Source organism: Mycobacterium asiaticum DSM 44297 (assembly GCF_000613245.1).
Taxonomy (GTDB): Bacteria; Actinomycetota; Actinomycetes; order Mycobacteriales; family Mycobacteriaceae; genus Mycobacterium; species Mycobacterium asiaticum.
Genome location: NZ_HG964936.1, coordinates 362,851 through 418,745 on the forward strand (window position 1 = coordinate 362,851; position 55,895 = coordinate 418,745).

The following is a 55,895-nucleotide window of genomic DNA, read 5'->3' on the forward strand; positions in this document are numbered from 1 at the left end:
TCGGCCTGCCGGTGTCGGTCGCGTCCCACGTCGACGCAATGGCCGGTGCCGAACTGTTGCTGGGCATGCGGCGGTTCGCCCCTGGATCCTCGACCAGCCTGTATGTCTATGCGCGCGAGACGGTGGGTTACGCACTGGTGATCGGTGGACGGGTGCACTGCCCGGCCAGCGGTCCGGGCACCATCGCCGCGCTGCCGGTGCAATCCGAATTGCTGGGCGGTACCGGTCAATTGGAATCCACCGTCAGCGACGAGGCGGTGCTGGCGGCCGCCCGACGGCTGCGGATCCTGCCGGGCATCGCCCCCAGCAACCGCGTTGGCGCCTCGACCGCCGCCACCACCGACCTGCTCCGGCTGGCCCGGTCCGGTAACCAACAGGCCAAGGAACTGCTGACCGAACGTGCCCGGGTGCTGGGCGAGGCCGTCGCCTTACTCCGCGATCTGCTCAACCCGGACGAGCTGGTAGTCGGCGGGCAGGCGTTCACCGAATATCCGGAGGCGATGCAGGACGTCGAGGCGGCCTTCGCGGCCCGCTCGGTGCTGCCGCCGCGGGATATCCGCGTCACCGCCTTCGGCAACCGGGTGCAGGAAGCGGGCGCCGGCATCACCTCGCTGGACAGCCTCTATGCCGACCCGTTGAGCGCGATGCGCAGGTCCGGCGTGATCGGCAGCCGGGCCGCCGGCACCGAACCCGAGGCGATCGCCAAGTAGCGCCCTGACCTGCTCGCGACGGGTCCCATCAGCGCGTCCTGTAAAGATGACAGTGTGCGTTATGCCGGTGACGATCCCCGTCGGGTTGCCCTGTTAGCGGTACACACGTCGCCACTGGCCCAGCCCGGCACCGGCGATGCCGGCGGAATGAATGTCTACGTACTGCAGAGCGCGCTGCATCTGGCCCGACGCGGCATCGAGGTGGAGATCTTCACCCGGGCCACCGCATCGGCCGATCCGCCGATCGTGCACGTCGAGCCCGGCGTGCTGGTGCGCAATGTGGTTGCGGGGCCGTTCGAGGGCTTGGACAAATACGACCTGCCGACTCAGCTGTGCGCCTTCGCCGCCGGTGTGCTGCGCGCGGAAGCCGCGCACGAGCCGGGCTACTACGACATCGTGCACTCCCACTACTGGCTGTCCGGCCAGGTCGGCTGGTTGGCGCGGGACCGCTGGGCGGTGCCGCTGGTGCATACCGCGCACACGCTGGCCGCGGTCAAGAACGCCACCCTTGCCGAGGGTGACACTCCCGAGCCGCCGATGCGCACGATCGGTGAACAGCAGGTCGTCAATGAGGCTGACCGGTTAATCGTCAATACCGAAGACGAAGCGCGCCAATTGATTTCGTTGCATCACGCGGATCCGTCGCGCATCGATGTGGTGCACCCCGGTGTCGACCTGGACGTGTTCTCGCCCGGTGACCGAGGGGCGGCCCGGCACGCGCTCGGGCTCGATGCGGACGAACCGGTGGTGGCGTTCGTCGGACGGATCCAGCCGCTCAAAGCGCCCGACATCGTGTTGCGCGCGGCGGCGAGACTGCCCGGTGTGCGCATCATCGTCGCAGGCGGGCCGTCGGGCAGCGGGCTGGCCTCGCCGGACGGGCTGGCACGGCTGGCCGACGAGCTCGGCATCGCCGAACGGGTGACGTTCCTGCCCCCACAGTCCCGCTCGGAGCTGGCGACCTTGTTCCACGCGGCCGACCTCGTCGCGGTGCCGAGTTATTCGGAGTCGTTCGGCCTGGTCGCGGTCGAGGCGCAGGCCTGCGGCACGCCCGTGGTGGCGGCCGCGGTCGGCGGGCTGCCGGTGGCGGTGCGCGACGGCGTCACCGGCACGCTGGTGTCCGGCCACGACGTCGGACAGTGGGCCGACGCCATCGACCACCTGCTGCGCATCGGTTCCGGTCCGCAAGGTTGGGCGATGAGTCGCGCCGCGGCCAAGCATGCGGCCACATTCTCCTGGGAGAACACCACCGATGCATTGCTGGCCAGCTACCGGCACGCGATCGGTGACTTCACCGCTGACCGGCAGCGCCGGGTGCGTGATCTCCGTGATCTCGCCGCCAAGCGCAAGCCCCGTCGTTGGACGGCGCGTCGCGGGGTGGGCGCATGAGCGTCGAGCAGGTGATCGAGGACGCGCTGCAGGCCAGCGATCTGCGGTATTCGAAGCATGCCGGGGCGCGGGGCGGGCTGCCGGGCATCATCGTCGAATTGCCCGGCGAGCGCCGGCTCAAGACCAACACCATCTTGAGCATCGGGGAGCATTCGGTGCGGGTCGAGGCGTTCGTCTGTCGCAAGCCGGATGAGAACCACGAGGGCGTCTACCGGTTCCTGCTCAAGCGCAACCGCCGGCTCTACGGGGTCGCTTACACCCTGGACAATGTCGGCGACATCTACCTGGTCGGGCGGATGTCCTTGGCTTCCGTTGATGCCGACGAGATCGACCGAGTGCTCGGGCAGGTGCTCGAAGCGGTCGACTCGGACTTCAATACGTTGCTGGAGTTGGGTTTTCGCTCGTCGATCCAGAAAGAGTGGGACTGGCGGGTGTCGCGCGGTGAGTCGCTGAAGAACCTCGAGGCCTTCGCGCATTTGATTTCCGAAGACGGAGAGGACGACGGCTGAGCCGTCGACGGTGGGCCTCCAGCAGGTAAACCCGCCCGATGAGCGTGAGAGACTTCCCGCATGGGAGACATTGGCACGTTGGTGCTGCTGCGCCACGGCGAAAGCGACTGGAATGCCCGCAATCTGTTTACCGGGTGGGTCGACGTCGGGCTGACCGAAAAGGGCCGCGCCGAGGCGGTGCGAGGCGGCGAACTGCTGGCCGAACAGAACCTGCTGCCTGACGTGCTCTACACCTCGCTGCTGCGGCGCGCGATCAGCACCGCGCACCTGGCTCTGGATGCCGCGGACCGGCTGTGGATTCCGGTACACCGCAGCTGGCGGCTCAACGAACGGCATTACGGGGCGCTGCAGGGCCTGGACAAGGCCAAGACCAAGGAAAAGTACGGCGAAGAACAGTTCATGGCGTGGCGACGCAGCTACGACACCCCGCCGCCGGAGATCGAGCGGGGCAGCGAGTTCAGCCAGGATGCCGATCCGCGCTACGCGAACATCAACGGCGGCCCGCTCACCGAATGCCTGGCCGACGTGGTCGAGCGCTTTTTGCCGTACTACACCGACGTCATCGTCCCGGATCTGCGTATCGGCAAGACGGTGCTGATCGCGGCCCACGGAAATTCGCTGCGCGCGCTCGTCAAGTACCTGGACGGCATGTCCGATGACGACGTCGTCGGACTGAACATCCCAACCGGAATCCCGCTGCGCTACGACCTGGACGCCGACTTGCGACCGGTCGTTCCTGGTGGGACCTATCTGGACCCGGAAGCCGCCGAGGCCGGAGCCGCCGCGGTGGCCAGTCAGGGCGCCGCGAAACGCTGATTTGCGGCGTGCACGCGGCCGGTTGCTAAACACCGCGTGAACTGCAGCCGAACACCTGTGGCGGGGCATGTGACTTGTACGATTTTGGCCGCGCTCCGCTAGGGCACCGTTCACCTGATTTGTAGGATTTCTGGTGTGACTGTGTTCTCGGCACTGTTGCTGGCCGGGGTCTTGTCCACGCTGGCACTAGCCGTGGGTGTGGCAGCGGGTCTGCGGCTGTCGGGCCGGGTGGGGCAACGCCGCCAGCGAGTGGCCACCGAATGGACCGGGATCACCATCGCCCAGATGCTGCAGCAGATCGTCGCGCTGATGCCCATGGGAGCGGCGGTGGTGGACACCCACCGCGACGTCGTCTACCTCAACACTCGGGCCAAGGAGCTCGGGTTGGTCCGCGACCGGCAGCTCGACGACGAGGCCTGGCGGGCCGCCCAGCAAGCTCTGGGTGGGGAGGACGTCGAGTTCGACCTCGCGCCGGCCAAGCGTTCCAGCGGCCGCTCAGGGCTGCTGGTGCACGGCCATGCCCGGTTGCTCAGCGAGGAGGACCGCCGGTTCGCGGTGGTGTTCGTCCACGACCAGTCCGACTACGCCCGGATGGAGGCGACCCGGCGCGACTTCGTCGCCAATGTCAGCCACGAGCTCAAGACGCCGGTCGGTGCGATGGCCCTGCTGGCCGAAGCCCTACTCGCCTCCACCGACGACACCGAGACCGTGCGCCGGTTCGCCGAGAAGGTGCTGATCGAGGCCAACCGCCTGGGCGACATGGTCGCCGAGCTGATCGAGCTGTCCCGGTTGCAGGGCGCCGAGCGGCTGTCCAACGTGACCGACGTCGATATCGACACCGTCGTGTCCGAAGCGATTGCGCGGCACAAAGTGGCCGCCGAGAACGCCGAGATCGAGGTCCGGACCGACGACCCGAGCGGACTGCAGGTGCCGGGGGACCAAACCCTGCTGGTCACCGCCCTGGCCAATCTGGTGTCCAACGCGATCGCCTATTCGCCGCGCGGCTCGCTGGTATCGATCAGCCGTCGCCGGCGCGGCGACAACGTCGAGATTGCCGTCACCGACCGGGGCATCGGCATAGCTTTGGAAGACCAGGAACGGGTCTTCGAGCGCTTCTTCCGCGGCGACAAGGCGCGCTCGCGCGCCACCGGTGGCAGTGGGCTGGGGCTGGCGATCGTCAAGCACGTCGCGGCCAACCACGGCGGCAGCATCGGAGTCTGGAGCAAGCCCGGGACCGGATCGACGTTCACGCTGTCCATCCCGGCCGCCGGGAACGCGTCGACGCCGCCGCAGGAGGACAACGACCAAGCCGAGCAACTGCTGAGCCGCGAGATGCGGCCAGGCAGATCACAACGAGAGGAAGAGCTGAGCCGATAATGACCAGCGTATTGATCGTGGAGGACGAGGAGTCGCTGGCGGACCCGCTGGCATTCCTGCTGCGCAAAGAGGGCTTCGAGGCCACAGTGGTGACCGATGGACCCGCTGCGCTCGCCGAGTTCGACCGGGCCGGCGCTGACATCGTGCTGCTGGACCTGATGCTGCCGGGCATGTCCGGCACCGATGTCTGCAAGCAATTGCGCGCCCGCTCGGGTGTGCCGGTGATCATGGTCACCGCCCGCGACAGCGAGATCGACAAGGTAGTCGGCCTCGAGCTGGGCGCCGACGACTACGTCACCAAGCCCTACTCCGCGCGCGAGCTGATCGCCCGCATCCGGGCCGTGCTGCGCCGCGGCGGTGACGACGACTCGGAGATCAGCGACGGAGTGCTCGAGTCCGGGCCGGTCCGGATGGATGTCGAGCGGCACGTCGTCTCGGTGAACGGCGACACAATCACGTTGCCGCTCAAGGAGTTCGACCTACTCGAATACCTGATGCGCAACAGCGGACGGGTACTGACCCGCGGCCAGTTGATCGACCGGGTCTGGGGTGCGGACTACGTCGGCGACACCAAGACCCTCGACGTACACGTCAAGCGCCTGCGCTCCAAGATCGAGGCGGACCCGGCCAACCCGGTGCACCTGGTGACGGTGCGGGGACTGGGCTACAAGCTGGAGGGCTAGTTCAGGCTGCGCGCCACCTCGTCGGCCACCGCCAGTGCCATCGCCATGATGGACAGCTGCGGATTCACCTCGGGGCAGCTGGGCAGCACCGACGCATCGGCCACCCACACCCCGTCGACGCCGCGTAGCCGGCCGGTCGCGTCGACCGGACACAACTGCGCGTCGGAACCGGCGGCCGCGGTGCCGGTCGGGTGGAAGGCGGCCAGGTGCAGGCTGCGCGGGTTGCTCCGGGCGAGCACCTCGCGCAGCTCGGGCATCGACCGCACCGTCATCGCGCCGGGCAGGCCGGTGAGCACCTCCACGGCACCCGCGGCGAACAGCAACTTCCCGATGGTTTCCAGCGCCACCCGCAACTTGGCGATGTCGCCCCGCGCGATGTCGTAACGCACCAGCGTCTCGCCGCCCAGTGAGTGCACCGAGCCGACGCCCTGGTCGGCCACCATCGCGCCGAAGGTCGCCACCTGAGGGGCCCGGTCCAGCCAGCTGAGCAGCTCGGCGCCGTAGCCCGGAAACACCATCGAACCCATGCCCGGCGGTGTGGAGGTGGCCTCGATCAGCACACCGTCGGACTCGTGGAACTCGTGCACGGCCGCGCTCTGCAGGATGCCGCGCCAGGCGTAGACGTCATCGTCGAAGCGGCCGGCGAGCATCGTCGCCGGGTGCAGCGCCAAATTGTGACCCAATCGGGGGTGCCTACCAAGACCACTGCGCCGCAACAGCATTGGTGTCTCAGTGGCGCCCGCGGCGATCACCACGGTGGCGGCCAGGATGTCGATCGCGGTGCCGTCCGGCCGACGGGCGCGCACCCCGCGAGCACGCCCGTCCTGCACAAGCACCCGTTCGACACGGGCTTGGGAAATGATGCGCGCGCCGGCGGCACATGCCTGGGGCAACGCGTTGAGATGAACCCCGTACTTGGCGTTGTGCGGGCAGCCGATCGCGCACTGGCAGCAGCCCGCACACCCCGGCGCGTTACGCGGAATGGGTGCGGCCTGCCAGCCCAGCGAATCCGCGGCCTCGAGCAGGAGGTTGCCGTTGCGGCCCATCACGTCACGGCGGGCCGGCGCGACCTGCAGCGTGCGCTCGACCTCGTCGAGGTAGCCGCCGAACCGGTCCGGGTCGGCCAGGGCCAACCCAAATCGGTCGCGCCACCGTTGCTGCACTTCGCGCGGCGGCCGGAAACAGGTCCCGGAATTGACCACGGTCGTGCCACCGACGGCCCGGCCCATGGGCAGCACAACCGTCGGACGACCCAGCGCGACGGTCGCGCCGGCGCCCCGGTACAAACCCGCGTAACGGTCCATGGGGTGGGTGGTGCGGAACTCCTCGACCGTCCAGCGCCGGCCTTCTTCCAGGACGACGGCCTCGAGTCCGGCCCGGGCCAGGGTGCGGGCCGCCATCGCGCCACCGGCGCCGGAGCCGACGATCACCACATCGGTGGTGATGACCGAGGGGCTCTCGATCGACGGGGTGACGTCCAACGCGGCGTCCGGGCGGGCCACGGCGTCGCGCTGGGCCCGGGACAGCAGTTCGGTCGCATAGCTGTCGGCGCCGTTGGCGAGCAGTCCGATCACCTTCATGCCCTCGACGGCGGCTCCTGCGTCGGGACTCAACCCGGCGATACGGCGCAGCACCTGTGCGCGCTGGGCGGGATCCAGCCGGGCCATCGACCGCCCGGTGGCGAGATAGCTCGCCGCCGCCAGCGACATCAACCCCGTCCGCACCGCCAATCTGGAGGTGGCCGGCATCCGGTTGAGATACCGGTCGACACGTGCGACGAACTGCTCGGGCGACGGTCCGCCGTGCTCCTCGGGAAGCAACGCGGTGCCAAAGGAAGCGGTCGCTCGTTCCGCCAGGCGGCTCATGGGCGCGCGGACAACAGTCGCCCGACGCCACGCCCGAGCTTGAGGAAGAACGGGTAGGTCGCAAAGATCCCGCCGGCCGCCGCGTGCAGGGGCCACTGCGCCTTCGCGGTGTCGACGCCGAAAACCCCACTGTTCCACATAAAGTCGCGGCCGTTCTGGGCGCGGAACGGCCGCCACAGAAAGCCCAGCCCGGGCACGTTGTTGTAGAGGCCAAACGATCCGGCGAAGAACACGCCCATCACGGCCGCCTCGACGACCTCGCGGCGCCGCACCGGAACATGGCGCTCGATGAGCACTCCCGAGGCGAACAGCAGCGGCGGATCCAAAGCGAAACTCATTGTGGTGTCCTCTCATTGACAGCGGGAGCATCGGCGCCGCGCAGGCCGACTTCGGCGTGACCGGTGCCCTGCACCGCCCACCGCCGGTCACCGAGCTCCACGTAGACGTCGGCCTGCTCAGTGTTCGTGCATACACATTTGTCGCCGTCGGGATCGGTGTATTGCAGGCTCACGCACCGCTCCGGGGGCTGGTCCACCCGAATCAGCACGTCGCGACGGCCGATGCGGCCCTCCAGCTGCCAGTGCTGCACTCCGAGTGTTGTCCGCATCCGAAATGACGGCAATCCGCTTGCGGGCCAGTCCTTTCCGTCGATGCGGAAGCGGATGAACGCCAGCGGCGACAGGCGGTTGAGCCCGGGCTTGTGCGACACCGCGGCAACGGCTTCCAGGACATCGCCGTCACCGAGGTCGGCGTGCACCCAGGCCCAGCGCTTGGCGTTTCCGTGCCCGTAGATGTGGGCGACGTTGCCGCGCCAGTTGTCGACGGCAACGGTGGTGCCGTCGACGGTCAACGCGCCGGTGAAATCGGCGGTGGGGGCGAGTACGACCTGGGCGCCGGGCAGCAACTCGCGTTCCCACGCCAAGCGCGGAAACGTCCACAGCGGTGTCGCGGTGTCCTTCCAGGACAGGTCCCAGGTGATGGATCGCGCGTGCCCGCTCAGCTTCTCCGGACCCACCGCCGCGCCCGCTGCGTGGAACCAGTCCGGGCCCGACGCGGGCTGGACAGGCTCGGGACCGAAGCGCTCGGTGCGCGGGGGTCCCTCGGGCGGGAACCAGGTCGCCCAGCCGAGCGCGTAGGGCTCGCCGGACGTAGGGGCGACCGTCTCGCAGTGCACCCACACGGCCGCGCGGGTCGCGGGGTTGGTGAGCGTGGCATACCAGACTTCCAGGCGTCCCGGCCGGCCCCGCCAGCGCGGAGCCACCGCTGAGTGCATTTCGCTGTCCACGGCTGTTCCCTTCGTTGGCTTGAGCCTACTATATTGGTTGAGCCAATGAACCAATCAATTCCGATACCACCACCCGACCGCCAGCGCGTCGACGAACAGATCGCCGCGTCGATTGCCGACGCGATCCTCGACGGTGTCTTCCCGCCGGGTTCGACGCTGCCGCCGGAGCGCGAACTGGCAGATCAGCTCGGGGTCAACCGCACCTCGTTGCGCCAGGGCCTGGCCCGCCTGCAGCAGATGGGGCTGATCGAAGTCCGGCACGGCAGCGGCAGTGTGGTGTGCGACCCGGAAGGCCTCACTCATCCCGCGGTGGTCGAGGCGCTGGTGCGCAAGCTGGGCCCGGATTTCCTGGTCGAGTTGCTCGAGATCCGCGGGGCGCTGGGCCCGTTGATCGGCCGGCTGGCGGCCGAGCGCGGCACCGCCCAGGACGGCGAGGCGTTGTCTGCCGCGCTGAATACGGTGCGGGAAACCGACACCGCGGCCGCGCGCCAGACGGCCGACCTGGCGTTCTTCCATGTCCTGATCCACAGCACCCGCAACCGCGCGCTGGGTTTGCTGTATCGGTGGGTGGAGCACGCCTTCGGTGGCCGTGAACACGAACTCACCGGGGCCTACGACGACGCCCCCGCGGTGCTGGCGGACCTGCAGGCGATCACCGACTCGGTGCGCGCACACGATGCCGCGGCAGCGGCCGCCGCGGTGGAGACCTACCTCAACGCGAGCGCGCTGCGAATGGTTCTGGCCTACACCAAGGGTAACGGCGCCGGCTGACGCGTTACTCGGCCGTCCGCGTCGCCGGGTGCACTGCGATGAGCCCTAATTGACTGCGGCGCTTGCACATTGCGGCCAGCTCCGCGTAGGCCTTCTCGCCGAGCAGTTCGGTGAGCTCGTCGGCCAGGCTCTGCCACACCGGCTGTGCACCGACGTGCGCCGCCGGATCCCCGGTGCAGTACCAGTGCAGGTCCGCACCCCCAGACCCCCAGCCACGGCGGTCGTACTCGGTGAGGGTGGTCTTGAGAATCTCGGTGCCGTCGGGCCGCGTCACCCAGTCCTGACTGCGTCGAATCGGCAACTGCCAGCAGACGTCGGGTTTCATGGTCAGCGGCGGCACGCCCAGCTTCAGGGCTTTGCTGTGCAGTGCGCAACCGATTCCGCCGGGGAAGCCGGGCCGGTTCAGGAAGATGCACGCATTCTTGTGCTTGCGGGTGCGATATTGCGGCTCGCCGTCGTATTCGTCGAGCTCCAGATACCCTTTGCGGCCCAGACCTTTGTCGCGGAACTGCCAGTCCTTGCTGGTCAGTTTCTGCACCGCGTCGTCCAACCGGGCCCGGTCGTCATCGTCGGACAAAAATGCCCCGTGCGAGCAACACCCGTCGTCCGGGCGGCCTGCCACCGTCCCCTGGCAGGCGGGCGTGCCGAACACGCAGGTCCAGCGGGATAGCAGCCAGGTCATGTCGGCCGCGATCAAATGCTCGGGGTTGTCGGGGTCGTAGAACTCCACCCATTCGCGGGCGAAGTCCAGTTCGACCTCCTGCCCGGGCCGCGAGTTCTCCACGGTTGCAACGTTAGTCCAGTATCGCAGTAGCTACCGTGTTCGCCGCCGAGCGCGAGTCGCGCACCGCCCGGCAGGCCACGAGCGCAACGCACGCTACTTTTAGTTCGTGCGATTGGGCGTGCTGGACGTGGGTAGCAATACCGTCCATCTACTGGTGGTTGATGCCCATCGGGGCGGGCATCCGACCCCGATGAGCTCCACCAAGGCCACCCTGCGCCTGGCCGAGGCGACCGACAGCTCCGGCAAAATCACCAAGCGCGGCGCCGACAAGCTGATCTCCACCATCGACGAGTTCGCCAAGATCGCGATCAGCTCCGGCTGTGCCGAGCTGATGGCGTTCGCCACGTCCGCGGTCCGTGACGCCGAGAATTCCGACGACGTGTTGGCCCGGGTGCGCAAGGAGACCGGCGTCGAGCTGCAGGTGCTGCGCGGTGTCGACGAGTCCCGCCTGACCTTCCTGGCCGTGCGGCGCTGGTTCGGCTGGAGCGCGGGACGCATCGTCAACCTCGACATCGGCGGCGGGTCGCTGGAGGTGTCCAGCGGAGTTGACGAGGAGCCCGAGGTCGCGATGTCGCTGCCGTTGGGCGCCGGGCGGCTGACCCGGGAATGGCTGCCCGACGACCCGCCCGGCCGGCGCAGGGTGGCGATGCTGCGCGACTGGCTGGACGCCGAGTTGGCCGAGGCCGCCGCAACCGTCCTGGAAGCAGGCGAGCCCGACCTCGCGGTCGCCACGTCGAAGACGTTCCGGTCGCTCGCACGACTCACCGGGGCCGCCCCGTCGGCGGCCGGCCCGCGGGTGAAGCGGACGCTGACAGCAAACGGCCTCAGACAACTCATATCTTTCATCTCTAGGATGACGACCGCTGACCGGGCAGAACTGGAAGGAGTGAGCGCCGAGCGTGCGCCGCAGATCGTGGCGGGAGCTCTGGTAGCGGAGGCGAGCATGCGAGCGCTGTCAATCGAAGCGGTGGAGATTTGCCCGTGGGCGCTACGGGAAGGTCTTATCCTGCGCAAACTCGACAGCGAAGCCGACGGAACCGCGCTCATGCAGACTCCGGTGCGCGATGCTGGAGGCGTGTTAGTTGATCGGACCGCGCCCACCCGATCGAGAGGCAGCAAATAATGACCGGACCTGAATCCGAGGAGACCAAGCAAATATCGGTGGCCGAGCTGCTGGCCAGGAACGGAACCATCGGCGCCCCCGCGGTCACCCGCCGGCGCCGTCGCCGCCGTGGCGACGACTCGATCAGCGTCGCCGAGCTGACCGGCGAGATTCCCGTCGTCCGCGACGAGCGCGACGAGGAGCGCCGCCAAGAGCCGCCGCGCCCGGTGCCCGCGAACAGCGGCATCCAGGTCGCCGAACCGGACACCGTCGCGCCCCCGGTCGAGCCCCAGCCGGTGGAGGCCGAGCCGGTCGAGGCCGCTGTCGCAGAGCCCGAAGCGGACGTCGAACCCGAGACCAAGTCGGTGTACTGGGCCGAACCCGAACCGCGCTGGCCCAAGTCGGAACCGATCGGCCAACGCAAGACCGGACCCGAACGCAGCGAGTATCCAAGGCCGCTGCGTCACCTGGACGTCGGCTTGGACGTCGCTGACGAGGGCCGGCAGTCAGGCGCCGAGGGCATGAGCCCCGACCCGGTGGGGCATTACACCGACGCGTCGGTGGACGTCATGGACAGCGAGGTCCGCGAAGCCGAAACAGCGGTCGAGGACTCCGCGTACGTGCGTTCCTACCTGCAGGGATCCGACGACGAAGACGAACACACCCTGTTCGGTGGGCAGTCCCTGGCAGACGAGGTGGCGCGGCGGCGCAGCGTGCCCGAGCTGTTCGACGAGCACGAACCCGAGGATTCCGACCGCGCGGTGCGGCCGCGGCGTTCGTCCGACCGCATGTCGGCGATCGGTGGCGGCCTGCTGACGGTGCTGCAGTCGATCCTCGCGGTGGCTTTCGGCGCGGGATTGTTCATCGCCTTCGACCAACTTTGGCGCTGGAACTCCATCGTGGCATTGGTGCTGTCGGTGCTGGTCATCCTGGGATTGGTGGTGGGGGTGCGCGTGGTCCGCAAGACCGAGGACATCGCCAGCACGTTGATCGCGGTCGCGGTGGGTGCGCTGATCACCCTCGGGCCCATGGCCCTGTTGCAAACGGGTTAGGCGCTACAGACAGACAGTGCGCCCAGCAATCAAAGTCGGCTTGTCGACGGCCTCGGTGTATCCCTTGCGGGCCGAGGCCGCGTTCGAGTATGCGGCCCGGCTTGGCTACGACGGGGTCGAGCTGATGGTGTGGGGCGAGTCGGTGAGCCAGGACATCGCCGCCGTCGGCAAGCTGTCGCGGCGCTACCGGGTGCCGGTGTTGTCGGTGCACGCTCCTTGCCTGCTGATCTCGCAGCGCGTATGGGGCGCCAACCCGATCGTCAAGCTGGACCGCAGCGTGCGTGCCGCCGAGCAGCTGGGTGCGCAGACCGTCGTCGTTCACCCGCCGTTCCGGTGGCAGCGGCGTTACGCCGAGGGATTCCGGGAGCAGGTCATAGCGCTGGAAGCTTCCAGCAACGTCATGGTGGCCGTGGAGAACATGTTCCCGTTCCGGGCCGACCGGTTCTTCGGCTCGGATCAGACCCGCGAGCGGATGCGTCGGCGCGGCGGTGGTCCCGGCCCGGCGATCTCGGCGTTCGCCCCGTCCTACGACCCGCTGGATGGCGACCACGCCCACTACACGCTGGATCTGTCGCATACCTCCACCGCCGGCACCGACTCCCTGGAGATGGCCCGGCGGATGGGTACGGGGCTGGTGCACCTGCACTTGTGCGACGGCAGCGGTTCGCCGGCTGATGAACATTTGGTGCCCGGTCGCGGCACCCAACCGACCGCCGAGGTGTGCCAAATGCTGGCCGCGGGCGACTTCACCGGGCACGTCGTGCTGGAAGTGTCCACCTCGTCGGCCCGCTCGGCCGCCGAACGTGAGGCCATGCTCACCGAGTCTCTGCAGTTCGCCCGGACCCACCTGCTGCGCTGATGACCGGATCCTTGTTCAGCAGCGCGATGGCGCTGCGGCCAGTCGACGCCGACGACGCGTGCCACGTCTTCGACGGCGAGCTGAACGAGCACTGGACCATAGGTCCCAAGGTGCACGGCGGGGTGATGGTGGCGCTGTGCGCCAACGCCGCCCGCACCGCGCATGGCGGTGACGCGCTGCAGCCGGTCGCGGTGTCGGCCAACTTCCTGTCCGCGCCGGACCCCGGGGCGATGCGGCTGGTGACCACGCTGCGCAAACGGGGCCGCCGGATCAGCGTGGTCGACGTGGAGTTGATGCAGGGGGAGCGCACCGCCGTGCACGCCGTCGTGACCCTGGGTGAGCCGGAACACCACCTGCCCGGCGAGACGGCGCCGCTGCTGTCGGCCAACCCTGTGGTGGACTTGATGGCTCCGCAGCCGCCCGACGACCTGGCCCCGATCGGACCCGGCCATCCGCTGGCGGGCCTGGTGCATCTGGGGGCCGGTTGTGACATCCGTCCGGTGCTGTCGAGTCTGCCTGTTGCCGGAAAACCCCTTCCCGATGGCCGGCCGCCGGTGATCCAGATGTGGGCGCGTCCACGAGACCTGGCTCCCGACGCGCTGTTCGCGCTGATGTGCGGGGATCTGTCGGCGCCGGTGACCTTCGCGGTGGACCGCACCGGCTGGGCGCCGACGGTCCAGCTGACTGCGCTGCTGCGGTCGCTGCCCGTCGACGGCTGGCTGCGGATCATCGCCACGTGTATCGAGATCGGGCACGACTGGTTTGACGAGGATCACATCGTTGTCGATGAACTGGGGCGGCTGGTCGTGCAGACCCGCCAATTGGCCATGGTGCCTGCCGGGTAACCCGGCGGCCGGGTCTGCCATGCTTCGGGCATGGCAAGAATCGCGATCATCGGCGGCGGCAGCATCGGCGAGGCTCTGTTGTCCGGGCTGCTGCGGGCGGGGCGGCAGGTCAAGGACCTGGTGGTCGCCGAACGGATGCCGGACCGGGCGAAATATCTGTCCAGCAACTACGGCGTGCTGGTCGTGACATCGGCGAAGGATGCGGCCGAGACCGCCACGTTCGTCGTGGTCGCCGTCAAACCGGCCGATGTCGAGGCGGTCATCGACGAGCTCGCCGGGGTCGCCACCGCGGCCGAGCACGACAGCGGCGAGCAGGTGTTCGTCACCGTTGCGGCCGGTGTCACCATCGCGTCGTTCGAATCCAAGCTGCCGGCCGGGACGCCGGTGGTGCGGGCGATGCCCAACGCGGCGGCGCTCGTGGGCGCCGGGGTGACGGCGCTGGCCAGGGGCCGGTTCGTCACCGACGAACAGCTGGCGGAGGTGTCCGCGCTGTTCGACGCCGTCGGTGGGGTTCTCACCGTTGCCGAGCAGCAATTGGACGCGGTGACCGCGGTGTCGGGTTCTGGCCCGGCGTATTTCTTCCTGCTGGTAGAAGCGCTGGTGGACGCCGGAGTCGCGGTTGGGTTGACCCGTCAGGTGGCCACCGACCTCGCCGCCCAGACGATGGCCGGTGCGGCGGCGATGCTGCTGGAGCGAATGGACTCCGACCAGCGAGCCGCCGACGGCGGCCCGAGCGGGCTGCAAGTGGACACCTCGCCCGCCCAGTTGCGCGCCTCGGTGTGTTCGCCCGGCGGCACCACCGTGGCTGCGCTGCGGGAACTGGAACGCGGGGGATTCCGGGTCGCCGTCGACGCGGCCGTCCAGGCCGCCAAAAGACGCTCTGAGCAGCTAAGAATTACATCGGAATAATTCAAGAAATTTGAACTGATTGTCTCTCACCAGTACCAGTAACCCCACTAGTCCCGCTATTCTCCTCTTTGTATGCACGTGTGGGTGCCAGCGGAGGGGAAGCCGCTGGCATTGCGCGGGCCTGACACGATTGGGTAGCGATGACGTCTACGAACGGGCCATCAGCACGGGATTCTGCAGGTAAGGCCGCGCCCGCCGGCGGTTCGGCCGAGGCCGGACAGGGCCGGACGCAGTTCCTCACCGTCGCCGAAGTAGCGGCGCTGATGCGGGTGTCCAAGATGACCGTGTATCGGCTGGTGCACAACGGCGAGCTGCCCGCGGTCCGGGTGGGGCGCTCATTCCGAGTGCACGCCAAGGCGGTCCACGACATGCTGGAGACCTCGTACTTCGACGCGGGCTAGCCCCGATCCGGAGCGCGACTTCTTACGCGAGCAGACGCAAAAGCCCCTGAAACGGCACGGTATCGGGTGCTTTTGCGTCTGCTCGGCGGTCGTTTGGTGTTGCCGGCCCGCAGTTGGGTAAAGTGTCCGGGTTAAGTCATAAGCCGGTCACGGGTGAAGATAGCGGAGTTCATGGGTTCAGTAATCAAGAAGCGGCGCAAGCGTATGTCGAAGAAGAAGCACCGCAAGCTGCTACGTCGCACCCGGGTGCAGCGCAGAAAACTTGGCAAGTAAGTTCTTCCGGCGCCCTCCGTCACTCGTCCGTAACGCCGCTGTTTCTGCTCGTAGCTAGGCTGTGAAAGTGGATTCGTCGAACGGGGGGCCCAGCGGCGGCGACACCGTGCACTACCCAAAGGTAGTGCTGGTTACCGGTGCCTGCCGTTTCCTCGGCGGCTACCTGGTCGCCCGCCTGGTACAGAACTCACTGATCAACCGCGTCATCGCGGTGGACGCCATCGCGCCCAGCAAGGACATGCTGCGCCGCATGGGCCGAGCCGAGTTCGTTCGCGCCGACATCCGGAATCCGTTTATCGCCAAGGTGATTCGCAATGGCGAGGTCGACACCGTGGTGCACGCCGCGGCGGCGTCCTACGCGCCGCGATCCGGCGGTACCGCGGCGCTCAAGGAACTCAACGTGATGGGTGCGATGCAGTTGTTCGCCGCCTGTCAGAAGGCGCCTTCGGTGCGCCGCGTGGTGCTGAAGTCGACGTCGGAGGTCTACGGGTCGAGTGCGCACGATCCGGTGATGTTCACCGAGGACAGCAGTAGCCGCCGGCCGTTCCGGGAAGGGTTTGCCAAGGACAGCCTGGACATCGAGGGTTACGTGCGTGGTCTGGGCCGGCGTCGGCCCGATATCGCGGTGACCATCCTGCGGCTGGCGAACATGATCGGCCCGGCGATGGACACCTCCCTGTCCCGGTATCTCGCGGGGCCATTGGTGCCAACGATGTTCGGCCGCGACGCACGGCTGCAACTGCTGCACGAACAAGATGCGCTGGGTGCGCTGGAGCGCGCGGCGATGGCGGGTAAGGCCGGAACATTTAACGTCGGCGCAAACGGAATCATCATGCTATCCCAGGCAATTCGTCGCGCCGGCCGAATTCCGTTGCCAGTGCCCAGTTTTGGCGTATGGGCACTGGATTCGCTGAGACGGGCTAATCGTTACAATGAGATCAATCGAGAGCAATTTGCATACTTGAGTTATGGCCGCGTGATGGACACCACCAGAATGGTTTCCGAACTTGGTTATCAACCAAAGTGGTCTACTGCAGAGGCTTTTGACGATTATGTTCGCGGCCGCGGGCTGACTCCCATTATCGATCCAGATCGGGTACGCTCCTGGGAGGGTCGTGCCATAGCGGTGGCGCAGCGCTGGGGTAGCCGAAATCCAATTCCGTGGTCGGGCTGAGATAGATTTGGATAGAAACGTGGCGGGTGAGTCCAGAGCGAATGTCATTCCCCTGCACACTAATCGGGGACGGGTAGCGGCGCGGCGCCGTGCCGGTCAGCGCTCGGACGCGTCTCGTCAGCACCCCTCACTACTTTCCGATCCGAGCGGTCGCGCGTCGGCCGAAGAGATCGCCGCCGTCGTCCGCGAGATCGATGAACACCGTCGAGCGGCGGGCGCGTCGTCGACGGCCGAAGCACCGCTCAACGACCTCGCTCAGCGCGTCGCCGCGGTGGCCGGATTTCTCCGGCAGCGGTTGACCGGCGATTACTCCGTCGACGAATTCGGCTTCGATCCGCATTTCAACGACGCGATCGTTCGGCCTTTGCTGAGGTTTTTCTTCAATTCCTGGTTCCGGGTTGAGGTCAGCGGCGTCGAGAACATTCCTTCCGACGGCGCGGCCTTGGTGGTGGCGAATCACGCCGGGGTGCTGCCGTTCGACGGCCTGATGCTGTCGGTGGCGGTGCACGACGAGCACCCTGCCCAGCGGGACCTGCGGCTGCTGGCCGCCGATATGGTGTTCGACCTGCCGGTGGTGGGTTCGACGGCCCGCAAGGCCGGTCACACCATGGCCTGCACCGCCGACGCGCACCGGTTGCTGGCCTCAGGAGAGCTCACCGCGGTCTTCCCGGAGGGTTACAAGGGTCTGGGCAAGAAGTTCGAAGATCGCTACCGGCTGCAGCGGTTCGGCCGGGGCGGATTCGTTTCGGCGGCGCTGCGCACCAAGGCGCCGATCGTGCCGTGTTCGATCATCGGTTCCGAAGAGATCTATCCGATGCTGGCCGACGTGAAGTTGCTGGCGCGGCTGTTCGGGCTGCCGTACTTCCCGGTGACTCCGCTGTTTCCGTTGGCCGGCCCCGCCGGGTTGGTGCCGTTGCCGTCGAAGTGGCGTATCGCGTTCGGAGAGCCGATCCCTACGGCTGACTATTCGCCCAGTGACGCCGAGGACCCGATGGTCACCTTCGAGCTGACCGATCAGGTGCGCGAGACCATTCAGCAGACCCTGTACCGGCTGCTGGCCGGTCGCCGCAACATCTTCTTCGGCTAGGACCATCGGGCCGCTACGCCCGCGAGCAGACACTTAAGCCCCCGTTTCCGCAGGAAATCGGGGGCTTAAGCGTCTGCTCGCGCAGGAAGTCGCGCTACTTGACCAGGGTGAACTGACAGACGTTGGTGTAGCCGTCACGGAACAGGTCCGAGCAGCCGCGCAGGTACTTCATAAAGGTCTCGTACTCCTGCTCGCCCTTGAGCTCGATGGCCTTTTCCTTCTGCGCTTCCAGGGCGTCGGCCCAGGCGTTCAAGGTGGGAACGTAGTTCTTGCCGATGAAGTGGTGACGCTCGATCTTGAAGCCCGCCTCGGTGGCGTACCGGTCGACCTGCTCGACCTGGGGCAGCTTCCCGCCGGGGTAGATCTCCCGCAGGATGAAGCTGATGAAGCGCAAGAGGCTCATCGTCGTCTTGAGGCCCAGCGCCTTCCCCTCTTCGGCGGTGGGCACCACGATGGAGTGCAGCAGGAAGCGGCCGTCATCGGGCAGCAAGCTGTAGTACTTCTTGAAGAAGGTGGCGTAGCGCTCGTAGCCCGCGTCGCCGGCCCCGTCGGCGAAGTGCTCGAACGCGCCGAGTGAGACGATGCGGTCGACGGGCTCGTCGAACAACTCCCAGCCCTGCAGCCGCACCTCTTTGCGACGCGGGCTGTCCATCTCGGCGAACTTCTGCTCGCAGTGCGCCAGCTGGTTCTCGCTGAGCGTCAGGCCGATGACGTTGACGTCGTAGTGCTCGACGGCGTGCCGCATGGTGGAGCCCCAGCCGGAGCCGATGTCCAGCAGTGTCATGCCGGGCTCGAGGTTCAGCTTGTCCAGCGCCAGCTTGCGCTTGGCGAACTGGGCCTCTTCCAAGGTCTTGGACTGCGGCTCATCGATGTTCGGATTCTCATCGAAATAGGCGCAGCTGTAAGTCATCGACGGGTCGAGCCACAGCTTGAAGAACTCATTGGACCGGTCGTAGTGCGACTGCACGTCCTCCACCGGAGGCTGAAGTTGGGTGCCTTCTGATGTCATTAAATCGACGCTACCTGCTCTGTTTAGATGGATGCAATTGCCGCGACCGTCGCCTCGGCGTCGGATTCGTGACGCGCGGCTTCCCCCAGCATCGTGACCACACTGGTGATAACGGGCTTGCCTTCGGCGTCGGTCACTTCACTTCGGATTTCGGCTAGGACCGTCCCGTGGGATTGGATCACCGAATCCAAGTACGTGTCGAAGTGTAGCTTGTCTCCGACCAGGATCGGCCGGTGGAACAGGAATTTCTGGTCCCGGTGCATGACCCGTGCGATGTTGATCGGGATGCTGAATTTGGTGAAGATCTCCAGCTGCACCCGCCGCCCCGCGATGGCCAGGAACGTCAACGGCGCCACCAGCGACGGATACCCCGCTTCTGCGGCGGCGTCTTCGTCGTTGTGGATCGGGTGATCGTTCTGGATCGACGCGGCGAATTCGCGAATCTTTTCGCGACCGACCAGGAAGTAATCTTCCTGCCGGTAGTGCTTACCGATGATTCCTTCGGCTCCCTGGGGAACTGTCATGGCGCCGCTTTCCACTCGAATAGATGCTCAGCGGCGCAGCTTATCAGCGGGATTGCCGTCGGGACGCCAGCGCCGCCAGCGCGCCGCCGGCCGCGCCCAGGGCCAGCGCCGACGGCACCCCGATCCGAGCGGCCTTGCGAGCGGTCCGGAAATCGCGGATTTCCCAGCCTCGCTCGCGGGCCAGACTGCGCAACCGCGCATCGGGGTTGATGGCCACCGCGGTGCCGACCAGCGACAGCATCGGGACGTCGTTGTAGCTGTCCGAATACGCCGTACAGCGCTTGAGGTTCAGGCCCTCCCGGATCGCCAGCGACCGCACCGCGTGCGCCTTGCCGGTGCCGTGCAGGATGTCGCCCACCAGCCGGCCGGTGAAGACGCCGTCGACCGATTCGGCCACCGAACCCAGGGCGCCGGTCAGCCCCAGCCGCCGGGCGATGGTCGCCGCCAACTCGTAGGGCGTGGCGGTGATCAGCCACACCTGCTGGCCGGCGTCGAGGTGCATCTGGGTGAGTTCGCGCGTGCCCGTCCAGATCTTGTCGGCGATGATCTCGTCGTAAATCTCCTCACCCAGCCGCACCAGCTCGTCGACGGAGCGTCCCTCGATGAACGCCAGGGCTTTGCGACGCCCGGCGGCGACGTCGGCGCTGTTCTCGGTGCCCAGGATCTGGAACTTGGCCTGCGCGTACACGAATCCCAGCACGTCGCGATAGGTGAAGTAATTGCGCGCGGCCAGTCCACGCCCGAAATGCACCGCCGACGAGCCCTGTACCAGCGTGTTGTCGACGTCGAAGAACGCGGCGGCGGTCAGGTCGACGGGCGGCTGTGGGCGCTCGTCGGCGGAAGCCTCATACAGACCGTCGAGCGCGCGCTCGGCGCTGGCATTGGCGGCCAGCGACTCCAAGTCGGCCCGACCGGTGGGACCCACCGGTTCAGAGGAAGCCATGGAAGCCATCAGCCGAACCTCCCAAGTCGCCACATGGCCCGGTTCCCGGTCCCGGGCCGACATCAACCCTATCCGGCATTGCGGTCCACGCTGGAATGCCAGACTGGGGGCCATGACTGGACCCGGAAACCGGGCGCAGGTCGAACTGCTGACCCGCGCTGGCTGCCTGATCTGCCAGCGCGTGTATGACCGCCTGGTCGAGCTGGCCGGCGAGCTGGATTTCGCGTTGGCCACTACCGACGTCGATGAGGCCGCGACCACTGGAAATCCCGCGCTGCGGGCCGAATACGGCGACCGGCTGCCGGTCGTCCTGCTGGACGGGCGCGAGCACAGCTACTGGGAGGTCGACGAACCGCGGTTGCGTGCCGACCTCGCGGCCCGCTGACACCGCTCGAGCCGGGGCTTAGCCAAACACGGCATTTGGTAGGTCATCTGACAACCGTCTACCGTAGACAGCAGTTCACTTTCCAAAGCTGCAAGGGAGCGGGCCAGGTGATGCTGCCGTGAGCATCTTGCTCTTCGGGGTTTCGCACCGCAGCGCGCCGGTCTCCGTCCTGGAACAACTGAGCATCGATGAGTCCGATCAAGTCAAGATCGTCGACCGGGTGCTGCAGTCATCCTTGGTGACCGAAGCCATGGTGCTCTCGACGTGCAACCGCGTCGAGGTCTATGCCGTTGTGGAGGCATTCCACGCCGGACTTTCGGTGATCGGCCAGGTGCTGGCCGAATACTCCGGTCTGTCGATGAGCGACCTGACCAAGCACGCCTACGTCCGCTACAGCGAGGCCGCCGTCGAGCACCTGTTCGCGGTGGCCAGCGGGCTGGATTCGGCGGTGGTGGGCGAGCAGCAGGTGCTCGGCCAGGTGCGCCGGGCCTACGCCTCCGCCGAGGGAAACAACGCGGTCGGGCGGGTCCTGCATGAGCTGGCCCAACGCGCGCTGTCGGTGGGCAAGCGGGTGCACTCCGAGACTGCGATCGACGCGGCCGGTGCCTCGGTGGTGTCGGTGGCCCTGGACATCGCCGGACGCAAGCTGGGCACTCTCGAAGGCAAGACCGCGGTGGTGGTCGGCGCCGGCGCGATGGGCGCCCTCTCGGCGGCGCACCTGACTCGCGCCGGGATCGGCCGTGTGCACGTGCTGAACCGCTCGCTGGCCCGGGCGCAACGGCTCGCGGACAAGATCGGCGCCGCGGGCACGCCGGCCGAGGCCCGGACGCTGGATCGACTCCCCGCCGCGCTGGCCGACGCCGACGTGATGGTCAGCTGCACCGGCGCCGTGAGCCACGTGGTGACCCTCGCCGACGTCCACCACGCGCTGGTCAACGCGCGCCGGGACGAAGCCGCCAAGCCGCTGGTGATCTGCGATCTGGGCATGCCGCGCGACGTCGACCCGGCGATCGCCGGGCTACCGGGCGTCCTGATCGTCGATGTGGACCGCGTGCAACATGAGCCGTCGGCGCACGCCGCGGCCGCCGACGTGGACGCCGCCCGTCACATCGTCGCCGCCGAACTCGCCGCCTACCTGGCCGGACAGCGGATGGCCGAGGTCACTCCGACGGTCACCGCACTACGTCAGCGGGCCGCCGACGTCGTGGAGGCGGAATTGCTGCGGTTGGACAACCGCCTGCCCGGCCTGGATACCGCCGAACGCGAGGAAGTGGCGCGCACCGTCCGCCGGGTGGTCGACAAGCTGCTGCACGCGCCCACCGTGCGGATCAAGCAACTCGCCAGCGCTCCCGGCGGCGACAGCTACGCCGAGGCGCTGCGCGAGCTCTTCGAACTGGACCAGACCGCCATCGACTCCGTCGCCGCCGTCGCGGCCGGCGAATTACCGGTAATCACAACCGAATTCGACGGTGCCCCGGGCGGTCCGCAGAGATCCGCCGAGTAGCTGATTGGCGCACGTGATCCGGATTGGCACTCGGGGCAGCCTGCTGGCCACCACCCAGGCCGCGACCGTCAGAGACGCATTGATCGCCAACGGCCATCCCGCCGAATTGGTGACCATCAGCACCGCGGGTGACCGCTCGGCCGCGCCGATCGAGACGCTGGGTGTGGGAGTCTTCACCACCGCGCTGCGAGAGGCGATCGAAGACGGTCGTGTCGACGCCGCCGTCCACTCGCACAAGGATTTGCCGACCGCAGCGGATCCGCGGTTCGTCATCGCGGCCATACCGCCACGCGAGGACGCCCGCGACGCGGTGGTGGCCCGCGACGGCCTGGTGCTGGGAGAGTTGCCGCCGGGTTCGCTGGTAGGCACATCTTCGCCGCGGCGGGCCGCACAGCTTAGAGCATTGGGTCTCGGTTTGGAAATCCGCCCCCTACGAGGCAACCTAGATACCAGGTTGAACAGGGTAAGTAGTGGTGATCTTGACGCCATCGTGGTGGCCCGGGCCGGTCTGGCCCGACTGGGCCGGCTCGGCGACGTCACCGAGACGCTGGAGCCGGTGCAAATGTTGCCAGCGCCTGCCCAGGGCGCTCTCGCCGTCGAGTGCCGAGCCGACGACAGTCGGTTGGCCGCGGTGTTGGCGGAGTTGGACGACGCCGACACCCGAGCGGCGGTCACCGCGGAGCGTACCCTGCTCGCCGAGTTGGAGGCAGGTTGCTCCGCACCGGTGGGCGCGATCGCGGAAGTGGTCGAGTCGATCGATGAGGAGGGGCGGGTCTTCGAGGAGCTGTCGTTGCGCGGTTGTGTGGCGGCACTCGACGGATCCGACGTGATCCGAGCGTCCGGCATCGGCGCCGCCGACCAGGCACGGGAGCTGGGGCTCTCGGTTGCCGGCGAGCTGTTCGAGCTGGGCGCCCGTGAATTGATGAGGGGAGCGCGGGAAGACCCCGCGCGATGAAATTGACTACAGACTTGGAGCGACAACGATGACGCGAGGGCGCAAGCCGACACCGGGCCGCATCACTTTCGTGGGCTCGGGTCCGGGCGACCCTGGTCTGCTGACCACCCGTGCGGCGACCGTACTGGCCAACGCCGCTTTGGTGTTCACCGACCCGGACGTGCCGGAACCGGTGCTGGCGCTGATCGGCAAGGACCTGCCGCCGGTGTCCGGTCCGGCGCCCGCCGAGCCGGCACCCGCAAGCCCGGACTCGACGTCCGGGGCCACTGCAGGCGGTGAGACCGCGCCGGCGGTGGTGGCCAGCGGTCCGGACATCCGCCCGGCCCTGGGCGATCCCGCCGAGGTCGCCAAGACGCTGACGCACGAAGCTCGGCTAGGGGTGGACGTGGTGCGGCTGGTCGCCGGTGACCCGCTGTCCGTCGACGCCGTCATCACCGAGGTGAACGCCGTGGCCCGCTCGCACCTGCACATCGAGATCGTTCCCGGCCTGGCACCCACCAGCGCCGTGCCCACCTACGCCGGGTTGCCGCTGGGTTCGTCGCACACCGTCGCCGACGTGCGTGACCCGCACGTGGATTGGGACGCCCTGGCCGCCGCGCCCGGGCCGCTGATTCTGCAGGCCACCGCGTCGCATCTGGCGGACGCCGCCCGCACGCTGATCGACCACGAGCTGGCCGACAACACGCCGTGCGTGGTGACCGCGCAGGGCACCACCTGCCAGCAGCGGTCGGTGGAGACCACGCTGCAGGGCCTGACCGACCCGGCCGTCCTGTGCGGCGGAGCCGACCCGGCCGGTCCGCTGACCGGGCCCCTGGTGGTAACCATCGGCAAGACGGTGACCAGTCGCGCGAAGCTGAACTGGTGGGAGAGCCGGGCGCTGTACGGCTGGACCGTTCTGGTGCCGCGCACCAAAGATCAGGCCGGTGAGATGAGCGAGCGGCTGACGTCGTACGGCGCGCTGCCTATCGAGGTGCCGACCATCGCCGTGGAGCCCCCGCGCAGTCCCGCCCAGATGGAGCGTGCCGTCAAGGGTCTGGTGGACGGCCGCTTCCAGTGGGTGGTGTTCACCTCCACCAACGCGGTCCGTGCGGTGTGGGAGAAGTTCGGCGAGTTCGGTCTGGACGCCCGCGCGTTCTCCGGCGTGAAGATCGCCTGCGTCGGCGAGTCGACGGCGGACCGGGTCCGTGCCTTCGGGATCAGCCCCGAACTGGTGCCCTCCGGTGAGCAGTCCTCGATGGGGCTGCTGGACGAATTCCCGCCGTATGACAGCATTTTCGACCCGGTCAACCGGGTGCTGCTGCCGCGTGCCGACATCGCCACCGAAACGCTGGCAGAGGGTCTGCGTGAGCGCGGCTGGGAGATCGAGGACGTGACCGCCTACCGGACCGTCCGGGCCGCCCCGCCGCCGGCGACCACCCGCGAGATGATCAAGACCGGCGGGTTCGACGCGGTGTGCTTCACCTCCAGCTCGACGGTGCGCAACCTGGTCGGCATCGCCGGAAAGCCACACGCGCGCACCATCATCGCGTGCATCGGCCCCAAGACCGCCGAAACCGCCGCCGAATTCGGTCTGCGGGTCGATGTGCAGCCGGAGACCGCGGCCGTCGGCCCCTTGGTCGACGCGCTGGCCGAACACGCCGCCCGGTTGCGCGCCGAGGGTGCGCTGCCGCCGCCGCGCAAGAAGAGCCGTAGGCGATGACGTGTCGTGCGCTGACTCCGCGCCCAGAGTCAACGCACGGGTGAGGGTGTAGCCATGCGACAGCGACCGCGGCGGCTGCGGGCTACGCCCGCGTTGCGCCGACTCGTGGCGCAAACGTCCTTGGAGCCAAGGCATTTGGTGCTGCCGATGTTCATCAGCGCTGAGGCCGACGGCATCGGCGAACCGCGCCCCATCGCTTCCATGCCTGGCGTGGTGCAGCACACGCGCGACTCGCTGCGCAGCGCCGCCGCCGAGGCGGTCGCCGCCGGAGTGGGCGGTCTGATGCTGTTCGGGGTACCTCGCGCGCAGGACAAGGACGCGCTCGGCTCGGTCGGTACCGATCCCGACGGCATCCTCAACGTGGCGCTGCGTGATCTGACCAAGGACCTCGGTGACGCCACGGTTTTGATGGCCGACACCTGTCTGGACGAGTTCACCGACCACGGCCACTGCGGCGTACTGGACGAGCGCGGTCGCGTCGACAACGACGCGACATTGACTCGGTACGTGAAACTCGCTGTGGCGCAAGCGGAATCGGGAGCACGCGTAGTCGGTCCTAGCGGCATGATGGATGGTCAGGTGGCCGCGATCCGCGACGGCCTGGATGCGGCGGGACATACCGACGTGGCGATTCTGGCCTACGCCGCCAAGTTTGCCTCGGCGTTCTACGGACCGTTCCGGGAAGCGGTGGCCTCCAGCCTGTCCGGTGACCGGCGCACCTACCAACAGGAACCCGGCAACGCCCGCGAGGCGCTACGTGAGGTCGTCCTGGACCTCGACGAGGGCGCCGACATCGTGATGGTCAAACCCGCGATGGGCTACCTGGATGTGGTGGCCGCGGCGGCCGGTATCTCGCCGGTGCCGGTGGCCGCATATCAGGTGTCGGGGGAGTACGCGATGATTTGTGCGGCGGCGGCCAACAATTGGATCGACGAACGCGCGGCGGCGCTGGAATCGTTGACCAGCATCCGGCGGGCGGGAGCTGACATCGTGCTCACCTATTGGGCTGTCGCCGCGGCGAGTTGGCTGGGCAAGGGAGGCTGACATGACGGCAGCGGGGGAACCCGAAAGCAAGCCGTTGTTCCGGGAGGCGGGTGCCAGCTGGTACTGGGTGCTGGCGGGCCCGGCGTCGGCGGCGTCGCTGATCTACATTCAGTGGACCAATCATGTGGCGATCTCGCTGCTGGTGCCGATGATCTTTTTGGTTCTGGTCTCGGCGTTCGTGGCGCTGCAGGTCAAGGCGGCGCGTATCCACACCTCGGTGGAGTTGACCGAGGATGCGCTGCGGCAGGGCACCGAGACGATCCTGGTCTCTGAGATCGTGAAAGTTTTTCCCGAGGCGGAGAATTCGGTGAAATCCGGCAAGCCGCTGGCGAGGTGGCAGTCGGCGCGCGCCCTCGGCGAGCTGGTCGGAGTGCCACGCGGGAGGTTCGGCATCGGACTGAAGCTGACCGGGGGGCGGACCGCGCAGGCCTGGGCCCGTCGCCATCGCCACCTCCGCGACGCACTGACCCCGCTGGTCGAGGAGCGGATGGGCCCCTACGAGCCCGAGGTCGCCGACGAGGCCGGCGACGACGACCACAGGTCGTTCCTGTGAACACCGCTTTTCGGGGCGGCCTGGAGCTGGTCGTTGCGGTCGTCGCGGCGTTGGCGGCGGCCTTTAGTTGGGCGGCCACGCGTTCGGTGATCGAGGTCGCGCCGGTGGCCGACGGCCAGCCGCCCACGACGTCGGTGATTTACGACCCGCAGCAACTCGTGCTGACGCTGTTGCTGGCGACGGTGGCCGGGATCTTCGTGGTGGTGGCGCTGACCAGGCTGCGCCGGTCCAGGAGCGCTAAGCCGACTTCTTGACGAGCCCCAGCACCAACTGGCGGCGCCAGACGATGGCGTCGGCCAGGTTGCGCAGGGCCTCGTGCAGCGAGGTGGTCAGTGGGAAGTCGGCTTCGTCCGGCTCCCCCAGCAAGGCGCTGATGGCCGGGTTGCCCACGAGCATCCATTCGACGCCCGCGGCGCGGCACTCCTCGTCCAGCACGCACAGCAAACCGATTCCGGCCGACGAGAAGTGCGTGACCGCGCTGAGGTCGAGCACCACTGGGTTGTCGCCGAGGACGAAGCGCCGCACATGCTCGCCGATCTGATCGACGTTGACGGCGTCGATCTCGCCGCGGATGGTCACTACGGTGGCCAGGGGGCGGTAGTGCGCCCGCACCTGGGCACCCGTGCAGTCCAGGGTGCCGACAGCCGGCCCCGCAACACGTGTTGTGATCGCCATGGTCATCGAGCTGCCCCATTCCCCTCGCACACCGGCCGAGCCCTGCCTATAAAGTGCCCGCCGAACTTAAGGGGACCGACAGTCACGCCTAACTTATTGCTAAGAAGCATTCGGTACGGAGAGTGCGGGTGGTCCCGTCCCAATCCCGCGCGAGCGTGAGCTCTAGGCAGGAGAACAGGCCGCCAGCGCGTGCTTAGGCCCACGTTCGGCGAGCCCGGCCGGGCTCGCAAGCACCTGCTCCCGCGCGGGCGCTGTTAGGCTGCTCTGGCTGCCGGCTTACCCGTGGGGACGGGTGACATGGCGATGTCGCCCCGGACAGCCGCATTAGTCGATGAACCACACAGCAGACTCAGGCGGAAGAAACCTCGTGCCCAGCACAGCGCCCACGGATGAGATCAGGGGCAAGATCAGGGGCGAGATCAAGGCTCTGACGGGGCTGCGGATCGTCGCCTCGCTGTGGGTGGTGCTGTTTCATTTCCGGCCGATGCTGACCGACGTCTCGCCCGATTTTCGGGAGAACCTCGCGCCGATACTCAACTGTGGTGCCCAGGGCGTCGACCTGTTCTTCATCCTCAGCGGGTTCGTGCTGACCTGGAACTACCTGGACAGGATGGGCGGCTCCTGGTCGACACGGGCCACGCTGCACTTCCTGTGGCTGCGGCTGGCCCGGGTTTGGCCGGTGTACCTGGTCACCATGCACCTGGCCGCGCTGATCGTGATCCTCAGCCTGCACGTCGGGCACGTTCCGTTGCCTGAGATCAGGGACCTGACCGCGATCAGTTACGTGCGGCAGGTCCTGTTGATCCAGCTGTGGTTCGAGCCGTTCTTCGACGGAACCAGCTGGGACGGTCCGGCCTGGTCGATCAGCGCGGAATGGCTGGCGTACCTACTGTTCGGATTCGTCGTGCTGGTGATCCTGCGCATGGAGCGCGCGACGCGGGCGCGCACCCTGATGCTGCTGGCGTTCGCGGCCTGCCTGCCACCGGTGTTACTGCTGCTGGCCAGCGGCCAGTTCTACACGCCGTGGAGCTGGCTGCCGCGAATTGTCACGCAATTCATCGCGGGCGCTTTGGCCTGTGCCGCGGTGCGCCGGTTGCGGCTGAGCGATCGCGCCCGGCAGGTGGCCGGATACCTGTCGTTGCTGCTGGTCGTCGCAATAGTGGGGATCCTGTACTGGTTCGATGCGCATCCGATCAGCGGTGTGGTGGACAGCGGCGGAGTTGTCGACGTGCTGTTCGTTCCGCTGGTGATCACCTTGGCCGTCGGTCTGGGCAGTCTGCCCTGGGTGCTGTCCACCCGGGTGATGGTGTACGGCGGGGAGATCTCTTTTTGCCTGTACATGGTTCACGAGCTGGTACACACCGTGTGGGGCTGGGCGGTACTGCAATTCGAGCTCACGCCGCAGGACAACCCGTGGAAATGGAACGTCATTGGCCTGATCCTGATCGCCATGCTGCTATCCAGCCTGATGTATCACTATGTCGAGGAGCCGGCGCGGCGGTGGATGCGGCGAATGGTCGGCGCGCGGCCGGCCCCCGCCGGGACACTGGCGACTGACTCGCCGACCGCGAAGCTGCATCCTATCGACGGTGCGCTGTCCGGGGTCTCGTCCCGCGCGGTCTGACCGGCCTATCCAGCTTCAGGTGGCGCTCACCCCGGGGATGCGGCCCTCGCGGAACGCCTCGACGAAATGCCGGTGGTCGTCGCGCACCACCGCGGCGTATTCCAGTCCGAACGACACCATGTCGGCGACGAAGTCGTCGAGGCGGTCACCGATCACCCCGACGATCGCGTCCTCGGTTTGGAAGTCGACCAGCGACTGGTCGCTGTCTGCGTCCCCGACGCAGTGCACCTTCGCGACCGCCTGCCCGAGCTGCTCAACCACCTCGGCGAGCTCGTCGGGTTCGGTCAGCTCGTCCCACTCCAAATCGGATTCGTAGGGCGACAACTCGTTGACCACGAAACCGATCCCGTCAATCTCGGTGTAACCCAGCAGCTGGTCGGCGTGGGCTTGCAGCGCCCGCTGCGAGATCGCCGTACGGTGCCCGTGGTGCTGGAAGTAATCCCGCACCTTCTGCTCGGTGATCACCCGGCTCGGCGCGGCGATGTTGCCCTGTTTCATCGACAGCACGATGTCGTTGTCGAGCGCCTGATTGAACCCCTCGATCAAAATCGTGTAGTTCGGTAGACCCGCGCTGCCGATACCGAATCCGGTCTTGCCCACCACGTCCTTGACGTCGTAGGTCACCTCGCGTCGGCGTTTGGTCTTAGGGATGGTGTCCAGGTATCTCTCGAAAGCCTCGACCACCTTTTCTCGTTCGGCATCGTCGAGCCGGCGGACTCCCGGTGCGTCTCGGAATTGCCGGTCGGACTGGTCCACCCGCGTCATCTTGTCCAGCATCGCCGCGCGCGTCGACAGCCGCGCCGACTGAAGTGCGGCCAGCACCGCGCCCCTGGCGGTCTGCAGATTCAGCGAGAAGGATGCGTCGTCTTGCTCGTCGACGAACCAGTGCACCTGCTTGACGTAGGAGCGCACGAACGTTTCGATCAGCCGCGTTATCTCGGCGTCGGATAACGCCTTCTGCCAGCACATCAACGCGACACTGGCGGCGAATCGCTGCAGATCCCAAGTGAAATGGCCGATGTAGGCCTCGTCGAAGTCGTTGACATCGAAAATCAGCACTCCGGACCCATCCATGTAGGTGCCGAAGTTCTCCGCGTGCAGGTCGCCCTGGATCCACACCCGGCCGGTGCGTTCGTCGGCCCAACGGTCCTCCCCCTCGGCCATGTCCGCATAGAACAGGCACGCACTGCCGCGGTAGAACGCGAACGGGTCTGCGGCCATTTTCCGGAACTTGGTGCGGAACGCGTCCGGGTCCGCCTTCATCAGATCTTCGAACGCCCCTACGAGGCAGTCCACGATGAACGACTCGCGGTCGGTGCTGCTGGCCATTACCTAGTGATACCCACTCAGCCATGTTTGCCACGCCGGACTTGAGCGCCGGTCCGAACCCGGATTGCGATTCGCCTGTGTGGCCCTGCGTCGCAATCCGCCACCACGTTGGTTTCGTGGTGGCCGTATCGCGCCGCGCGGTCGTGGTCGCCGGTGCCGATAAACCGCAGCGACCAGTGCACATGGCGCTGGGTGCCGCAGCGCCTGGGTGTCCCGTCGGTTGCGTCGGCCGTTTCGCCACCACGGGATGTGGGACCGCTCACGTTCGGGGCGTGGCGAGTGCGAAGATGCGCGCCGTCACCGCCGGTTCCTCGTACGATTTCAGTTAGCTATTCGACCCTCCGCGGTGAAGGTTGCAATGACTCGATTGGTTCGGTTCGCCATCAGCCTGTGCGCGCTGGTGGCCCTGATTGCGCCGTGCATCACCGACCCGGTGCAGGTACACCCCGTTCGTGTACTGACGCTGGATTTGCGCCTCAAGCACATCGCCGTGGTCGGCGACTCCTACACCACCGGCACCGATCTGGGCGGTCTCGGCGCGAAGTCGTGGACGGCGCGGACCTGGCGGACGCTCGCCGCGCCCGGCTTGCGCATCACCAGCGACGTCGCGGCCGAGGGCAGGGCCGGATACGGCGCAGTTGGCGACCACGGCAACATCTTTCAGGATCTGACCGACCGGGCCGTCAAGGCGGACGACGATCTGGTGGTGTTCTTCGGCTCGCGCAACGACATGGATGTCGATCCGGTGTTGTTGGCGCAACGGGTTCATGCCACGTTCGTTCTCGCGCGGCAGCGCGCCCCGCACGCCAGGTTCCTGGTGATCGGACCGCCGTGGCCGACCCCTGAGGTGCCGCTGCCGGTGCTGGTGATCCGCGACGTGCTCGCGGGCGCGGCCTGGGCGGCGCGGGCGGATTTTCGTCGACCCGATCGGCGACCGCTGGTTCGTCGACCGCCCCGAGCTGATCGGTCCGGACGGGGTGCACCCCAACGACGCCGGGCATGCGTATATGGCGGAGAAAATCGTGCCGCTGATCCGGTGGCAATTGCTGAAGTAAGATGGCCTTTTGGCGCAGCTGGGGCCCAAAGCGACTGGCAGGCAAGGGGTTTGGTTCCGCGGTGCCTGTCGCCTCAGTCTTCGGCGTGCCTCTCGTAGTCCCAACGTTCAAGGCGCGCTTGCAATTGCAGTAAGCCAAGCCCGGCGACTGGTGCGGCTGCGCTAAGCAGAACCAACAGCATCGGACTCATTTCAGAACCTCCAAAACCCTTTTATTCGTACCACGTTCGCATTCCCCGCGAGGTTCATTCGCGAAGATTTTCCCACCGGATTCTCCCGATTCATCCGTCTGACAGGGCCTGATCGGCCAGCGCCCCGATCACGGGTGCCAGCAGCTGTGCGTACTCGGTCGTCACGTGGTTGTCGTCGCGGAATACCAGCGTGTTGCCGACGACTACCGGGCACCGGTCGGCGGTGCAGAACAGGTCGGTGAGGTCCGCATACGAGCCGCCGGTCGCGGCGGTCACCCGCTGCTCGGCGGCGATGCCGTCCCCGTTCACCGCCACCGTCCGGGCCGGCGCGCAGGCCCCGGCGTCGTCAAGGTGCGCGGACAGGCAGGTGGGTGCCGAGGACTGCGGATCAGCCACCGGTCCCAGCACCAGGACGCGAGAACCCATGCCGCGTAGCTGCGCCACCACCCGCCCGACGGCGTCTATCCACGCCGGATCGTAGGAGGTGAAGCTGAAGTCGGCGTGGTAGCGGCGGCTCATGCTCAGCACCACCAGTCGGGGCCGCTCAACCTGCAGCCGGCTTACGATCTCGGCCCGCCACTGTTCGCACTCGCTGTACTTGCGGCCTAGATACGGGCTGACGATGGGCAGGTCCAGCAACGGACAGGTCACCTTGGCCAGCGTCTCCAGCCGCCAGTGCCGCTGCTCGGCCACCTGTTGCAGGGCGGGGTTCCACATCGCCGCGTGGGAGTCGCCGATCAGCGTCACCGTGGTGGGCGACGCGACGTCCGCTGTGGCGCATTCGCTTTGCCCCACGTCACGCCAGGAACGCATGCAGCCGTTGACGAACACCGGAGCTTTGTCTGCCGCCGCGGCGGCCAGCGATGGGTCCAGATTTGCCGGGACCGCGCGTAGGGCGGCGGACGTGGCCAGTGCTTCGCGAACCTGAGCGAAGGCCTGCGCGACGGCGGCTTCGCGCGGACCGACCTGCGGTCCGGGGGCGGGTGGCAGCGCAATGATGTTGGCCTGCGGAGCCGCGGCGCCGTGGCCGACCGGGGCCGGTATCGCCGTCAGCAGCACCGCGCAGGCGCACGTGGCGACGCCGGTGGCGGCGCCGGCCACGGCCAGGCTGGTCCTGGCCGACTTGCGCAGCGCCGCAGCGAACCGGCCGGGGTTCTTCACGGCATGCATGGTGATCACCGCGAGTCCGGCGGACACCGTCGTCGCCGCCAGCCGGCCGGGCAGCCCCCCGGGATCACCGAGCAGCGGCGGCAGCAGCAACAGCACCGGCCAGTGCCACAGGTACCACGAGTAGGACACCCGGCCGATCGCCCGCATCGCCGGTGGGCACAGCACCCGGCCCACGCCCATGCCGCCGGTGACACACCCGCCGCCGATCACCAGTGCCGTACCCAACACCGGCAGCAGCGCCGACGTGCCGGGATAGGGAGTGTGCGGGCCCAGCTGGGTGCAGGTCAGCACGATCAGCGCGAGACCACCCCAGCCGGCGACCGTCGCGGGCAGCAGCGGCAACCGCCGCCATTGGTTGATCGTGAGGGCAACCAGGCCACCGGCCGCCAACTCCCAGGCGCGGGTGGGGAGCGAAAAGAACGCCCAGGGCGGCGACACCCGCGTCCATACCACCGCCGCCGCCAGCGAGGCCGCGCCGACGAGGCTCAGCAGCACCGCGTACGGTGCCGCGCCGGCGGTGCTCCTGCCGATCCGCCTCGCCAGCCATGCAGTGCCGATGATCAGCGCCGGCCAGAGCAGATAGAACTGCTCCTCCACCCCGAGCGACCAGTAGTGCTGGAACGGTGACGGCGGCAGGTCCGACACCATGTAGTCGGTGCCCTGGGCGGCGAACCGGTAGTTGCCGACATAAAGAGCGCTGGCGATGCCGTCGACGAACACCCGTCCTGCCTGCAACGGCGGCAGCACGGCGGCGGCGACTACCGCGGTGACGACGCCGACGGTGGCCGCGGCCGGTAACAGCCGACGGGCGCGGGCAGCGTAGAACCGGCCCAGCGCAACGGTGTTCGTTGCCGCTACCTCACGCCAGAGCAGCCCGGTGATCAGGAAGCCGGAGATCACGAAGAACACGTCGACGCCGATGTAGCCGCCGGCGGTACCGGGAATGCCCGCGTGGTACGCGACGACCGCAATCACCGCGACGGCCCGCAGCCCTTCGATGTCCGGGCGGAACCGGCCGCTCACAGACCGTCCCTCCGCCGTTCGCGGAGAGCCGGAGGTGTCGGCGGATCGCACTGTCATCTCACTTAAGTCGCCATCCAGGCCAGCTCACCGGGCAGTTGCGCTCGCCAGTAGTCCACGTCGTGTCCGCCGGGGGAGAAGCTGCCCGCCGGCCGCTTCTTGAGCTGGCTGACGAATTGGCTGGTGGCGAAGAAGAACCGGTCGCCGATCCCACAGTCGACCCGCAGCGGGATCGAGTTCAGCACCGGCAGCCCGAACACCGTGTTGCGGGTCCAGTCGTCCACGCTGTCGAAGGCGCCGGGCGCGGTGCCGATGTAGGACATGTACAGCGCCGGGCTGATCGCGCAGATCCCGGCGGTGCGGGCCGGACCGAGCCGGGCGCCCAGCAGCAGCGCGCCGTATCCGCCCATCGACCAGCCGAGGAAGCCCACCCGCGAGGTGTCCATGCCCATCGAGGTGAGCATCGGCAGCAGCTCTTCAAGCACCATGGTGCCGGCGTCCTCGCCGTTGGAGCGCCGGTGCCAGTAACTGTTCGGGCCGCCGTCGACGCCCACCACGGCGAAGGGTGGCTTGCCCTGGCTGACCAGCTCTGCGAGCGCGTCCTCGACGCCGCAGTCCAGCATCATGTTGGCGTCGCCGTCCTTGCCGTGCAACGCGATCACCGGCCGCAGCATCTTGGTCTGCCCGGGCGGCATGGCGATCACCCAGTTGGTCTTGATTCCGCCGCGGGCCGCCGAGATGAAGGAGCCGGTGAGTTTGGTCGGCAGCGTCTTGCCCGCGGTTGGGGGATCGAATGGCGCCGGCGCCAAGGGGGCGGCCATCGGCTTGAGTGGATCCAGCAGGCCACTCAACGCCCATACACCGGCCGCTCCGGCGCTGGCGCCTACACCCATGCGTAGCACCGATCGGCGGGTCAAATCGGCCACGAGGGCAATTTTGCCGCGCCGACAGGCCTTTTCGGGACGAGCCACGCCGTATCGCAAGGTACCTGTAATGGCGGCGTGATTTCTCACCGCGAACCCGGTGGACCCGCTGGTGCCCACGGCGCGGATGTGTTGTGGTTAGCCATGGCTAGCACTTCCGAGTTGCGCCAGGACCTCTCGCAACGGCAGCTCAGCATGATCGCCCTTGGCGGTGTGATCGGCGCCGGGTTGTTCGTCGGGTCGGGCGTGGTGATCGCCAAGACCGGGCCGGCCTCGTTCCTGACCTATGCGATCTGCGGCCTGCTGATCGTCCTGGTGATGCGGATGCTGGGCGAAATGGCGACCGCGAACCCGTCGACAGGCTCGTTCGCCGACTACGCAGCGACGGCATTGGGCGGTTGGGCGGGCTTCTCGGTGGGCTGGCTGTACTGGTACTTCTGGGTCATCGTCGTCGGGTTCGAGGCAGTTGCCGGTGGCAAGGTGCTGAACTATTGGTTTCCTGCGCCGCTGTGGGTGCTCTCGCTGGGCCTGATGGTGTTGATGACCGCCACCAACCTGTTCTCGGTGTCGTCCTTCGGCGAATTCGAATTCTGGTTCGCCGGAATCAAAGTCGCGGCGATCATAACTTTCCTGGGACTCGGGACGGCGTTCGTGCTGGGTTGGTGGCCGGGCCGGCACCTGGATTTCTCGAACCTGACCTCGCGGGGTGGATTCTTCCCCGCGGGTGTCGGCGCGGTATTCGCCGCGGTGGTCGTGGTGATCTTCTCCATGGTGGGCGCGGAAGTCGTCACCATCGCGGCCGCGGAGAGCCGGGACCCCGAGCGGGCCATCGCGCGGGCGACCAGGTCGGTGGTGGCGCGCATCGTGGTCTTCTTCGTCGGCTCGGTCCTGCTGCTGGTGGTGATCACGCCGTGGAACGCAATGGAACCCGGAACGTCGCCATATGTGGCCGCGCTCAAGCACATGGGACTACCTGGCGCGGACCAGATCATGAACGCGGTGGTGCTGACCGCGGTGCTTTCGTGCCTGAACTCCGGCCTGTACACCTCGTCGCGGATGTTGTTCGTGCTCGCTCGCCGTGGGGAGGCGCCGGCCCGGCTGGTCAAACTGAGCCGACGCGGGGTGCCCGCCGTCGCCATACTGTTTTCCTCGGTGGTGGGCTTTCTGTGTGTGTTGATGGCCTGGCTGTCGCCCGACACCGTGTTCCTGTTTCTGCTCAACTCGTCGGGCGCCGTGATCCTGTTCGTCTACCTGCTGATCGCGCTCTCCCAGATCGTGCTGAGACGACGCACTCCGGCCGAGCGACTGCGCGTCAGGATGTGGCTGTTCCCGGCGCTTTCCATCCTGACGGCCGCGGGAATCGTTGCGGTGCTGGTGCAGATGGCGTTCGACGACACCGCTCGCAGTCAGTTGTGGCTGAGCCTGCTGTCCTGGGCGGTGGTGGTCGCGGTGTATTTCGCCGCACCGTACATGAGACGAAATAGATTGGCAGGCAACGAAATAAATAGCCGGTCGGGGCCGCAGGGTGATCCGCGGCTCAGCTGACGACAAGCCAGAGGATTCGCGGCTGATCCCGTTTGGACCGCTGCAGTACGGGTAATCGGGCGAATCGGGTCGAGCAAGACACGGTGTAAACAGCCCTGGGAGAAATAATGTTTGTGCACAATAAAGATTTGCAGTTCGAGGTGCGCGTCAGCCAACCGGATCCGCGGTTCGCATCATTGTTGATGGAGCAGTTCGGTGGAGCCAATGGGGAGCTGACCGCCGCCCTGCAGTACTTCATTCAGGCCTTCGTGCTGCGGGAGAAGAATCCCAAGATGTACGACCTATTCATGGATATCGCCACAGAGGAATTGAGCCACCTGGAAATGGTCGGATCGATGATCACCATGTTGCTGGATGGTCTGAACGACGATTTGAAACTGGCCAACGAGCGGTGTGACTGGATGCCCGCGGTGGCTAGTAAGGACGGTCGGGAGCAGGCCATCCACCAGGTGTCGGTGAACCCGATGTTCTTGGTGCTCAGCGGCGGCGGGCCGGACGCCAAAGACTCCGCCGGCAACAACTGGACCGGTGCGTTCATCGACGCCAACGGTGACCCGACGGTAGATCTCCGCAACAACCTGGCCGCCGAATCGCGGGCGAAGATCGTCTACGAATACCTCAAGCAATTCACCGACGACCCGGGTGTGCAGGAAACGTTGACATTCCTGATGACTCGCGAGGTTGCGCACTACCAGCAGTTCACCGCCGCCCTCAACGAACTGCCGGTGAACTTCCCGCCGGGCACCCTGTCCGGCGACTCGCGGTTCCAGAACGTGGCCTTCAACATGTCCAACGGCGGCGAGTCGGTGCGCGGTCCGTGGAACCAGGGGCAGGGTCCGTGGCCCGAGGGCATCGAATGGCAGTACGTGGAGAAGCCGACGGAGGAGTGGCTGGGCAGCACCATCCGGAAGAACAAGGGCGCCGACACCAATCCCGAAGGCTCGCCTGCGGTTCCGGACGAGAAGCCGTTCACACACGAGCAGCGGATGCCGACCACGTAGGTCTTCTGAATAGGTCTTCGGACAGCTGAACAAAGGCCTGGCGGTTTCCCGGTTTCGGGGGCCGCCAGGCCTTGTCGTGCGGAGGTGTCGTGCGGAGGTCAGTGAATCTGTGGGTCTGGCGGATTGTCGGCCTCACGCCCCGTCGCCACATCACGCACCAAATCGACCACGGCGGCTCCCATCCCCATCGTCTTCTGAGTGATGGAGTCCGAGGGTGTGTTCGGGTGCGGTCGCGTCGGCGCAACCTTTTTCGCGGTTTCCAGTCGCCTGCCGATCACCTCGAGCTCGTCGTGGTCGACCGCCGCGGCGAACCGCGGCCACACAACGTCTTGTTCGAACATGATGTGCTCGCGACCGGCTATCACGAATTGCTTGAGGGCCTCGTGGTAGCCAGGCTCGCCCGGGCGACCATCTTCGAGTCGCTGCAACAGCTTCTTGCCCGCTTCCTCTTGCGCGATGGCCTGATCGGCCAGTTCATCGCCGTCGTCGAGGACTCGGCGTACCGCGGGCCAGAAGAACTGCTCTTCGATCGCTTCGTGCTGTGATTCGGCGATGATGAGGTTGTTCACCATCGTTTCCAGGCCGCTGAGTTGCGCGCCGGTGCCTTCCGGCGCACCGTCAAGCACCTCCAGCATGCCCAACACGCTTTTGTGGTCTGCGCGCAGAAATGTCAATGCATCCATGTGATGGCCTTCCTAACCTGGCCTGCCTGGCCTGGATGCGCCGGAAGTACCCGCGACGGTTCGGCCGGAAACGGGCACGATGCCGCAATGCCGCAGTCGCGCTGAAAGATTCGGCGAAGGACATCGCCTCCGTCAGCACGGGTGCTGACGGAGGCGTGTCCGCGTCAAGGGTCAGACAGTCGGCCGGCGACCGGCTGCGGGGTCAACGACGTTGTTGTCCCGGCGACGCTTCAGTCCGGCAAGTCCGGCGAGCCCGAGCAGCCCGGCGAGGCCCCACAGGCCCGAGTTGTCGCTCTCCTTGTTGGTGTTTTCCGGCTCGGCCACGGTGGTTGTCGTCGATGACGGAACCTGCGCGTGGTCGACGGTGGCATTGGCGATGCCTGCTCCACCGAAGGTGAGTGCCGAGGCGGCGCAAAGGGTGGCAATTGCGGTACGCATGATTGAGTACTCCTTTTTTCGATCGTGACGACCGGAAGCGGATTCGGACCAGAGTTCTCTGATCCGTCGACGTGGAGCAGAAAACTCCGGTGTCGCGGTCGAATTGATACCCCCGCGATTGCACATGAAACATTGTGAAAACCAGGGATTCACATAATGGATATTCGATTCGCTACCGTGCCGACGCTTGGCGAAATGTGTTGCCGCTAGGCGAAACAAATTGGGCCCTCGGCTGTTTCCCCGGTGGCGGGCCGGGGTACCAGGAACGCCATGGTGTCACTGTGGCTTGATGACCGCGGCCCCGTCCCGTGGGCTGACCGAACCTCTCAAAATGTCGGGGGCTCGGCCGATGTCGTCGTCGTGGGAGCGGGCATCACCGGTCTGATCACCGCGGTGTTGCTGGCCAGGGCGGGCAAGGATGTGCTGGTCCTAGAGGCCCGCACCGTGGCCGCGGGCGCCAGCGGTAACACCACCGCAAAGCTCAGCCTGCTGCAGAGCACCCACCTGAGCAAAATCATCACCCGCCACGGAAAGGGCACCGCGCAGGCCTACGTGCAGGGGAACCGTGAGGGCATGGACTGGGTGCTGCGCCATTGCGACGAACATGGCATCGACGTGCAACGCGAAGACGCCTACACCTACGCGCAATCGGCCCGCGGCGTGCCCTCGGCCCGCGCGGAATGGTTGGCCTGCAGTGCCGTCGGACTCCCGGTCACCTGGGACGACCGCGCCGACGTGCCGTTCCCCTACCACGGCGGCGTGCGCCTACCCGACCAGGCGCAGTTCGACCCGGTCCCATTCCTCGACAGCCTGGTCGTGGAGCTGCTCGACCGCGGCGGGCGGCTTGTCGAAGGCGCTCGGGTCCGCAAGGTTTCGAGCGAGGGTGACGGTCTGCGGCTGCACGTCAACACCGGTGAGGGCGAACAGACCGATGAGGGCACCGAGGCGGACGCGGACGTGTTCACCCGGCAGTTGGTGCTGGCGACCGGCATCCCAATTCTGGACCGCGGCGGCTATTTTGCCCGGCTGAAGCCCAGCCGGTCCTATTGCTTGGCCTACAAGGTGCCGGGTGAGATCACCCGACACATGATGATCTCCACCGACTCCCCGACCCGCTCGGTGCGCTATGCGCCCACCGCGGACGGCGAGCTGCTGATAGTGGGCGGCGCCGGGCACACGGTGGGTCGCAAGAAGAGCCCCACGATAGCGCTGGACGAGCTGGACAAATGGACGCGCAAGCACTATCCGGGTGCGGTGCAGACGCATTACTGGTCGGCGCAGGACTACACGCCGATCGACCAGCTGCCGTACGTGGGACCGATTCTGCCGAACAACGAAAAGATCTTCGTGGCAACGGGTTTCAACAAGTGGGGGATGACCAACGGTCCCGCCGCGGCGTTGGCGCTGTCCAGCCGCATCCTCGGCGGCCGGATGGATTGGGCGGACGCTTTCGCCAGTTGGAGCCCGCATGAGCTGTCGGGCATCACCACCGCGATCTCGGCCAACCTCGAGGTGGGCTTCAACCTGGCAAAGGGCTGGGTCACGCCGGCGACCCGCATCGGACGCCGGGAACCGAAGAAGGACGAAGGCGGTGTGGTCAGTGGCCCGCCGTGGAATCTGCAGGCCCGCTGCGTGGTCGACGGAGTCGAGCACAAGGTCTCGCCGGTGTGCACCCACCTGGGCGGCATCGTGAATTGGAACGACGCGGACAAGGCATGGGAATGTCCGTTGCACGCATCCCGATTCGCGCCGGACGGCACGCTGCTCGAGGGGCCCGCGACGACGGATCTGACCCGGACCAAGTGACCCGGACTAAGTGACGTTCACCCGGCGGGGACACCCTTGGGCATCGCGGTCGATGAGTCCTTCGGACTCGAATGCGCTCAGCCAGCCTCCCATGGGCCACCAGCCCCAGCGCCGGTGAAAGATTGCGGCGTTGCGCACGATGTCGTCCAGGTGGTCGACGGGAGGATCGGCGACCGGGTGGTATTGGTGAAAGGCGTCCGCTCCGCCCACCCATCGCATCGGAACAACCCGCGCCGCGGCGCATTGCGCGAAATCGGTGTCCTCGCCACCGTATCCGCGATACTGCTCGCAGAACCCACCGATCCGTCGCCATGTCTGGGCGCACACGGCAAAGGACAGTGACCAGAACAATGCATAGTCCGTCGTGGCCACGACCGTGCCCGGCTCCGGTGCGGGCCGCGCCGGGTGCGGATTGCTGTGATCCTGCAAATCTTTGACGATGTAGCCCGCCGGCCCCGCGGGCGGCAGATAGGTGACCGGTCCGCACAGTAGCGCGTCGCCGTGGTCATCCGCCGCGCGGAGGTACCGCTCGATGAGGTCACTGCCGGGGATGCAGTCGACATCAAGGAAAATCAGGAATTCGGCCCCCTTCTGCAGCGCCGCCGCAGCACCGGCGTTGCGTCCGGCTGCCAGCGGCAGCGGGTGGGCAGCTGGGTATTCGAGCACCTCTGCCGGTGCGGCCGCGTCAGCGATGACACCGGCGATCGTGTTGTCTCCCAGAGCCACGACGATATGGGTGTCCGGCTGTGCGGAGCCGGCGGCGAGCCCCTCGAGCTGGCGGCACAAGTGGGCGGCCCGGCCGTGCACGATGGTGACGACGGCCGTCTTCACCGGGTGGGTGCCCTGCACCGCAGTGCCGTCGATTCGATCGCGTTGGCCGCGCGCTGCGCTGCGCCGTCTACCTGCCAACGTTGCCACCGCTGCGGATTGCGGGCCCGGGCGTGCGTCAGCAGCGCCGGCCAGGCGCGCTCGTCCGGCCAGTCCTGCGCCACTACGGCGAGCTGATGCCGCCGTAGCATCATCGCGGTGGCTTGCTGCTCGTCGAACGGACGGGCCTGGGGGATCACGATCGCGGGGCGCTGCGCCGCGGCGATATCGGCAACGCAGCTCTGTCCCGCGTGCGTGACGACGACGTCGGCGGCGCGAATCTCCGGCCACGGGTCGTCTTTCCACGAGCCGTTGCTGCCGCCCAGCGTCATCCAGGTCCACCCGGGAATAGTTGAGCTGCAACCGGAGCCGAAGTCACCACCCGTTCCGCACAGGACGAGGACGCGCCCGTCGTCCGCTGTTTTCGGGCCGGGCCGGCGACCCTCGAATCGGCTGATACCACCGACGTAGCTCGTTTTGTCGTCGTACTGCTTGAGCCAGGCCGGCACACACAACGCCTTCGGCCACGCCGCGAGAATGTGGTCAGCGATCCGGTGCACCAGCAAATGCGGTGCGTCGGTACGTTTTCCGGGCAGTGCTACGACGACCACCGGCGTGCCGAGCAGCCGGACGAACATCGCAACCTCTACCGAGACGTCGACGACCACTACTTCTGGTTGCGCGTCGGCGACCCAATCGGCGATCGCTTTCATCCGGGCGGTGAATCCCGGGTCATGGTGTGGCGCCCAATGCAGTGCACCGTGGGCGGTGGGTTCGCGCACCTGTTCCGACTGGTCGTCGCGTGGCAACTCAACGATCGCTGAAAACGGGTGCGCACCATTGATTTTCAGGGAGGTGAGCGCAGTAACCGGCCGCTGAAGCTGCGCGCAGATACTGGTGGCCCGGGCCAGATGGCCGAAGCCGTGGTGGTGGATGTAATAGCCGATCATTCAGTTCCGCAGCGCCACGTCGTTGATCATGTTCCGGTACAGGTCGGCGTACGCGGTGACCATGGCGGTAGCCGAGCAGTGCCGGACGGCGCGCTCGCGCACTCGGCTCCGCGGCAGCCGGACCGTCTTGTCGATCGCCGCCGCCATGGCGGGGGTGTCGCCTGGGGGCACCAACCTGCCCGAGTCGTCGTCGATGAGCTCCGGGATACCACCGCGCGCGAAGGCCACCACCGGGGTGCCACAGGACATCGCTTCCGCGACGACCAGACCGTACGGTTCGTCCCATGCCGGTGTCACCAGTGCTGTGCAGGACTCGCCTACCAGCCGGGCCAGCTGTTGATGGTCGAGGTGACCGGCGTAACTGACGCTGTTGTGCAGTTGCGGCACAATGCGGTCGGCGAAATAACCTTCGTCGGAGATGGGTCCGGCTAGAACCAGCGGACGGTCCGCCTGCCGGGCCGCGGCAATCGCCAGATGCGGGGCTTTCTCCGCGGTGATTCGGCCGAACCAGACCAGAGCCGGCCCACCCGGACCGAGCGGCCACATTCGGGTGTCGACACCGTTGGGGACCACGGCCATATCGCCGATCACTTTCTGCCAGGCGTCCGCCGTGTGCCGGGACACCGCGCTGAATCGGGTGCCCTGCCCCGCGGCTGCGTCGATCGCGGATTCCAGCCACGGGGTCGGCGGTGTGTGCACGGTTGTCAGCATCGGAGTGGACAGGGCCGGAGCCATCGCCACCGGCAGGTAATGCAGGCTGTGATTGTGGACCACGTCGAACTGCCGGGCGCCAGATCCCGCCAGCCAGAGCATCAACGACAGGTAGGCGTGGTGGTCCGACATGAAGCCCGCGGAGGGCATCGAAATGTCTTGCCGCGCCGAGTCGGACAGTGCGAGGAATCGCACCGCCAGGCTTTCGCAACCCGGGGCGAGGTCGGAGCCGGGAGCGGCGAACAGCGATACCTGATGCCCGCGGGCCGCCAGGGCTCGGGACAGGTGACTGACGTGGGCCTCCAGTCCGCCGGCGAAGGGTTCCCGAATGGGGAACCGATTCGAGGCAATCACGGCCACCCGCAACGAATTCGTCATACCAGCACGCTCCGGTAGATCTCGCGGTGAGTAGCGGCCAGTCGCCGGCGCTCGGCGAGTCGGTCCCGCCACTGGGCCCGGTGACCGGATTGTCCTGCGGCCCAACGCTCGTGGGCCGCGTGAATCGCCCGATCCAAGGACAGCTCGTCGAAGTAATCCTCACCCAGGTCGAACACGTGACAGGGTCGCTGTTCACCGTAGAACCCGCAGCTGGGCACCACCACCGCGGTGCCCAGGTCGAAGCAGGCCTCCAGCCAGCCGGAGTGGGTACCGAACCGGTAGGGCAACACCGATACCGTCAGCGACGCGAGATAGTCCCATAGTTCGTCGTCGGAGAAATACGGATGCACTCGCACGTCGACGTGGGCGTGGCGGTCGTAGTCCAGCAAGGCTTTGCCGGCGTCGGGGGAGAACCAATAGTTGGCAGGGTCAAAGATTTCGTCGTGCAGGTTGATCTGCAGGGTCGCACCCGGTAGCGACGACGTGATATCGGTCAGCGCCGCCACCACGGATAGCGGATCCATGTTGGCGCGCAGGCTTTTGGCGTGCACCCCCACTACGAAGCGGCGGTCACGCCCCCGAGGACGCTCGATGCGGTCCCTGTCCAGCACATGGGGGTGCGGCAACACCCGGGCCCGCCGCTGCCACCGACGCCAGATCTCCTGTGCCGCACCGGGAGTCAGCGTGACCAGATCGTCCGCAGCAGCGATCAGCACGTTCTGCTGCTCGATATGCGCCTCGGGCTCGCCGTGATGCGGGTTGCGCAGGTCGTGCACGGTGTACACGAACGGCTTGTCGTGCATCTTGAGTTCCTGCACGACCTCGGTCAACACCTCGGGGACCATGGCGTCGAAACCGAAATGGACGTGGAACACGTCGAAGTCCTGGTGATGATCGCTCACCCACCCTGGCTCCAGCATCAACGGTGGCCACCAGCCGCCCGGGACCGTGCGGCCGTCGGCGGGAACCGGGTCGTCCAGTCGCACAACGTTGTCGGCAGCGGGGTCGGCAAGGTGACGCACGTAGACGTGGGAACCTGGCACCGAAGCGACCCGCAGCAACGACGTTTACCCCCCAAGGCATGAGTGAGGCACCGGGTTGATCCCGTAATGGATACCCAGCGACGAAAGCGTTCCTGACTGCTGAAGAACGAGCGAGTGCTGACATACCCGGGGGTTGCAGCGTCAAACGTGGTTTACCGGAAGATTCAGGGGCTATCCAGCTAGGCCATCAGCGACTCGACACCTCCGGAAAGGAAGGGCATGGGATTTCCCGAGCAGCAGCAAGATGTTCCCGGCGTGCAAAGCCGGATGGACCCGGTTCCCGATTGCGGGGAAGACAGTTATCAGGGCTCAGGAAGACTGACCGGCAAGAGTGCGATCATCACCGGTGGCGACAGCGGAATCGGCCGTGCGGTAGCCATCGCATTCGCCCGGGAAGGCGCCGACGTGCTGATCTCCTACCTGGACGAGGACGAGGACGCCCAAGATGTTGCGCGTTATGTCGAGGAGGCCGGACGCAAGTGCGTCCTGATGCCCGGCGACCTGTCCGACCCCCAGCACTGTCGCGCGGTGGTGGACCGCGCCGTCGCGGAATTCGGCCGCATCGACGTGCTGGTGAACAACGCCGCCTATCAGATGATGCACGAGGAGCTCGACGAGATCTCCGACGAGGAGTGGGACCACACGTTCAAGTTGAACGTCGGGGCGTACTTCTACCTCACCAAGGCGGCCCTGCCGCACATGAGTCGGGGCGCGTCGATCATCGGAAGTTCGTCGGTCAACTCCGACGCGCCGAATCCGATGCTGGCGCCCTACGCCGCGACGAAGGCGGCCATCGCGAACTTCTCGGCCAGTCTCGCTCAGCTGTTGGGCCCCAAGGGGATTCGGGTGAACAGCGTGGCACCCGGCCCGGTGTGGACGCCGCTGATCCCGGCGACCATGCCGGCCGAGAAGGTGAAGTCGTTCGGGGACAACGTGCCGCTGGGCCGTGCGGGACAGCCCGCGGAATTGGCCCCGGTGTATGTGCTGCTCGCCTCGGACGATGCGAGTTACGTATCCGGCGCGCGGGTCGCGGTGACCGGCGGCAGGCCCATTCTCTAGTTCAGCTCCACTGCCGCTCGATCGTCTTGACCAAGGCGGTCACGGTGGCGTTCACCGGTGCCTCGACGCCGACCCGTGCGCCCTGGCGGGGGATCGCGCCGTTGATGACGTCGATCTCGCTGACCCGGTGCGCCTCGTGGTCCAGCAGCGCCGAAGGTTTGGCGTTCGGCATCGCCGCCCCGAAGTCCCGGACATGCGCGACCGGATCAGTGACGGCGATCCCAATTCCCAGCGCCCGCGCGACGTTCCAGGCCTCGGTGGCTGCCGCTCGGCTGACCGGGCCCATCTCCGGGTCGTCCATCACCTCCCCGACCCTGAGGTGGGTCAACGCGCACGGGCCGCTGTAGGCGACGTTGCAGATCAGCTTCTCCCACTGCATCGCGGCGATGTCGGTGACCGCGGCCGCGTCGAACCCGGCCTGGGTCCAGGTGGCGGCGATCGATCGAACCGTGTTGTGCGGCAACGAGGAATAGGGCCCGAAGCGCATCGCGCGCATGGCGTTGTGTTGCACATGGCCAGGTCCGAGCCGCGCGGCACCGAACCCGCTGGCGATTCCCACCGCCACCCGCTGCTCGCCGACGATGCCGGCGACCGTGTCCGCCGAGCCGAGCCCGTTCTGGATCGTCAGTACCGGCGTGTCCGGTCCGAGCATCGGAAGTGCTTGCTGTGCAGCGGTTGTCACGTCGGCGGCCTTCACGGCGAGCACGATCAGGTCCATCGTCTCGGCGGGCGCGGTGGTCACCGCGCGCAGTGGCACCGTCTGGTCGTAACCGGGACCGCTGACCCGAAGGCCGTTGCGGGCGATGTGGTCGACACTGCCCTGCGAGCGGTCGACGACCAGCACATGGTCGCCCGCCATCGCCAGCCTGGCGGCATAAATGGAACCCATTGCGCCGCAACCAATTATGGCGATTCTCATCAGTCTGATCTCCGGCTCATGTGGTCATCTCGGCAATCAGCTGGGCCAGGCCGGACTTCTGTTCCAGCCCGAATCCCGGCGCGTCCGTCGGCGCGATCCGACCGTCGGCCAGGGTGCAGCCCGCCGAGTAACCGCCGAACGGCTGGAATACTCCCGGATACGACTCGCACCCGCCCAATCCCAGGCCCGCCGCGATGTGCAGGTTGATCAGGTGCCCGCCGTGCGGAAAGGCGTGCCGCCGGTCGAAGCCGTGCGCCTCCAGCACCTCGAGCATGCGCGCGTACTCGCCCAGGCCGTAGCTCAGCCCGGCGTCCATCTGGAATACGTCCCGTCCCGGCCGCATGCCGGCGTAGCGAACGAGATTGGTCACGTCCGGCACCGAGAACAGGTTCTCACCGGTGGCCACCGCGTCCGTGTAACAGGCCGTCACCGCGTTGTTCAACTCGAAATCCAAGGGATCGCCCGGTTCTTCGTACCAGCGCAACCGGTACGGCGCCAACGCCATCGCCCACCGCAGGGCGGCCGCGCGGTCGAACCTGCCGTTCGCGTCGACCGCCACCCGGTCGCCGGCGCCGACGATGTCGATGACCGCCTCAATGCGCGCGGTGTCGTCACCCACGTCCGCGCCGCCGATCTTGATCTTGACCGCGTCGTAGCCCTGTTCCAGGTAACCGCGGATCTCGTCGCGCAGGCCGTCCACACCGCGGTCGGGGTAGTAGTAGCCGCCGGCCGCGTACACCGGCACAGCGGCGGCGGGCTCCCGCCCGAAGCGGCGCGCGATCGTCGCGAAGGCGGGCTCGTCATCAAGCTTGGCGAGCACATCCCAGCAGGCCAACTCCAGCGCCGCGACCGCGGCGGCGCGGTCACCGTGTCCGCCGGGCTTCTCGTCGGTGAGCGCGCGTGCCGCGACGGCTGCCGGGTCGAGGCGCCCAGTCTCGTCCAGCAGCGTCTCGGGCGGGGCCGCCAGAATCCGGGGGATCAGCCGATCGCGCAGGATGCCGCTCTGGGCGAACCGGCCGATCGAGTCGAAGGCCACCCCCACCACCGGCTTGCCCGCCCGGACGACGTCGGTCACCACCGCGACCAGCGACACCGTGTGGCTGGCGAAGCTGACGACGGCGTTGGCGGGAGCGCCCTCGAGGCCGACCGGCCGCTCGAGGATCGCGGTGATCCGCACCGGGCTCAGGAAGTCCGGTCGAGCAACAGCACTTCCTCGAAAGGCAGCGCGCCGAACACCGACTTCCAGGCCCCGTCCACTTGCTGGGCCGCTTCGTCCTTGCTGACCACCCGCGGGTTGCTGACCCCGAACGTCTTGGCGTTGCGCCGCACCTGTGCGCCACCGGCCGCCCGGATGTTCTTCAGCCAGTCCCGGTCGGGGCCATAGGCCAGCGGAATTGCCAGGCCAGGAGCGCCGTCGGCACTGGTATAGAAGGCATTCACCGGAGTCCGATAGGCCTTGCCCGACCGCCGCCCGACGTGCTCGACGATCGCGAACGGCGGTAGCCAACCGGCCCACATCCGCTGGATGGGGTTGGTCACGTAGCGGTTGATCCGGGCGAGGCGTTGGGGAAATCGCATGATCGCCATCCAACTCGCCGGCCCCGGGCGAGGACAACCCGAGTGATCTCTTACACCCTGTAGTTGAATGAGCCGCGGCGACTGGGACACTAGTCGTCATGGGGACTGACCAGGTGAAGGCGCAGACGCGCGCGTCCGCGCAGCTGTTCGCCGACGCCTGCGCGGTGATTCCCGGCGGCGTGAACTCCCCGGTTCGGGCGTTCAACGCGGTGGGCGGCACCCCGCGGTTCATCACCGAGGCTCAGGGCTGCCGGCTCACCGACGCCGACGGCAATACCTACGTCGACCTGGTCTGCTCCTGGGGCCCGATGATCCTGGGCCACGCGCATCCCGCGGTGGTCGACGCCGTCGCCAGCGCGGCCACCCACGGCCTGTCCTTCGGCGCCCCGACACCCGCCGAGACCGAGCTGGCCGCCGAGATCATCGGAAGGGTCGCGCCCGTCGAGCGGCTCCGGCTGGTGAACTCCGGGACCGAGGCCACCATGAGCGCGATCCGGTTGGCGCGCGGATTCACCGGCCGGCCCAAGATCGTGAAGTTCTCCGGCTGCTACCACGGTCATGCCGACGCACTGTTGGCCGACGCCGGCTCGGGCGTGGCGACCCTGGGCCTGCCGTCCTCGCCCGGTGTCACCGGTGCGGCCGCGGCGGACACGATTGTGTTGCCCTACAACGACGTCGACGCGGTGCGGGAAGCGTTCGCGGCGCACGGCGAGCTGATCGGCGCGGTGATCACCGAGGCCAGCCCGGGCAACATGGGGGTGGTCCCGCCGGCACCCGGCTACAACGCGGCGCTGCGGGCGATCACCGCCGAACACGGCGCGCTGCTGATCTCCGATGAGGTGATGACGGGCTTCCGGGTCAGCCGAAGTGGTTGGTACGGAATCGATCCTGTCGATGCCGACCTGTTCACCTTCGGCAAGGTGATGAGTGGCGGGCTCCCGGCCGCGGCGTTCGGCGGGCGGGTCGCGGTGATGGAGAAGCTGGCGCCGCTGGGCCCGGTGTATCAGGCCGGCACCCTGTCGGGTAACCCGGTGGCGATGGCGGCCGGGTTGGCGACGCTGCGGGCCGCAGATGATGCGGTGTACGCCGCGCTGGACGCCAACGCCGACCGGCTGTCCGCGCTGCTGACTGATGCGCTAACCAATGCCGGTGTGGCGCACCAGATTCCGCGGGCGGGCAACATGCTGAGCGTGTTCTTCAGCGAAACGCCAGTGACCGATTTCGCGTCCGCGCGGGCCAGCCAGACCTGGCGTTTTCCGCCGTTCTTTCATGCCCTGCTCGACGCGGGTGTCTACCCGCCGTGCAGCGCCTTCGAGGCCTGGTTCGTCTCGGCGGCGCTGGATGACGACGCCTTCGACCGGATCGCGAACGCATTACCCGCCGCGGCCCAAGCCGCGGCACAGGAGGAAAAACCCTGATGGCCGAGACAACCCGGGTGCACGTGGTGCGCCACGGCGAGGTGCACAACCCCTCCGGGGTCCTGTACGGGCGGCTGCCCGGATTCCGGCTGTCCGAGACAGGTGCGGCGCAGGCCGCCGCGGTCGCCGACTTCCTGGCCGACCGAGACATCGTCGCGGTGATCGCATCCCCACTGCAGCGGGCGCAGGAGACCGCCGCGCCCATCGCCGCCCGGCACAACCTGCCAGTGGACACCGACCCCGACCTGATCGAATCGGCCAATTTCTTCGAAGGCCGCCGGGTCGGCCCGGGAGACGGGGCGTGGCGCGATCCGCGGGTGTGGTGGCAGCTGCGCAACCCGTTCACGCCGTCCTGGGGAGAGCCGTACATCGAGATCGCGACCCGGATGGCCACCGCGGCGGACAAGGCGCGGGTGCGCGCCGCCGGCCACGAGGCGGTGTGCGTCAGCCATCAGCTGCCGGTGTGGACGCTGCGCATGCACCTGACCGGCAACAAGCTGTGGCATGACCCGCGCAAGCGGGAATGCGGATTGGCGTCGGTGACGTCGCTGGTCTACGACGGTGACCGGCTGGTCGGCGTGGAGTACTCCGAACCGGCGGCGTCTAGATAATGCGGCTGATTATCGCCGTCGCGGTGCTGATCGGGGTGCTCACCGGCTGCTCCGGGCGCGACGCCGTCGCCCAAGGCGGCACCTTCGAGTTCGTCTCCCCGGGCGGAAAAACCGACATCTTCTACGACCCGCCCGAGAGCCGCGGCCGGCCCGGCACGCTGTCCGGGCCCAGCCTCACCGACCCCGCCCGCACCCTGTCCCTGGACGACTTCACCGGTCAGGTCGTGGTCGTCAATGTCTGGGGCCAGTGGTGCGGCCCGTGCCGCGCCGAGATCACCCAGCTACAGCGGGTCTACGACGCGACTCGGGAGTCCGGTGTCTCCTTCCTGGGGATCGACGTCCGCGACAACAGCCGCGAAGCCGCGCAGGACTTCGTCACCGACCGGCACGTGACCTTTCCGTCGATTTACGACCCGCCGATGCGCAGCCTGATCGCGTTCGGCGGCAAGTATCCGACCACCGTCATCCCGTCGACGCTGGTGCTGGACCGGCAGCACCGGGTGGCCGCGGTGTTCCTGCGGGAGTTGCTGGCCGAGGATCTACAGCCGGTGGTGCAGCGGATCGCCGCGGAGGCTCCGGCGCGGACGCCGGCACCGCAATGACCGGCTTCGCCAACGTCGCTGCCGCTGGGCCGCTGATTGTGGCGCTCGGCGCGTGTCTGCTCGCCGGGCTGGTGTCGTTCGCATCGCCGTGCGTGGTGCCGCTGGTGCCCGGCTACCTGTCCTACCTGGCGGCCGTGGTCGGTGTGGACGAGGCCGATGGCCGGGGCACCGTGAAGGCCCCGCCGGCGGCGCGCTGGCGAGTCGCGGGCTCCGCGCTGCTGTTCGTCGCCGGGTTCACGACGGTGTTCGTGCTGGGCACCGTAGTCGTGCTCGGCATGACCACCACGCTGATCACCAACCAACTGCTGCTACAGCGCATTGGCGGCGTGCTGACCATCGTGATGGGGTTGGTGTTCATCGGCCTGATCCCGGCGCTGCAACGCCAGGCCCGGTTCACGCCGCGCCAGCTGACCACGGTGGCCGGGGCGCCGCTGCTGGGTGCGGTGTTTGCGCTGGGCTGGACCCCGTGCCTGGGGCCCACCCTGACCGGGGTGATCACCGTCGCCTCGGCCACCGACGGCGCGAACGTGGCGCGGGGGATCGCCCTGGTGATCGCCTACTGCCTGGGATTGGGGATCCCGTTCGTGTTGTTGGCGTTCGGGTCGGCGCACGCGGTGGCCGGCCTGGGCTGGTTGCGCCGGCACACGCGGGCGATCCAGATCTTCGGCGGCGCGCTGCTGATCGCCGTCGGCGCGGCCCTGGTCACGGGGGTGTGGAACGACTTCGTGTCGTGGCTGCGCGACGCTTTTGTTTCCGACGTCAGGCTGCCCATCTGATGGCTTCCGAGGAGCCCCGGAAGGTGGCGCGAGCAGGCGCAGAATCGCACGAAACGCACCGTTTCCGTGCGATTCTGCGTCTGCTCGCGCAAAAGGGGCGCAACACCTGGCGGTCGCTGACGTCCATGGGGACCGCGTTGGTCCTGCTCTTCCTGCTCGCGCTCGGCGCGATTCCCGGCGCTCTGTTGCCGCAGCGCAGCCTCAACGCCGGCAAGGTCGACGAATACCTGCACACCCACCCGATGATCGGACCGTGGCTCGACGAGCTACAGGCGTTCGACGTGTTCTCCAGCTTCTGGTTCACCGCCATCTATGTCTTGCTGTTCGTGTCGCTGGTCGGTTGCCTGACGCCACGGATCCTCGAGCACGCCCGCAGCCTGCGGGCCACACCGGTGGCCGCGCCGCGCAATCTGGCCCGGCTGCCCAAACACGCCGAGGCCGAACTAGTCGGCGACCCCGAGAGCCTGGCCGCCACCATCGCCGGCCGGCTGCGCGGCTGGCGGAGGGCGACCAGACGCCACGGCGACACGGTCGAGGTGTCCGCGGAGAAGGGCTACCTGCGCGAGTTCGGCAACCTGGTCTTCCACTTCTCGCTGCTGGGCCTGCTGGTCGCCGTCGCCGTCGGCAAGCTGTTCGGCTACGAGGGCAACGTGATCGTCATCGCCGACGGCGGCCCTGGTTTCTGCTCGGCCACGCCGGCCGCGTTTGACTCGTTCCGCGCCGGCAACACCGTTGACGGCACCTCGCTGCACCCGGTCTGCCTGCGTGTCAACGACTTTCAAGCCCACTACCTGCCGTCGGGACAGGCCACCTCTTTCGCCGCCGACATCGCCTACCAGGCCGGCGACGACCTCACCTCGAACACCTGGCGGCCCTACCGGCTCGAGGTGAACCACCCGCTGCGCATCGGCGGGGACCGGGTGTACCTGCAGGGCCACGGCTACGCCCCCACCTTCACGGTGACGTTCCCGAACGGGCAGACCCGCACCTCGACGGTGCAGTGGCGGCCGGACAACCCGCAGACCCTGCTGTCGTCGGGCGTCGCGCGCATCGACCCGCCGGCCGGCAGCTATCCCACCGCCGAGGAGCGGCGTAAGCACGAGATCGCGATCCAGGGCCTGCTGGCGCCCACCGAGCAACTCGACGGCACCCTGCTGTCGTCGCGCTTCCCGGCGCTCAACGACCCCGCGGTGGCCATCGACATCTACCGCGGCGACACCGGCCTGGACACCGGCCGGCCGCAGTCGTTGTTCAATCTGGACCCCCGCCTGATCGAACAGGGCCGGCTGACCAAGGAGAAGCGAGTCAACCTGCGCGTCGGGCAGCAGGTGCGGATCGACCAGGGCCCGGCGGCCGGCACCACGGTTCGCTTCGACGGCGCCATACCGTTCGTCAACCTGCAGGTATCCCACGATCCCGGGCAGATCTGGGTGCTGGTCTTCGCGATCACCATGATGGCCGGACTGTTGGTGTCGCTGCTGGTCCGCCGGCGCCGGGTGTGGGTTCGTCTCACACCGGCCGGGGAGCCTCCAGGTACGGTCAACGTCGAACTGGGCGGCCTGGCGCGTACCGACAACTCCGGGTGGGGTGACGAGTTCGAGCGGCTGATCGAGCGGTTGACGGCAGGGGTGGGCGAATCCGGCGCGCCCGCCGGCATCCCCGCCAAGGCCGGAAGGGACGTCACATGAATACCCAGCACGTGAACATCGGGCTGGCCCGCTACTCCGATTGGGCCTTCACCTCCGCGGTGGTGGCGCTCGTGGTCGCGCTGCTCCTGCTGGCCTGCGAACTGGCCTACGTGCGGACCCGGAAACTCGAGCCGGTGGCCCTACGAAGCAGCGAACGGGGTACGCACAGCGGCGGCGTCACGACCGACAGCGCCACCCCCGGCGTCGTCGCGGACACCCCGAGCCGGCCGTTCGACGAACGCGTCGGCCGCGCCGGCCTCGCCGTGCTCTACCTCGGCATCGCGCTGTTGTTGGCCTGCATCGTGCTGCGGGGCCTGGCCACAATGCGGGTGCCCTGGGGCAACATGTACGAGTTCATCAACCTGACCTGCCTATCCGGGCTCGTCGCCGGGGCCGTCGTGCTGCGCCGCCCGCAATACCGGCCGCTGTGGGTGTTCCTGCTGCTTCCGGTGCTGATCCTGCTGACCGTGTCCGGCCGCTGGCTCTACGCCAACGCGGCACCGGTGATGCCGGCCCTGCAGTCATACTGGCTGCCCATCCACGTCTCGGTGGTCAGCCTCGGCTCGGGCGTGTTCCTGGTGGCAGGCATCGCCAGCATTCTGTTTCTGCTGCGCACCTCACGGCTCGGCGAACCGGGCACCGAGGGCCAACTGGCACGGCTGGTGCAACGCTTTCCCGACGCGCAGACGCTCGACCGGATCGCTTACCGAACCACCATCTTCGCCTTCCCGGTGTTCGGCTTCGGGGTCATCTTCGGTGCGATCTGGGCCGAGGAAGCCTGGGGCCGGTACTGGGGCTGGGACCCCAAGGAAACCGTGTCGTTCATCGCATGGGTCGTGTACGCCGCCTACCTCCATGCCAGGTCAACGGCCGGTTGGCGGGATCGCAAGGCGGCCTGGATCAACGTCGCCGGGTTCGTGGCCATGGTCTTCAATCTGTTCTTCGTTAACCTGGTGACCGTTGGCCTGCACTCGTATGCGGGCGTGGGCTGACCCGAGCGTGACCGACCCGAACAAGCGGGCAACAAGGGGGAGCACGAGTGTCAGAACATCCAACGCCGGGCGGGGGGCTCCGCGCGTCCACCCGGGTACCGGGGCGGCCGACCTCAGCCCGGACCAGCCGACCATCGAGGGTCCGGCGCCGTTCGTAGCCGAACCGCCGGTCGAAGCCACCGCCGAGGCGCCGACGCGGGCGTTCGCCGGTTTCCGCACTGAGCGCCGGCCATCCGCGCCCCCCGATCCCGTCGCCGCTACCGCGCCGTCAGTCGAGACGCCGCAGTGGGATCCGGGACCGACCACCGGTCCGGTGTCCGGTGTGACGCGGGTCGATCCGACGGCCTACGGCGCGTATTACCCGGGCCCGCCGGAGGGCGCCGGCATCGAAGAGCGGCCCCAGTTCCGTCCCGAGCCGCTGCCGCACGCGCCGTATCCCGAGCTGTCGACGACCGTCCTGCTCAAGCCGGTCAAGCCGCCGCCATCGGAAGGCTGGCGCCGGCTGCTGTACGTGCTGTCGGGTCAGCTGATCAACCTGGGGGAGAGTCCCCGGGCGATGAAGCACAACAACCTGGTTGCCCAGATCAACCGGCCGCTGCGCGGTTGTTACCGCATCGCGGTGCTGTCGTTGAAGGGCGGCGTCGGCAAGACGACGATCACCGCAACGTTGGGGTCCACCTTCGGGTCCGTTCGGGGTGACCGGGTGGTCGCCGTGGATGCCAACCCGGATCGCGGCACCCTGAGCCAGAAGCTGCCGCTCGAAACCCCGGCGACCGTGCGACACCTGCTGCGGGATGCCGATAGCATCGACCGCTACAGCGACATCCGCAGCTACACCTCACAAAACAAGGCTGGGCTGGAGGTACTCGCCTCCTCGAGCGACCCGACGTTGTCGGAGGCATTCAGCTCCGAGGACTACACGCGCAGCCTGGACATCCTCGAACGGTTCTACGGACTGGTACTGACCGACTGCGGCGCCGGACTGCTGCACTCGGCGATGTCGGCGATCCTGGCCCGGTCCGACGTGCTGATCGTGGTCGCGTCGGGCTCCATCGACGGGGCCCGCAGTGCGTCGGCGACGCTGGACTGGCTGGACGCCCACGGCCACGAGGACTTGGTGCGAAACTCGATCACTGTGATCAACGCCGTGCGGCCGCGGGCCGGCAAGGTCGACATGGACAAGGTGATCGAGCATTTCGCGCGCCGCTGCCGGGCCGTACGGGTGGTGCCCTATGACCCGCACCTGGAAGAAGGCGCCGAGATCGAGCTGGATCGGCTGAAACGGGACACCCGCGAGGCACTGCTCGAGCTGGCGGCGGTGGTCGCCGACGGCTTCCCCGGCGACCAGCGGCGCTCCAACCCGCAGTTCGTCTAACGCGGTTTGTTGTCGCCCAATCGCCGCAGGAACTCCGGATCGTCGTCAGGTCCGATGACGCGCGTCTTCGGCGGGCTGGTCTGTGACCGCGCCGCACGCCAGCCGAGATAGATCAGCGTCCCCAGAATAAGGACGACGAGCAGGTAAAGCACTCGACACCTCCTGTGAGCGAATATACCCGTGGCGGGCCTGTCGCTAGGCTCAAGTCGTGTCAGAAGCGCCTAGCGACAAGCCCACTCGGGTTCCGTCCCGCGGTCGCGGCGTCGCCGACGTCCTGCTCTACGTCGCGGCCCGGCTGCTGTTGGTGGTGGTAATCACTGCTCTGATCTACGGCGCGGGCCGGCTGATAGGGGTGGCCGACTTCCCGCTCACCGTCGCCGCACTGGGCGGCCTGGTTGTCTCCATGCCGCTGGGAATGTGGGCATTCGGCCCGCTGCGCCGGCGCGCCACGGCCACTCTTGCCGCCGCAGGTGAACATCGCCGTGCCGAACGGGACCGGTTGCGGGCCCGGCTGCGGGGGGAGTCGTCACCGGCCGACGAGGGGCCGGCCGAAGGCTGATCCTCAGCTGTCGCTGTGCAGCGGCATCCGCACCACCTGTGCGGCGTAGGTGAGTCCGGCGCCGTAGCCGATGAGCAGTGCCAAATCGCCGGGCTGGGCCGCGCCGGTGTCCATCAGTTCCGCGATGGCCAGCGGGATGGAGGCCGCGGAGGTGTTCCCGGAGTGTTCGATGTCGTTGGCGACGACGGTGTCCGGTCGCAACTGCAGGTTTTTGACCAGCAACTCGTTGATGCGGCTGTTGGCCTGATGGGGTACGAACACATCGATCTGATCCGGCCCGACACCGGCGGCCTCCAGCGCGCGGCGCCCTACGTCGCCCATCTTGAAGGCAGCCCAGCGGAACACCGCCGGACCCTCGAGCCGCACGAACGGCCGTGGGCCGGAGGGATTCTGCGCGAAGGTGATC

The 55,895-nt window shown here is 67.5% G+C and carries 57 protein-coding genes and 2 pseudogenes (2 of these 59 only partly in view); 37 read left to right on the forward strand and 22 right to left on the reverse strand.

Annotated elements, in window-relative coordinates; translation table 11 throughout:
* The 6 genes from BN972_RS01715 to regX all read left to right on the forward strand — a co-directional run.
* Positions 1-710 carry the 3' portion of an ROK family transcriptional regulator gene (locus tag BN972_RS01715; protein WP_080696656.1) on the forward strand. It extends 607 nt beyond the left edge of the window, so the window shows 710 of its 1,317 coding nt (coding positions 608-1,317); its start codon lies off the left edge, out of view; it ends in the stop codon at positions 708-710.
* A gap of 54 nt (positions 711-764) precedes the next feature.
* Positions 765-2,096, forward strand: coding sequence for a D-inositol-3-phosphate glycosyltransferase (gene mshA / locus BN972_RS01720; protein WP_235192346.1), 1,332 nt, complete (start codon positions 765-767; stop codon positions 2,094-2,096).
* Positions 2,093-2,605 (forward strand): type III secretion system chaperone family protein, encoded by a 513-nt coding sequence (locus BN972_RS01725; protein WP_036352181.1) that lies wholly within the window; start codon positions 2,093-2,095, stop codon positions 2,603-2,605. The genes mshA and BN972_RS01725 overlap by 4 nt, the downstream gene beginning before the upstream one ends.
* Before the next feature lie 60 nt (positions 2,606-2,665).
* Positions 2,666-3,421 carry a phosphoglyceromutase gene (locus tag BN972_RS01730; RefSeq protein ID WP_036352184.1) on the forward strand — a complete coding sequence of 252 codons (756 nt, stop codon included), beginning with the start codon at positions 2,666-2,668 and terminating at the stop codon, positions 3,419-3,421.
* 135 nt (positions 3,422-3,556) lie between these two features.
* On the forward strand, positions 3,557-4,798 hold the full coding sequence (locus BN972_RS01735) for a sensor histidine kinase (protein ID WP_099050975.1): 1,242 nt from the start codon (positions 3,557-3,559) through the stop codon (positions 4,796-4,798).
* Positions 4,798-5,481, forward strand: coding sequence for a two-component sensory transduction protein RegX (gene regX, locus BN972_RS01740; RefSeq protein ID WP_036352187.1), 684 nt, complete (start codon positions 4,798-4,800; stop codon positions 5,479-5,481). The genes BN972_RS01735 and regX overlap by 1 nt, the downstream gene beginning before the upstream one ends.
* On the opposite strand, the gene BN972_RS01745 is transcribed toward regX, so the two are convergent.
* The 3 genes from BN972_RS01745 to BN972_RS01755 are packed head-to-tail and all read right to left on the reverse strand — an operon-like array spanning position 5,478 to position 8,631.
* Positions 5,478-7,346, reverse strand: coding sequence for a GMC family oxidoreductase (locus BN972_RS01745; protein WP_036352189.1), 1,869 nt, complete (start codon positions 7,344-7,346; stop codon positions 5,478-5,480). The genes regX and BN972_RS01745 overlap by 4 nt on opposite strands.
* On the reverse strand, positions 7,343-7,684 hold the full coding sequence (locus tag BN972_RS01750) for a hypothetical protein (protein WP_036352192.1): 342 nt from the start codon (positions 7,682-7,684) through the stop codon (positions 7,343-7,345). The genes BN972_RS01745 and BN972_RS01750 overlap by 4 nt, the downstream gene beginning before the upstream one ends.
* Positions 7,681-8,631, reverse strand: a complete 951-nt coding sequence (locus BN972_RS01755) for a hypothetical protein (RefSeq protein WP_036352194.1) — start codon at positions 8,629-8,631, stop codon at positions 7,681-7,683. Before BN972_RS01755 ends, BN972_RS01750 begins: the two co-directional genes overlap by 4 nt.
* Before the next feature lie 45 nt (positions 8,632-8,676).
* Between BN972_RS01755 and BN972_RS01760 the strand changes: the two genes are divergently transcribed.
* Positions 8,677-9,402 (forward strand): FadR/GntR family transcriptional regulator, encoded by a 726-nt coding sequence (locus tag BN972_RS01760; RefSeq protein ID WP_036352197.1) that lies wholly within the window; start codon positions 8,677-8,679, stop codon positions 9,400-9,402.
* 4 nt (positions 9,403-9,406) lie between these two features.
* On the opposite strand, the gene BN972_RS01765 is transcribed toward BN972_RS01760, so the two are convergent.
* The gene (locus tag BN972_RS01765; protein WP_036352199.1) at positions 9,407-10,186 is read right to left on the reverse strand and encodes a hypothetical protein; all 780 of its coding nucleotides are present in this window, start codon (positions 10,184-10,186) and stop codon (positions 9,407-9,409) included.
* Positions 10,187-10,292: 106 nt separating this feature from the next.
* Here BN972_RS01765 and BN972_RS01770 point away from each other — a divergent pair, with 106 nt between their 5' ends.
* The 9 genes from BN972_RS01770 (at position 10,293) to BN972_RS01805 (ending at position 17,888) form a co-directional block, all read left to right on the forward strand.
* Positions 10,293-11,309, forward strand: a complete 1,017-nt coding sequence (locus BN972_RS01770; RefSeq protein ID WP_036352202.1) for a Ppx/GppA family phosphatase — start codon at positions 10,293-10,295, stop codon at positions 11,307-11,309.
* On the forward strand, positions 11,309-12,340 hold the full coding sequence (locus BN972_RS01775) for a hypothetical protein (protein ID WP_036352205.1): 1,032 nt from the start codon (positions 11,309-11,311) through the stop codon (positions 12,338-12,340). Before BN972_RS01770 ends, BN972_RS01775 begins: the two co-directional genes overlap by 1 nt.
* 16 nt (positions 12,341-12,356) lie before the next feature.
* Positions 12,357-13,199 carry a sugar phosphate isomerase/epimerase family protein gene (locus BN972_RS01780; protein WP_036352206.1) on the forward strand — a complete coding sequence of 281 codons (843 nt, stop codon included), beginning with the start codon at positions 12,357-12,359 and terminating at the stop codon, positions 13,197-13,199.
* A complete protein-coding gene (locus tag BN972_RS01785; protein ID WP_036352209.1) occupies positions 13,199-14,044 on the forward strand; it encodes a thioesterase family protein in 846 nt (281 codons plus the stop codon). Before BN972_RS01780 ends, BN972_RS01785 begins: the two co-directional genes overlap by 1 nt.
* Before the next feature lie 30 nt (positions 14,045-14,074).
* Positions 14,075-14,953 (forward strand): pyrroline-5-carboxylate reductase, encoded by an 879-nt coding sequence (gene proC, locus BN972_RS01790; protein WP_036352212.1) that lies wholly within the window; start codon positions 14,075-14,077, stop codon positions 14,951-14,953.
* A gap of 140 nt (positions 14,954-15,093) precedes the next feature.
* On the forward strand, positions 15,094-15,354 hold the full coding sequence (locus BN972_RS01795) for a cell division/environmental response transcriptional regulator (protein ID WP_036352215.1): 261 nt from the start codon (positions 15,094-15,096) through the stop codon (positions 15,352-15,354).
* 171 nt (positions 15,355-15,525) lie between these two features.
* Positions 15,526-15,627, forward strand: a complete 102-nt coding sequence (locus tag BN972_RS28010) for a 30S ribosomal protein bS22 (protein ID WP_003402602.1) — start codon at positions 15,526-15,528, stop codon at positions 15,625-15,627.
* A gap of 67 nt (positions 15,628-15,694) precedes the next feature.
* A complete protein-coding gene (locus BN972_RS01800; RefSeq protein WP_036356247.1) occupies positions 15,695-16,801 on the forward strand; it encodes an SDR family oxidoreductase in 1,107 nt (368 codons plus the stop codon).
* A gap of 7 nt (positions 16,802-16,808) precedes the next feature.
* Entirely contained in the window at positions 16,809-17,888 is a 1,080-nt protein-coding gene (locus BN972_RS01805; protein WP_172831245.1) for a lysophospholipid acyltransferase family protein, read from the forward strand.
* A 94-nt stretch (positions 17,889-17,982) separates the two neighbouring features.
* Here BN972_RS01805 and BN972_RS01810 read toward each other — a convergent pair whose 3' ends face one another.
* From BN972_RS01810 to BN972_RS01820, 3 genes are read right to left on the reverse strand one after another with little or no spacing between them, the layout of a single operon-like run.
* Positions 17,983-18,897 (reverse strand): cyclopropane mycolic acid synthase family methyltransferase, encoded by a 915-nt coding sequence (locus BN972_RS01810; protein WP_036352219.1) that lies wholly within the window; start codon positions 18,895-18,897, stop codon positions 17,983-17,985.
* Between the two features lie 23 nt (positions 18,898-18,920).
* Positions 18,921-19,421: an FAS1-like dehydratase domain-containing protein gene (locus tag BN972_RS01815; RefSeq protein ID WP_036352222.1), complete on the reverse strand. Its 501-nt coding sequence runs from the start codon at positions 19,419-19,421 to the stop codon at positions 18,921-18,923.
* Positions 19,422-19,464: 43 nt separating this feature from the next.
* Positions 19,465-20,364, reverse strand: coding sequence for an HAD family hydrolase (locus BN972_RS01820; RefSeq protein ID WP_036356250.1), 900 nt, complete (start codon positions 20,362-20,364; stop codon positions 19,465-19,467).
* A gap of 112 nt (positions 20,365-20,476) precedes the next feature.
* Here BN972_RS01820 and BN972_RS01825 point away from each other — a divergent pair, with 112 nt between their 5' ends.
* The 7 genes from BN972_RS01825 (at position 20,477) to BN972_RS01855 (ending at position 26,758) form a co-directional block, all read left to right on the forward strand.
* Positions 20,477-20,749: a glutaredoxin family protein gene (locus tag BN972_RS01825; protein ID WP_036352225.1), complete on the forward strand. Its 273-nt coding sequence runs from the start codon at positions 20,477-20,479 to the stop codon at positions 20,747-20,749.
* A gap of 118 nt (positions 20,750-20,867) precedes the next feature.
* On the forward strand, positions 20,868-22,253 hold the full coding sequence (locus tag BN972_RS01830; protein WP_036352227.1) for a glutamyl-tRNA reductase: 1,386 nt from the start codon (positions 20,868-20,870) through the stop codon (positions 22,251-22,253).
* Between the two features lie 13 nt (positions 22,254-22,266).
* Positions 22,267-23,208 carry a hydroxymethylbilane synthase gene (hemC, locus tag BN972_RS01835; RefSeq protein ID WP_036352229.1) on the forward strand — a complete coding sequence of 314 codons (942 nt, stop codon included), beginning with the start codon at positions 22,267-22,269 and terminating at the stop codon, positions 23,206-23,208.
* A gap of 28 nt (positions 23,209-23,236) precedes the next feature.
* Positions 23,237-24,907, forward strand: coding sequence for a bifunctional uroporphyrinogen-III C-methyltransferase/uroporphyrinogen-III synthase (locus tag BN972_RS01840; RefSeq protein WP_036352232.1), 1,671 nt, complete (start codon positions 23,237-23,239; stop codon positions 24,905-24,907).
* 54 nt (positions 24,908-24,961) lie between these two features.
* The gene (gene hemB, locus BN972_RS01845) at positions 24,962-25,951 is read left to right on the forward strand and encodes a porphobilinogen synthase (protein ID WP_051544954.1); all 990 of its coding nucleotides are present in this window, start codon (positions 24,962-24,964) and stop codon (positions 25,949-25,951) included.
* A 1-nt stretch (position 25,952) separates the two neighbouring features.
* Positions 25,953-26,504 (forward strand): hypothetical protein, encoded by a 552-nt coding sequence (locus tag BN972_RS01850; RefSeq protein ID WP_036352237.1) that lies wholly within the window; start codon positions 25,953-25,955, stop codon positions 26,502-26,504.
* Positions 26,501-26,758 (forward strand): hypothetical protein, encoded by a 258-nt coding sequence (locus BN972_RS01855; RefSeq protein ID WP_036352239.1) that lies wholly within the window; start codon positions 26,501-26,503, stop codon positions 26,756-26,758. Before BN972_RS01850 ends, BN972_RS01855 begins: the two co-directional genes overlap by 4 nt.
* On the opposite strand, the gene BN972_RS01860 is transcribed toward BN972_RS01855, so the two are convergent.
* Positions 26,742-27,185 carry an STAS domain-containing protein gene (locus BN972_RS01860; RefSeq protein WP_036352240.1) on the reverse strand — a complete coding sequence of 148 codons (444 nt, stop codon included), beginning with the start codon at positions 27,183-27,185 and terminating at the stop codon, positions 26,742-26,744. The two genes, BN972_RS01855 and BN972_RS01860, sit on opposite strands and share 17 nt — an antisense overlap.
* A gap of 388 nt (positions 27,186-27,573) precedes the next feature.
* Between BN972_RS01860 and BN972_RS01865 the strand changes: the two genes are divergently transcribed.
* Positions 27,574-28,803 carry an acyltransferase family protein gene (locus BN972_RS01865; RefSeq protein WP_036356252.1) on the forward strand — a complete coding sequence of 410 codons (1,230 nt, stop codon included), beginning with the start codon at positions 27,574-27,576 and terminating at the stop codon, positions 28,801-28,803.
* Between the two features lie 15 nt (positions 28,804-28,818).
* Here BN972_RS01865 and BN972_RS01870 read toward each other — a convergent pair whose 3' ends face one another.
* Positions 28,819-30,132, reverse strand: a complete 1,314-nt coding sequence (locus BN972_RS01870) for a DUF2252 domain-containing protein (protein WP_036352242.1) — start codon at positions 30,130-30,132, stop codon at positions 28,819-28,821.
* A 358-nt stretch (positions 30,133-30,490) separates the two neighbouring features.
* Between BN972_RS01870 and BN972_RS01875 the strand changes: the two are divergent.
* A pseudogene (locus BN972_RS01875) lies at positions 30,491-31,187 on the forward strand (Rv0518 family GDSL lipase).
* A 280-nt stretch (positions 31,188-31,467) separates the two neighbouring features.
* On the opposite strand, the gene BN972_RS01880 reads toward BN972_RS01875, so the two are convergent.
* The gene (locus BN972_RS01880; RefSeq protein WP_036352244.1) at positions 31,468-33,627 is read right to left on the reverse strand and encodes an acyltransferase family protein; all 2,160 of its coding nucleotides are present in this window, start codon (positions 33,625-33,627) and stop codon (positions 31,468-31,470) included.
* Between the two features lie 5 nt (positions 33,628-33,632).
* Entirely contained in the window at positions 33,633-34,502 is an 870-nt protein-coding gene (locus tag BN972_RS01885) for an alpha/beta hydrolase (RefSeq protein ID WP_036356255.1), read from the reverse strand.
* Between the two features lie 132 nt (positions 34,503-34,634).
* On the opposite strand from BN972_RS01885, the gene BN972_RS01890 reads away from it, so the two are divergent.
* Entirely contained in the window at positions 34,635-36,035 is a 1,401-nt protein-coding gene (locus BN972_RS01890) for an amino acid permease (protein ID WP_051544956.1), read from the forward strand.
* 107 nt (positions 36,036-36,142) lie between these two features.
* Positions 36,143-37,036 carry a manganese catalase family protein gene (locus tag BN972_RS01895; RefSeq protein WP_036352247.1) on the forward strand — a complete coding sequence of 298 codons (894 nt, stop codon included), beginning with the start codon at positions 36,143-36,145 and terminating at the stop codon, positions 37,034-37,036.
* Between the two features lie 98 nt (positions 37,037-37,134).
* On the opposite strand, the gene BN972_RS01900 is transcribed toward BN972_RS01895, so the two are convergent.
* Both BN972_RS01900 and BN972_RS01905 read right to left on the reverse strand, forming a co-directional pair.
* Entirely contained in the window at positions 37,135-37,719 is a 585-nt protein-coding gene (locus tag BN972_RS01900) for a hemerythrin domain-containing protein (protein WP_036352250.1), read from the reverse strand.
* 171 nt (positions 37,720-37,890) lie between these two features.
* Positions 37,891-38,157 (reverse strand): WGxxGxxG family protein, encoded by a 267-nt coding sequence (locus BN972_RS01905; protein ID WP_036352253.1) that lies wholly within the window; start codon positions 38,155-38,157, stop codon positions 37,891-37,893.
* A 270-nt stretch (positions 38,158-38,427) separates the two neighbouring features.
* Between BN972_RS01905 and BN972_RS01910 the strand changes: the two genes are divergently transcribed.
* Complete coding sequence (locus tag BN972_RS01910) at positions 38,428-39,963, forward strand: FAD-dependent oxidoreductase (protein WP_036352256.1); 1,536 nt, start codon at positions 38,428-38,430, stop codon at positions 39,961-39,963.
* A gap of 6 nt (positions 39,964-39,969) precedes the next feature.
* Here the strand turns inward: BN972_RS01910 and BN972_RS01915 are convergent, their stop codons facing one another.
* From BN972_RS01915 to BN972_RS01930, 4 genes and pseudogenes are all read right to left on the reverse strand, one after another.
* Complete coding sequence (locus BN972_RS01915; RefSeq protein ID WP_036356261.1) at positions 39,970-40,794, reverse strand: glycosyltransferase family 2 protein; 825 nt, start codon at positions 40,792-40,794, stop codon at positions 39,970-39,972.
* The gene (locus BN972_RS01920) at positions 40,791-41,780 is read right to left on the reverse strand and encodes a glycosyltransferase (RefSeq protein WP_080696658.1); all 990 of its coding nucleotides are present in this window, start codon (positions 41,778-41,780) and stop codon (positions 40,791-40,793) included. Before BN972_RS01920 ends, BN972_RS01915 begins: the two co-directional genes overlap by 4 nt.
* Positions 41,698-42,869: pseudogene (locus tag BN972_RS01925) on the reverse strand (glycosyltransferase); the annotation flags it as partial. The gene BN972_RS01920 and the pseudogene BN972_RS01925, both read right to left, overlap by 83 nt.
* Entirely contained in the window at positions 42,866-43,912 is a 1,047-nt protein-coding gene (locus tag BN972_RS01930) for a glycosyltransferase family protein (RefSeq protein WP_080696659.1), read from the reverse strand. The gene BN972_RS01930 and the pseudogene BN972_RS01925, both read right to left, overlap by 4 nt.
* 219 nt (positions 43,913-44,131) lie before the next feature.
* Between BN972_RS01930 and BN972_RS01935 the strand changes: the two genes are divergently transcribed.
* Positions 44,132-44,971: an SDR family oxidoreductase gene (locus BN972_RS01935; protein WP_036352264.1), complete on the forward strand. Its 840-nt coding sequence runs from the start codon at positions 44,132-44,134 to the stop codon at positions 44,969-44,971.
* Position 44,972: 1 nt separating this feature from the next.
* Here BN972_RS01935 and BN972_RS01940 read toward each other — a convergent pair whose 3' ends face one another.
* Genes BN972_RS01940 through BN972_RS28685 form a run of 3 tightly spaced genes read right to left on the reverse strand, consistent with a single transcriptional unit; the run spans position 44,973 to position 47,468 of the window.
* Positions 44,973-45,890 (reverse strand): ketopantoate reductase family protein, encoded by a 918-nt coding sequence (locus BN972_RS01940; protein ID WP_036352267.1) that lies wholly within the window; start codon positions 45,888-45,890, stop codon positions 44,973-44,975.
* 16 nt (positions 45,891-45,906) lie between these two features.
* Positions 45,907-47,067 carry an enolase C-terminal domain-like protein gene (locus BN972_RS01945; RefSeq protein WP_036352269.1) on the reverse strand — a complete coding sequence of 387 codons (1,161 nt, stop codon included), beginning with the start codon at positions 47,065-47,067 and terminating at the stop codon, positions 45,907-45,909.
* Between the two features lie 5 nt (positions 47,068-47,072).
* On the reverse strand, positions 47,073-47,468 hold the full coding sequence (locus BN972_RS28685) for a nitroreductase family deazaflavin-dependent oxidoreductase (RefSeq protein ID WP_036356267.1): 396 nt from the start codon (positions 47,466-47,468) through the stop codon (positions 47,073-47,075).
* A 98-nt stretch (positions 47,469-47,566) separates the two neighbouring features.
* On the opposite strand from BN972_RS28685, the gene hemL reads away from it, so the two are divergent.
* From hemL to BN972_RS01985, 7 genes are all read left to right on the forward strand, one after another.
* Positions 47,567-48,886, forward strand: a complete 1,320-nt coding sequence (gene hemL / locus BN972_RS01955; protein ID WP_036352272.1) for a glutamate-1-semialdehyde 2,1-aminomutase — start codon at positions 47,567-47,569, stop codon at positions 48,884-48,886.
* Positions 48,886-49,497 carry a histidine phosphatase family protein gene (locus BN972_RS01960; RefSeq protein ID WP_036352275.1) on the forward strand — a complete coding sequence of 204 codons (612 nt, stop codon included), beginning with the start codon at positions 48,886-48,888 and terminating at the stop codon, positions 49,495-49,497. The genes hemL and BN972_RS01960 overlap by 1 nt, the downstream gene beginning before the upstream one ends.
* A complete protein-coding gene (locus tag BN972_RS01965) occupies positions 49,497-50,099 on the forward strand; it encodes a TlpA disulfide reductase family protein (RefSeq protein WP_158086300.1) in 603 nt (200 codons plus the stop codon). Before BN972_RS01960 ends, BN972_RS01965 begins: the two co-directional genes overlap by 1 nt.
* Positions 50,096-50,875 (forward strand): cytochrome c biogenesis CcdA family protein, encoded by a 780-nt coding sequence (locus BN972_RS01970; protein ID WP_036352279.1) that lies wholly within the window; start codon positions 50,096-50,098, stop codon positions 50,873-50,875. Before BN972_RS01965 ends, BN972_RS01970 begins: the two co-directional genes overlap by 4 nt.
* Before the next feature lie 125 nt (positions 50,876-51,000).
* Entirely contained in the window at positions 51,001-52,563 is a 1,563-nt protein-coding gene (locus BN972_RS01975; protein ID WP_051545238.1) for a cytochrome c biogenesis protein ResB, read from the forward strand.
* On the forward strand, positions 52,560-53,555 hold the full coding sequence (ccsB, locus tag BN972_RS01980; RefSeq protein ID WP_036352281.1) for a c-type cytochrome biogenesis protein CcsB: 996 nt from the start codon (positions 52,560-52,562) through the stop codon (positions 53,553-53,555). The genes BN972_RS01975 and ccsB overlap by 4 nt, the downstream gene beginning before the upstream one ends.
* Positions 53,556-53,562: 7 nt before the next feature.
* Positions 53,563-54,930: a MinD/ParA family ATP-binding protein gene (locus BN972_RS01985; protein ID WP_390176172.1), complete on the forward strand. Its 1,368-nt coding sequence runs from the start codon at positions 53,563-53,565 to the stop codon at positions 54,928-54,930.
* On the opposite strand, the gene BN972_RS28690 is transcribed toward BN972_RS01985, so the two are convergent.
* Positions 54,927-55,082 (reverse strand): hypothetical protein, encoded by a 156-nt coding sequence (locus BN972_RS28690; protein WP_099050979.1) that lies wholly within the window; start codon positions 55,080-55,082, stop codon positions 54,927-54,929. The two genes, BN972_RS01985 and BN972_RS28690, sit on opposite strands and share 4 nt — an antisense overlap.
* A 56-nt stretch (positions 55,083-55,138) precedes the next feature.
* Between BN972_RS28690 and BN972_RS01990 the strand changes: the two genes are divergently transcribed.
* The gene (locus tag BN972_RS01990) at positions 55,139-55,489 is read left to right on the forward strand and encodes a DUF4229 domain-containing protein (protein WP_036352283.1); all 351 of its coding nucleotides are present in this window, start codon (positions 55,139-55,141) and stop codon (positions 55,487-55,489) included.
* A gap of 3 nt (positions 55,490-55,492) precedes the next feature.
* On the opposite strand, the gene fabH is transcribed toward BN972_RS01990, so the two are convergent.
* A protein-coding gene (fabH, locus tag BN972_RS01995) for a beta-ketoacyl-ACP synthase III (protein ID WP_036352285.1) crosses the window boundary here: on the reverse strand, positions 55,493-55,895 show its end. Its footprint extends 614 nt past the window's final position; only the last 403 of its 1,017 coding nucleotides appear in the window; the start codon falls outside the window, past its right edge — the gene reads right to left on this strand; it ends in the stop codon at positions 55,493-55,495.

Coding starts and splice junctions, on each gene's coding strand:
- BN972_RS01725 (WP_036352181.1), top strand. CDS start 2,093: ATGAGCGTCGAGCAGGTGATCGAGGACGCGCTGCAGGCCAGCGATCTG.
- BN972_RS01730 (WP_036352184.1), top strand. CDS start 2,666: ATGGGAGACATTGGCACGTTGGTGCTGCTGCGCCACGGCGAAAGCGAC.
- regX (WP_036352187.1), top strand. CDS start 4,798: ATGACCAGCGTATTGATCGTGGAGGACGAGGAGTCGCTGGCGGACCCG.
- BN972_RS01745 (WP_036352189.1), bottom strand. CDS start 7,346: ATGAGCCGCCTGGCGGAACGAGCGACCGCTTCCTTTGGCACCGCGTTG.
- BN972_RS01750 (WP_036352192.1), bottom strand. CDS start 7,684: ATGAGTTTCGCTTTGGATCCGCCGCTGCTGTTCGCCTCGGGAGTGCTC.
- BN972_RS01760 (WP_036352197.1), top strand. CDS start 8,677: ATGAACCAATCAATTCCGATACCACCACCCGACCGCCAGCGCGTCGAC.
- BN972_RS01775 (WP_036352205.1), top strand. CDS start 11,309: ATGACCGGACCTGAATCCGAGGAGACCAAGCAAATATCGGTGGCCGAG.
- BN972_RS01785 (WP_036352209.1), top strand. CDS start 13,199: ATGACCGGATCCTTGTTCAGCAGCGCGATGGCGCTGCGGCCAGTCGAC.
- proC (WP_036352212.1), top strand. CDS start 14,075: ATGGCAAGAATCGCGATCATCGGCGGCGGCAGCATCGGCGAGGCTCTG.
- BN972_RS01795 (WP_036352215.1), top strand. CDS start 15,094: ATGACGTCTACGAACGGGCCATCAGCACGGGATTCTGCAGGTAAGGCC.
- BN972_RS28010 (WP_003402602.1), top strand. CDS start 15,526: ATGGGTTCAGTAATCAAGAAGCGGCGCAAGCGTATGTCGAAGAAGAAG.
- BN972_RS01810 (WP_036352219.1), bottom strand. CDS start 18,897: ATGACATCAGAAGGCACCCAACTTCAGCCTCCGGTGGAGGACGTGCAG.
- BN972_RS01815 (WP_036352222.1), bottom strand. CDS start 19,421: ATGACAGTTCCCCAGGGAGCCGAAGGAATCATCGGTAAGCACTACCGG.
- BN972_RS01820 (WP_036356250.1), bottom strand. CDS start 20,364: ATGGCTTCCTCTGAACCGGTGGGTCCCACCGGTCGGGCCGACTTGGAG.
- BN972_RS01825 (WP_036352225.1), top strand. CDS start 20,477: ATGACTGGACCCGGAAACCGGGCGCAGGTCGAACTGCTGACCCGCGCT.
- BN972_RS01840 (WP_036352232.1), top strand. CDS start 23,237: ATGACGCGAGGGCGCAAGCCGACACCGGGCCGCATCACTTTCGTGGGC.
- hemB (WP_051544954.1), top strand. CDS start 24,962: ATGCGACAGCGACCGCGGCGGCTGCGGGCTACGCCCGCGTTGCGCCGA.
- BN972_RS01850 (WP_036352237.1), top strand. CDS start 25,953: ATGACGGCAGCGGGGGAACCCGAAAGCAAGCCGTTGTTCCGGGAGGCG.
- BN972_RS01860 (WP_036352240.1), bottom strand. CDS start 27,185: ATGACCATGGCGATCACAACACGTGTTGCGGGGCCGGCTGTCGGCACC.
- BN972_RS01870 (WP_036352242.1), bottom strand. CDS start 30,132: ATGGCCAGCAGCACCGACCGCGAGTCGTTCATCGTGGACTGCCTCGTA.
- BN972_RS01880 (WP_036352244.1), bottom strand. CDS start 33,627: ATGACAGTGCGATCCGCCGACACCTCCGGCTCTCCGCGAACGGCGGAG.
- BN972_RS01890 (WP_051544956.1), top strand. CDS start 34,635: ATGGCTAGCACTTCCGAGTTGCGCCAGGACCTCTCGCAACGGCAGCTC.
- BN972_RS01895 (WP_036352247.1), top strand. CDS start 36,143: ATGTTTGTGCACAATAAAGATTTGCAGTTCGAGGTGCGCGTCAGCCAA.
- BN972_RS01900 (WP_036352250.1), bottom strand. CDS start 37,719: ATGGATGCATTGACATTTCTGCGCGCAGACCACAAAAGCGTGTTGGGC.
- BN972_RS01905 (WP_036352253.1), bottom strand. CDS start 38,157: ATGCGTACCGCAATTGCCACCCTTTGCGCCGCCTCGGCACTCACCTTC.
- BN972_RS01910 (WP_036352256.1), top strand. CDS start 38,428: ATGGTGTCACTGTGGCTTGATGACCGCGGCCCCGTCCCGTGGGCTGAC.
- BN972_RS01920 (WP_080696658.1), bottom strand. CDS start 41,780: ATGATCGGCTATTACATCCACCACCACGGCTTCGGCCATCTGGCCCGG.
- BN972_RS01935 (WP_036352264.1), top strand. CDS start 44,132: ATGGGATTTCCCGAGCAGCAGCAAGATGTTCCCGGCGTGCAAAGCCGG.
- BN972_RS01940 (WP_036352267.1), bottom strand. CDS start 45,890: ATGAGAATCGCCATAATTGGTTGCGGCGCAATGGGTTCCATTTATGCC.
- BN972_RS28685 (WP_036356267.1), bottom strand. CDS start 47,468: ATGCGATTTCCCCAACGCCTCGCCCGGATCAACCGCTACGTGACCAAC.
- hemL (WP_036352272.1), top strand. CDS start 47,567: ATGGGGACTGACCAGGTGAAGGCGCAGACGCGCGCGTCCGCGCAGCTG.
- BN972_RS01960 (WP_036352275.1), top strand. CDS start 48,886: ATGGCCGAGACAACCCGGGTGCACGTGGTGCGCCACGGCGAGGTGCAC.
- BN972_RS01965 (WP_158086300.1), top strand. CDS start 49,497: ATGCGGCTGATTATCGCCGTCGCGGTGCTGATCGGGGTGCTCACCGGC.
- BN972_RS01970 (WP_036352279.1), top strand. CDS start 50,096: ATGACCGGCTTCGCCAACGTCGCTGCCGCTGGGCCGCTGATTGTGGCG.
- BN972_RS01975 (WP_051545238.1), top strand. CDS start 51,001: ATGGGGACCGCGTTGGTCCTGCTCTTCCTGCTCGCGCTCGGCGCGATT.
- ccsB (WP_036352281.1), top strand. CDS start 52,560: ATGAATACCCAGCACGTGAACATCGGGCTGGCCCGCTACTCCGATTGG.